We start from the raw sequence: 54,909 nt of genomic DNA, 5'->3' as shown, positions 1-54,909 counted from the left end.
GCCGTGACGGTGCTGGTCGCCGCGGCCTGCGTGCTGGTGGCCGCCGTGGCGCTCGACATTGCCTACCGCGGGATGCGCGAGTCGACCGGGCGGCAGCAGTACGCCTTGCTGGCCGGCGCCGCCGCCCATCTCGAGTCCGAACTGGACACCAGGCGCACGCTGCTGCGCACGCTCGCCGAAGAGCTGGCGGCGCAGCCGGAGCGCGCCGGCCTGCACGAGGTGCTGGCGCGGCATCCGGGCCTGCGCAGCGCCTTTGCCGACCTGACCCTCATGGACGCCGAGGGACGCGTGCTCGCCAGCCAGGGCGGCGGGCGCCTGGAGGGCGCGCGCTTCGCCGCCGCCTGCTTCCAGAAGCCCCTGCACAACGGACGCGGCCCGGTGTCGGAACCGGTCGCGGACAGTGAGACCGGGGGGCCATTCGTCCTCATGACCGAGCCCGCGCTGGACGCGGCCGGCCGGGTCGCCTTCGTACTATGCGCCGGCATCGACCTGCGCGACTCGTCCTTCTTCGCCCGGCTTGCGCGCCTGCGCCCGGACGCCACCGGCCACCTGTTCGCCTTCACGCGCGGTGGCGTCAACCTGTATCACCGCGACCGCAGCCGCCTGCTGCACGGCGTCGAGGACGAGGCGGTGCTGGAGGGCTCGGTCCGCTCCGCGCTGCGCGGCTGGGAAGGCTGGGCCGAAGGCCGGGACCGCGATGGCGCGCAGGCGCTCGTCACTTACAAGCAGGTGCGCGGCGTGGACTGGGTGCTCGGCTCCGTCTTCCCCGCCGACGAGGCTTTCGCCGGCATCGCCAAGGCGCGCCGCTATGCCTGGATCTGTGCCCTCGGCATCGCCCTGCTTGCGGGCGCCATCGGCTGGGCCGCCATGCTGGTGCTGCTCGATCCGCTGCGCGTCCTGCGCCGCCACGTGCATGCGGTGGAGCGCGAAGAAGCCAGGATCGAGGTGCTGGACCTGGGCCGGGACGACGAGATCGGCGCCCTCGGCCGGGCCTTCCACTCGCTGTCGCTCAAGCGCCAGCTCGCCGAGCAGCAGCTCAAGGAGCTGTGCCTCACCGACCCGCTCACTGGCCTCGGCAACCGCCGCCAGTTCGACCACGACGTTGCCCTGCTGGCCGGGCAGGCCGCGCGCTACCGCTTCGGCATGGCGATCGCTTTCCTGGACGTCGACTGCTTCAAGGCCATCAACGACAGCTACGGCCATGCGGCCGGCGACGCCGTGCTGCGCGAGTTCGGCCGGCGCCTGCGCGGCCTCACCCGCCCCACCGACCGCAGCTATCGCCTGGCGGGCGACGAATTCGTGATCGTGTCGGAACGGCTCGAGACGGCCGAGAATGCGCGCCGCTTCGCCGCCAAGATCCTGCGCGCGATCCGCCGGCCCTTCGACTTCGAGGGCGTGCCCCTGGCCGTCACCACCAGCATCGGCATCGCGGTATCGCGCTTTCCCGTGCCGGCGGTCGGCGAGCTGCTGCAGCACGCGGATGCGGCGCTGTACCGCACCAAGCGCGCCGGGCGCGACGGCTACACGGTGAAGGAACTCTCGACGCCGCAGGCAGCCAGCACTACCGAGGTGGCGCTGCGCTACCGCCCGGCGGTCCAGTAGGCCGCGCGGCGCGCCAGGGGGCCGTGCAGGTGGCTGCGGCTGCCGGGATCGTCGAGGAAGGAAGCGAGCACGCGCTCGTACAGCGCCAGGCTGTCGCGGTAGCGGCCCTGGCGCATGGCGCCCGGTTTGCGCAGGAATTTCAATACAAAATAGTCGGCCAGCAGGTCGCCCTGGGCTTCCATATTGTAGTCGGCGAGGGTTGCGTCTTCACGCAGCGTGTAGGCATAGGACAGCCCGATGCGCACGGCGCCGCGCAGGCGCACCGGATAGCCCAGCTGGTGCTGCCACACGTGCACCATCTCGTGCATGAACCAGTGGATCGCGCCGGGGTCGCCGCGCGTGTAGTCGGGGAGGAAACAGGAACGGTGGAAGTACATGCTGCCGTTCGGCGTCATGCAGCAGTTCTTCGGCTGGAAGGGCATATAGCGGCGGCCGTGGATACGGACGCGCCGGTAGTCGATGGCGTCGCCGAAGAGCAGCGACGCCATCGCGATCTCGTTCTCCGTCAAGGGACGGGAACGAGGGCGTTTCTCGACGCTGTTATGCAGCACGCAGCGCGGAAGCCGCTTTCGCCAGTTCGGTGATGCCGGCCCAGTCGCCCGCAAGCATCAGGTCCTTCGGCGTGAGCCAGGAGCCGCCCACGCAGGCCACGTTCTTACAGGCCAGGAACTTCGGCGCGGTCTCGATCGAGATGCCGCCGGTCGGGCAGAAGGTCACGTCCGGCAGCGGACCGGCGATGGCATTGAGCATGCCGACGCCGCCCGCAGGCACCGCCGGGAACAGCTTCAGTTGCTTGAAACCGTGCTCGCGCGCGGACATCACTTCGGACGGGGTCATCACGCCCGGCAGCAGCGGCAGGCCGCTCTTCTTCGCCGCTTCGATCATGGTCGCGGTCAGGCCCGGCGAGACGCCGAACACGGCGCCCGCATCGCGCGAGGCTGCGAACTCGTGCGGCTGGGTCAGCGTGCCGACGCCGACGATGGCGCCTTCGACCTGGCTCATGTCACGGATGGCCTGCAGGCCGTGCTCGGTGCGCAGCGTGACTTCCAGCACGCGGATCCCGCCCGCCACCAGGGCCTTCGCCAGCGGAACGGCGTGGCTTGGGTCGTCGATGGCGATGACGGGGATGACGCTCGCCGAGCGCATGATTTCAAGTAAGGTCATTTCTGGGTCCTAAAAAGAAAGTCTTCGTCCGAACCTGGCTGCCCTTCTTCGACGTGGGCGCCTTCGTGCAGCGGTACGGTGGTTTCAATCGGGGAAGGCAGCGGGAACGTCGCCGCGCCCTCCTCCGCCGGGCTGGAATGGGTGCGGAACATCGCGAACAGCTCGCGGCCCATGCCGATGTGGCTCTTGGACAGGTCGGCGGTGGCCATGCTGCGCGCCGCCCATACTTCGCCAGGGACCAGGGCGTCGAGTTCGCCGGTGGTGGCGTTCACGCGGATCAGGTCACCGTCGCGCACCAGGCCGAGCGGGCCGCCGGCCAGGATCTCGGGCGAGACGTGGATCGCCGCCGGCACCTTGCCGGACGCGCCCGACATGCGGCCGTCGGTCACCATCGCGACCTTGAAGCCGGCGTCCTGCAGGTTCGACAGGGCCGGGGTCAGGGCGTGCAGCTCCGGCATGCCGTTGGCGCGCGGACCCTGGAAGCGGATCACGGCCACGAAGTCGCGATTCAGCTCGCCGGCCTTGTAGCGCCCCATGAAGTCTTCCTGCGAGTCGAAGGTGATGGCCGGCGCCTCGATCACGTGGTAGTCGGATTTCACCGCCGAGATCTTCATCACGGCGCGGCCCAGGTTGCCCTGCACCAGCACCATGCCGCCGTTGTTGGCGAAGGGGTTGCCGGCCGGGCGCAGCACGGCTTCGTCGCCCGACTGTTCGGGCACGTCGCGCCACACCACCTTGCCGTCCTCGCCCAGGAAGGGTTCCTTGCAGTGGGCGCGCAGGCCGTGGCCGAGGATGGTGTTGACGTCTTCGTGCGCCAGGCCCGCGTCGAGCAGCTCGCGGATGACGAAGCCCGGGCCGCCGGCGGCCTGGAAGTGGTTCACGTCGGCTTCACCGTTCGGATAGATGCGGGTGAGCGACGGCACCACCTTCGACAGCTCGTCGAAGTCGTTCCAGTCGATCACGATGCCCGCGGCGCGCGCGATCGCCACCAGGTGCAGGGTGTGGTTGGTCGAGCCGCCGGTCGCGTGCAGCGCGACGATGGCGTTGACGATGCTCTTCTCGTCCACGATGCGGCCGATCGGCATGTATTCTCCGCCCTGCTGCGAGATCTTCACGGCCTGCTGGGATGCGGCCTTGGTGAGCGCGTCGCGCAGCGGGGTGCCCGGGGTGATGAAGGCGGAACCCGGCATGTGCAGGCCCATCATCTCCATCAGCATCTGGTTGCTGTTGGCGGTGCCGTAGAAGGTACAGGTGCCGGCGCCGTGGTAGGACTTCGATTCGCCCTCGAGCAGCTCGTCGCGGGTGGCTTCGCCCTTGGCATAGCGCTGGCGGATGGCCGCCTTTTCCTTGTTCGAGATCCCGGTGGTCATCGGGCCGCCTGGCACGAAGATGCCCGGGATGTGTCCGAAGTGCAGCGCGCCGATGAGCAGGCCCGGCACGATCTTGTCGCAGATGCCGAGGTAGAGCGCCGAGTCGAACATATTATGGGACATCGCCACGGCGGTCGCCATCGCGATGGTGTCGCGCGAAAACAGCGACAGCTCCATGCCCGGCTGGCCCTGGGTCACGCCGTCGCACATGGCCGGCACGCCGCCCGCGAACTGGGCGACCGCGTCGACTTCGCGCACGGCTTCCTTGATCACCTGCGGGAAGTACTCGAATGGCTGGTGGGCCGACAGCATGTCGTTGTAGGACGAGACGATGGCGACCGAGGGCTTCTTGTATTCCTTGAGTTTCAGCTTGTCGTTGGCCGGGAAGGCGGCGAAGCCGTGCGCCAGGTTGGTGCACGAAAGCGCGCCGCGCTGCACACCCTGGATGCGGGCGGCTTCGAGGTGGGCGAGGTAGGCCGCGCGCGAGGGGCGGCTTCGCTTGATGATCCGGTTCGTTACCTGTTCGACTACGGGGTGCAGCGCCATGATCGTTCCTTCTTGAATTTGGTATCTGAAATTTTACTACAGATTTAAAACCAGCGCAGAAAGCGCAATTTCCCTATCACGGCTGAATGAACGCATCCGCAGTCGGGATTTCGCGCAATGACGCCCCTTGGCAATCGGCTACATTTTTATGTAGTGAATTTACGCTGGCTTCCTGTATTATTCGATAATCTGCACTTGACAATATTGTTTCTTCAACACCGACCCCATGCGCACGCCCTCCCTTACCAGCACCGCAAGCTTCCAAGCCCTCGAAAACCATGCCGCCCAGGCGGAAGACTGGGAAATGCGCAGCCTCTTCGCTGCCGATCCCCAGCGCTTCGAGAAACTCTCGGTCGAGGCCGCGGGGCTCTTCCTAGACTATTCAAAAAATCGCCTCGACGGGCGCACGCTTGAACTGCTGGCAGAGCTGGCGCGCGAGCGCGGCGTGGAGGCGCGCCGCGACGCGATGTTCGCGGGCGAGCGCATCAACAATACCGAGAACCGCGCCGTCCTGCACACCGCCCTGCGCGCGCCGCGCGGCAGCAAACTGGTGGTCGACGGCCAGGATGTGAATGCCGATGTGCACGCGGTGCTCGACCGCATCCGGACCTTCACCGACGCCGTGCGCAGCGGCGAATGGCTCGGCCACACCGGCAAGCCGATCACCGACATCGTGAACATCGGCATCGGCGGCTCCGACCTCGGCCCGAAGATGGTCGTGCTGGCTTTGCGCCACTACACCCACCCGCGATTGACAATGCACTTCGTCTCCAACGTCGACGGCCACGACATGGACGCAGCACTGTCCCAGGTCGATCCGGAAACCACGCTCTTCATCGTCGCCTCCAAGACCTTCACCACGGCCGAGACCATGATGAACGCGCAGACCGCGCGCAGCTGGTTCCTCGAGCGTGCGCCTGAAGAAGCGCTGGCGAAGCACTTCGTCGCCGTCTCGACCAATACGGAGGCGATCAAGGCCTTCGGCATCGACCCGGCCAATATGTTCCCCTTCTGGGACTGGGTCGGCGGCCGCTACTCGGTGTGGTCGGCGATCGGCCTGTCGGTGGCGCTGGCAGTGGGTTTTGGCTACTTCAGCGATTTCCTGGCCGGCGCCCATACCCTGGACGAGCACTTCCGCACCGCGCCGATCGAGCAGAACATGCCGATGCTGCTCGCCCTGGTCGGCTTCTGGAACCGCGAGTTCCTGGACGCGCATTCGGTCACCATCGCGCCCTACCACCAGGACCTGAACCGCTTCCCGGCCTATCTGCAGCAGCTCGACATGGAGAGCAACGGCAAGTGCGTCACCCGCGAGGGCGAGCCGGTCGATACCCCGACCTGCCCGGCGATCTGGGGCGAACCCGGCACCAATGGCCAGCACGCCTACTTCCAGCTGCTGCACCAGGGCACCGACCTGACCCCGATCGATTTCATCGCCGCCCTGCGCCCCGCGCACGAGATGGAGAACCACCATACCGCCCTGCTGGCCAACTGCTTCGCCCAGTCGGAAGCCTTCATGAAGGGCAAGACGATCGACGAGGTACGCGCCGACCTGCAGGCCCAGGGCCTGCCGCTTGACGAAATCGAGCGCCTGGCGCCGCACAAGACCTTCCCGGGCAACCGCCCGAGCAACACCATCCTGATGGAACGCCTGACGCCGAGCACCCTCGGCGCCCTGATCGCGCTGTACGAGCACAAGACCTTCGTGCAGGGCGTGATCTGGAATGTCAACAGTTTCGACCAGTGGGGCGTTGAGCTGGGCAAGGTGCTGGCGAAGAAGATCGAAGCCGAACTGGCGGGCGAGCCAGCCCCGGCAAACCACGACAGCTCCACCAACGGCCTGATCGCCCGCGCCAAGGCCGCGTTCTGAACTAATCCATTTACTTACATGGCAACGGAAAAATTCGAGGTGGTACACGACGCGCCCATGCTCGTCGGTGAAGCGGCGACCTGGCACGAGGTCGAGTCGGCGCTGTACTGGGTGGACATCAACGGCCACACGGTCAACCGGGTCCACCCGGCGAGCGGCAAGTACACCTACTGGAAGATGGGGTCGGAGCCCTCGGCCCTGGCCGTCGATGGCGACAACAACCTGATCGTCTCGACGCGCACGGGTCTCATCTGCCTGAACACGACCAGCGGCAAGGAAACCCCGATCGCCGACGCTCCCTACGATACGAAGATCGTGCGCTTCAACGACGGCCGCGTCGACCCGGCAGGCCGTTTCTGGATCGGCACCATGTACGAGCCGCGCGACAAGCCGGCTGCCGAGATGTACGTGCTCGAGCGCGGCCAGCTGCGCCGGGCCTGGGCAGGCGGCATGACGAACTCGAACGGCCTGGCCTGGAGCCTGGACGGCCGCACCATGTTCCATGCCGACACGACCACGCACCGGATCGACTGCTACGACTACGACCCCAGCACCGGCGCGCATTCGAACGGGCGCACCATCAAGACCTTCTCGACGGACAAGTCGGCTGCCGACTATGGCGGCCGTCCGGACGGCGCGACAGTCGACAGCGAAGGCGCCTATTGGGTGGCGATGTTCGAAGGCGGCCGCGTGCTGCGCCTGTCGCCAGGCGGCGAGATCCTGCGCGAGATCGCCCTGCCCGTGCGCTGCCCGACCTCGGTCGCCCTCGGCGGCTCGGACCTGCGCACGCTCTATATCACCAGCGCCAGCCACGGGCGTTCGGCTGCGGAATTGGAACAGTATCCGCTCAGCGGCAAGGTGCTGTCGATCCGTGTCGACGTCGCCGGACGCGAAGAACCGGAATATATCCACCGTTGATTCGTAGGGTGGACGGCTTTGCCGTCCGCGCGTTCAACTACATGATGAAACGACGCGTGTCGTCCATTCTTACGCTGTTTGAACGCGTGGGCGGGGGGACCCGCCCACGCTACGCAATTCCGTAGTAGATTTTCTTGCTTGACGCTTATCCGTGTAGTAAATTTACACAAAGCTTCCATTCCCTTCTGAAGAAATTCCATGGCCCTTTCCGATTTCGATCTCGTCTTCTTCGGCGGCAGCGGCGACCTTGCAATGCGCAAGCTGCTCCCTGCGATGTACGCGCGTGACGTCTGCGACGACCTGCCCGACAGCGCCCGCATCATCTGCGTCGGCCGCGACGACTTCTCGCAGGAAGACTTCCTCCAGTTCGTCGAGAAGAACTCGAAGCCGAACATCAAGGAAACCCCTGTCGAGGCGACCTGGGCGCGCTTCCTGAAGCGCATCGTCTACGTGGCCCTGAACGCTACCGACGTGAAGACCTATGCCCCGCTGGTCGAGGTGTTGCGCAAGGACGAATCGCTGACCCGCGTCTACTACCTGGCGACGCCGCCCCACCTGTTCGCGACCATCTGCGACAACCTGGCAGCCACCGGCCTGGCAACGCCGAATTCGCGCGTGGTGCTGGAAAAGCCGCTGGGCCGCGACCTGGCTTCGGCCAAGCAGATCAACCTGGATGTCGGCAAGGTCTTCGCCGAGTCGCAGATCTACCGGATCGACCACTACCTGGGCAAGGAGACCGTGCAGAACCTGCTGGCCCTGCGCTTCGGGAACATCCTGTTCGAGCCGCTGTGGCGCCGCGAATGGATCTCGGACGTGCAGATCACCATCGCCGAGAAGATCGGCGTGGGCAACCGCCTGGGCTACTACGACACCTCGGGCGCGCTGCGCGACATGCTGCAGAACCACCTGCTGCAGCTGCTGTGCATCGTCGCCATGGAGCCGCCGACCTCGATCGCGCCGGACGCCGTGCGCGACGCCAAGCTGCAGGTGCTGCGCTCGCTGAAGCGCTTTACGCCGACCACCCTGTCGCAGAACATCGTGCGCGGCCAGTACCGCAGCGGCTACGTCGACGGCCAGCCGGTGCCGGGCTACCGCGACGAACCGGACGCGCCGAAGCAGTCGAAGACCGAAACCTTCGTCGCCATGAAGGCCGAGATCGATACCTGGCGCTGGGCCGGCGTGCCCTTCTACCTGCGCACGGGCAAGCGCATGGCGGACCGCCTGGCCGAGATCGTGGTGCGCTTCAAGCCGATCCCGCATTCGATCTTCAACCAGCCGACCTCGAGCTTCCAGCCGAACAGCCTGGTGATCCGCCTGCAGCCGGACGAAGGCCTGTCGATGAACCTGATGGCCAAGACCCCGGGCGACTCGATGCGCCTGAAGCAGGCCGAGCTCGAACTCGACTTCCGCGAGCAGTTCAAGAGCCCGCGCATGGAAGCCTACGAGCGCCTGCTGGTCGACGTGCTGCGCGGCCAGCTGACCCTGTTCATGCGCGGCGACGAGCTGGAAGCGGCCTGGGAATGGGTCGAGCCCATCCTCGAGCACTGGGAGCAGGGCGACAGCGCACCGGTACCCTACACCTCGGGCACCTGGGGCCCCGCCGCCTCGAGCGCGCTGATCGGGCGCGACGGCCTGCAGTGGCGCGAAGAAGTGCTGCCGGAAGACTGAGGGTTTCAGAACGATGCTGCTCGATTCCATCCGCACCCAGCTCGACTCGCTCTCCAAATCGGAGCGCAAGGTCGCGCTCGCGGTGCTGGCCGCGCCCAACGTAATCGTCAGCCAGAACATCACGGCGCTGGCCAAGAGCGCCCAGGTGTCCGAGCCCACCGTGGTGCGCTTCTGCCGCACCCTCGGCTACGACGGCTGGCACGAGTTCAAGCTCAAGCTGGCCCAGGGCCTGGCGCTCGCGCTACCCGGCGCGAACGAGCAGCCGGCCCCGGACGACCTGGCCTCGGACCTGGTGAATAAAATCTGCAGCCGCTCGATCAACACCCTGCTCGACCTGCGCAACAACCTCAAGCCGGAACTGGTGCAAAAGGCGCTCGACATCCTCTCGCGCGCCAACAAGATCGAGTTCTACGGCCAGGGCTCTTCCGGTTTCGTGGCCGCCGACGCCCAGCACAAGTTCTTCCGCTCGGGCGTGCCGACGGTGGCCTATACCGACCCGGCGATCCACTCGATCGCCGCGGCCCTGCTGCGCGAAGGCGACGCCGTGGTGGCGATTTCCCAGCGCGGCAACAACCCGGCGCTGACCCGCTCCGCAAAACTGGCGCGCCGCGGCGGCGCCGACGTGATCGTGCTGGCGCCGTCGGGCACGCCGCTGGCCGAGATCGCGACCCTGTTCATCCCCATCGACCTGGTGTTCGCGATCGACCCGTATACCCCGATCTCGGCGCGCCTGGCCTACCTCGTCGTGATCGACGTGCTGGCCGTGGGCCTGGCCCTGCAGCGCGGGCCGGAATTCCGCAAGAAAATGCAGAACGCCCAGAAGGCCTTGCAAGAATTCGATATGCAGTTCGATTCTTTCATCGGTTAAGGCAAAACCGCCACAGGTGTAAAATACCCGGTCTCCATAGCAATTCCGGGTATGCCCATGCACATCAATCCAGAACGCAGTTCCCGCCCCGATTACGCCCTGCTGGTGCGCCAGGTCGAGAGCGTCCTCGAAGGCGAACGCAAGCTGATGGCGAACGCCGCGCAGTTTTCCGCCCTCGTCTACGACACCCTGGCCGACCTGAACTGGGCCGGTTTCTATTTCACCGTCCCGGCCCGCAAGGGTGATGGACAAGACCTGCTGGTCGGCCCCTTCCAGGGCAAGCCCGCCTGCGCCCGCATTCCCTTCGGCCGCGGCGTCTGCGGCACGGTCGCTGTCGAGCGCAAGACCATCGTCGTGCCGGACGTGCACGCCTTCCCCGGCCACATCGCCTGCGATTCGGCCTCAAGCTCGGAGATCGTGATCCCGGTGATCAAGGATGGCGAACTGCTGGGCGTGTTCGATATCGACAGCCCGGTCCCGGACCGCTTCTCGGAAGAAGACCGCGCCGGCCTGGAAGAAATGCTCGCCGCCTTCATCGACGGCACCGATTTTTAACTTGTTACCTCTCTCTTCGCCATGAACCAGCTCGAACAACTCAAGCAGTACACCACCGTGGTCGCCGACACCGGCGACTTCCAGTCGATCAAGGCCTATGCGCCGCAGGATGCGACCACCAACCCTTCGCTGATCCTGAAGGCCGTGCAGAAGCCGGAATACCGTCCGCTGCTGGAAAAGGCCATCGCCGACGCGCCGCACGCGAGCACCGAGGAAATCGTCGACAACCTCCTGATCGCCTTCGGCGTCGAGATCCTGAAATACGTGCCGGGTCGTGTCTCGACCGAGATCGATGCCGCCCTGTCCTTCGACACCGAAGCGACCGTCGCCAAGGGCCGCGAACTGATCGCCCTGTACGAGAAGAACGGCGTGGCGCGCGAGCGCGTCCTGATCAAGATCGCGTCGACCTGGGAAGGCATCCGCGCCGCCGAGATCCTGGAGAAGGAAGGCATCCACTGCAACCTGACCCTGCTGTTCTCGCTGTGCCAGGCGATCGCCTGCGCCGAAGCTGGCGTCAAGCTGATCTCGCCCTTCGTCGGCCGCATCTATGACTGGTACAAGAAGTCGACCGGTACCGATTATCAAGGCGCCGAAGACCCGGGCGTGCAATCGGTCAAGCGCATCTACCAGTACTACCGCAAGTTCGGCTACGACACCGAAGTGATGGGCGCGAGCTTCCGCAACACCTCGCAGATCCTGGAACTGGCGGGCTGCGATCTGCTCACCATCTCGCCGGACCTGCTGCAGAAGCTGGCCGACTCGGACGCGCCGGTCGAGCGCAAGCTGGTGGCGGACGCGAATGCGGACATCCAGAAGATCGCGATCGACGAGAAGACCTTCCGCTTCATGCTGAACGAAGACGCGATGGGGACCGAGAAGCTGTCCGAAGGCATCCGCGCCTTCGTGGCGGATTCGATCAAGCTGAAGAAGATGATCGAAGAGCTGAAGAAGTAAATAGAAAACGCGGCCTTCAAGGCGCGTTTTTCGTAGGGGTGGCCCAGTCCAGTGAACTGGGCTACGCTTCGCCGACCGCGCGTTCAACCAGCGTCAAAACGGACGATGCGCGTTATCTCGCCATTTATTTGAACGCGAGGACGGCGGAGCCGTCCACCCTACGACCGCAGGCCAGCCAGGTAGGTATCGATCACCGTCCCACCCAGCTCCTGCAGATTGAACATGGTCGGCTCGAAGATCCAGTTGCGGATCAGGCCATCGACCATGATCCAGCCGCCCTGGGCGGCCGCCCGGGTGCTCACGCCGGGGCGCAGCAAACCCTTTTCCTGCGCCTGCTTCAGGTGCCCTTCCATCCGGTCCTGCCACAGCCCGATCGACTCGCGCCGGCGCGCGCGCACGGAATCCACCTCGTCGATGAACTCGGTCTTCAGGGTCGCGATCTCGAACACGCGGCGCGCCTTTTCGTCTTCGACCACGATGCGCAGCACGGTCATCATGTCGTCGCGCAGGCACTGCAGGGGATCCTTCACGTCGCGCTGGTTGTCGAGGACCTGCATCGCCTCGTCCATCGGCATCTTGGCGCGGTCGAACATGGCGTTGAAGAGCGCGCCCTTGTCCAGGAAATGCCAATAGATTGCGCCGCGCGTCACGCCCGCAGCGCTCGCAATATGTTGTAAAGTTGTTCTTGAAACCCCTTGTTGCGCGAACAATTTTTCTGCCGCATCAAGGATGCTGTCGCGGGTGACCGCAGCTTCCGCTTTCGTCTTACGTGCCATTTTTTTGTTGCCCTCCCATTTGAAGGGGTGCCCCAGCAATAAACATACAGCCGTGATAGTATATAAAACTGTTCCCAATTGCCAGTGACGATTCGCAAGCGGTCGAAGTGTCTGCAAGCGGTAGTCGTTTTAATAATGAGAAGGAAGCATACGTAATGCGCTCAGACCACTCCTCCCTTTCCCCGACCTTGTCCCTTAGCCGGATCGCCGCAGCCACCCTGGTGGCCGTGACCCTGCTCGCGGCCTGCGGCAAGAAAGACGCTCCGGCCGCGGGCGGCCCCGGCGGCGGCATGCCGGCGCCGGAAGTCGGCGTCATCACCACCCGTTTCGAACCGGTCGCGCTGCAGACCGAACTGCCGGCCCGCGCCGAGCCGGTCCGCACCTCGCAGGTGCGCGCGCGTGTCGACGGCGTCGTCCTGAAGCGCCTGTTCACCGAGGGCAGCGAAGTCAAGCAGGGCCAGTCCCTGTTCCAGATCGACCCGGCGCCTTACCAGGCCCAGGTGGCTGCCGCCCAGGCCGACCTCGGCCGCGCCCAGGCCACCCTGACCCAGGCCGCCGCCCAGGCCAACCGCTACAAGCCGCTGGTGGAGGCGAACGCCATCAGCCAACAGGAATATACCAACGCCGTCGCCGCCCAGAAGCAGGCCGAAGCCGCCGTGGCCGCCGCCAGGGCGCAGGTGCGCATCGCCCAGATCAACCAGGGCTATGCCAACGTCTACGCGCCGATCTCGGGCCGCATCGGCCGCGCCCTGGTGACCGAGGGCGCCATCGTCTCGGCCGCCCAGGCGACCGAACTGGCGCTGATCCAGCAGACCAATCCGATGTACCTGAACATCACCCAGTCGGCCTCCGAGCTGCAGCGCCTGCGCAAGCAGGCCGGCCAGAATGGCGGCAGCGCCAGGGACGTGCCGGTTACCGTGATCCTGGACGACGGCACCGAGCTTGGCGCACGCGGCAAGCTGCTGTTCTCGGACGTCACCGTCGACCCGAGCACCGGCCAGGTCACCCTGCGCGCCACCGTGCCGAACCCGGACAACTCGCTGCTGCCGGGCCAGTACGTGCGCGTGCGCATCGCCCAGGCCCAGATCCCGAACGGCATCGTGGTGCCCCAGCAGGCCGTGACCCGCGGCGGTCCCCAGGGCGACACCCTGATGGTCGTCGGCGCGGACAACAAGCCGGCCCAGCGCACCGTCAAGATCGCGTCGCAGCAGGGTTCGAGCTGGATCGTCACCGAAGGCCTGAAGGAAGGCGAACGCGTGATGGTCGACGGCTTCCAGAAGCTGCAGATGCTGCCGCCGGGTACCCCGGTCAAGGCAGTGCCATGGCAGGCATCGGCGCAGGCCGCGCCAGGCTCGGCTCCGGCCGCTGCCTCGACTGGCAAGTAATTCGCCGGAACAGAACAGGACAACTTCATGGCACGTTTTTTTATTGACCGCCCCATTTTTGCGTGGGTGATCGCGCTGTTCATCATGGTGATCGGCGGTGTGTCGATCACCCAGCTGCCGATCGCCCAGTATCCGAACGTGGCTCCGCCATCGATCGTGATCAATGCCGCCTATCCGGGCGCATCGGCGCAGACCCTGGAAGACTCGGTCATCTCCGTCATCGAACGCGAGATGAACGGCTCGCCAGGCCTCGTCTACATGGAATCGAGCAGCACCGCCAACGGCAGCGGCTCGATCACCCTGACCTTCGAGACCGGGACCAACCCGGAACTCGCCCAGGTGGACGTCCAGAACCGCCTGTCGCGCGCGTCGCCGCGCCTGCCGGCGGCCGTGAACCAGCAGGGCGTGCGCGTCGACAAGGTGCGCGCGAACTTCCTGCTGTTCACCATCATCTCCTCGGACGATCCGGCATGGGATCCGATCCGGCTGGGTGACTACGCTTCGCGCACCATCCTGCCCGAGATCCAGCGCATCAAAGGCGTCGGCACCGCGCAGCTGTTCGGTACCGAGCGCGCGATGCGCGTCTGGATCGACCCGGCCAAACTGGTGGGCTTCCGCCTGTCGCCGGCCGACGTCAACAACGCGATCCGCAGCCAGAACGCCCAGGTGGCTTCGGGCACCATCGGCGACCTCCCGCTGTCCCAGGGCCAGGAGATCACCGCGACCGTGGTGGTGACCGGCCAGCTTTCGACCGTCGAACAGTTCGGCAACATCGTGCTGCGCGCAAACCCGGACGGCTCCACCGTGCGCCTGAAGGACGTGGCCCGCCTCGAGATCGGCGGCCAGGGCTACTCGACCTCGGCGCGCCTGAACGGCAAGCCCTCCACCGGCATCGGCGTGCAGCTGGCGCCGACCGGCAACGCGCTGGAAACCGCGCGCCTGGTGCGGGAGCGCGTGGACGAACTGGCGAAATTCTTCCCGGCCGGGATGAAGGCCACCGTGCCGTTCGACAGTACGAAGTTCATCGACATCTCGATCGAACAGGTGCTGCACACCCTGGTCGAAGCGCTGGTGCTGGTGTTCCTCGTCATGTACCTGTTCCTGCAGAACTTCCGCTACACCGTGATCCCGACCATCGTGGTGCCGGTCGCCCTGCTCGGTTCCCTGGGCACCCTGCTGGCGCTGGGCTACTCGATCAACGTGCTGACCATGTTCGGCATGGTGCTGGTGATCGGTATCGTGGTCGACGACGCCATCGTGGTCGTCGAGAACGTCGAGCGCATCATGTCCGAAGAAGGCCTGTCGCCGCTCGAAGCCACCCGCAAGGCCATGGGCCAGATCTCGGGCGCCATCATCGGCGTGACCGTGGTCCTGATGTCGGTGTTCGTGCCGCTGGCCTTCTTCGCCGGCGCCGTGGGTAACATCTACCGCCAGTTCGCGGTCGTCATGGTGTCCTCGATCGCCTTCTCGGCCTTCCTGGCGCTGTCGCTCACACCGGCCCTGTGCGCCCACCTGCTCAAGCCGGTGGAAGCCGGCCACCACCATGACAAGCGCGGCTTCTTCGGCTGGTTCAACCGCAAGTTCGCGTCGACCGCGAAGGGCTACGAGGGCTGGGTCGGCAAGCTGATCCGCGGCTCGGGCCGCGCGCTGGTCGCCTTCGTGCTGGTGATCGGCCTGGTGGTGCTGTTCTTCACGCGCATGCCGAGCTCCTTCCTGCCGAACGAAGACCAGGGCTACGTCATCGCCAACATCCAGCTGCCGCCTGGCGCGACGCTGGAACGCACCAACGAAGTGATGCGCACCGCCGAAGCCTTCATCATGAAGCAGCCGGAAGTGGCGAACATGGTCAGCGTGCTGGGCTTCTCGTTCTCGGGCGCGGGCCAGAACATGGCGCTGGCATTCATTCCGCTGAAGGACTGGGACGAGCGCAAGGGCGAGGGTTCGAGCGCCCAGGCGCTGGCCGGCCGCATCATGGGCGGCCTGTCGGGCGTGCGCGACGCCTTCATCTTCGCACTGTCGCCGCCGCCGATCCCTGAACTGGGCCGCGGCACCGGCTTCAGCTTCCGCCTGCAGGACCGCGGCGGCAACGGCCACAACGCCCTGCTGGCAGCCCGCAACCAGCTGCTCGGCATGGCGGCGCAGAGCAAGATCCTGACCGGCGTGCGTCCGGAAGGCCTGGAAGACGCGCCGCAGGTCATGCTCGACATCGACCGCGACAAGGCGCAGGCCCTGGGCGTGACGTTTGATGCGATCAACACCGCGATCTCGACCTCGCTGGGTTCGAGCTATGTGAACGATTTCCCGAACGCCGGCCGCCTGCAGCGTGTGGTGGTGCAGGCCGAGGCCAGCGCCCGCATGCAGCCGGACGACCTGCTGCGCCTGAACGCCCTGAACGTCCAGGGCCAGCCGGTGCCGCTGTCCTCGTTCGCGACCACGCGCTGGGTCACCGGTCCGATGCAGACGCTGCGCTACAACGGCTATCCGGCGATGAGCATCTCGGGCGACGCCAAGCCGGGCTATTCGACCGGCGATGCGCTGGCCGAGATGGAACGCCTGGCAGGCCAGCTGCCGCCGGGCTTCGCCTTCGAGTGGACCGGCCAGTCGCGCGAGGAACAGCTCTCGGGCGGCACCATGGGCATCCTGATGGCCTTCTCGCTGCTGGCGATCTTCCTGGCCCTGGCCGCGCTGTATGAAAGCTGGTCGATCCCGGTGTCGGTGCTGCTGGTGGTGCCATTCGGTATCCTGGGCGCCGTGCTGGCGGCCATGCTGCGCGGCTACCCGAACGACGTGTACTTCAAGATCGGCCTGGTGACCATCATCGGCCTGGCGGCGAAGAACGCGGTCCTGATCATCGAGTTCGCGAAAGACCTGCAGGCGCAGGGCAAGTCGCCGGCGGAAGCGGCGATCGAGGCGGCGCACCTGCGCTTCCGCCCGATCATCATGACCTCGCTGGCCTTCATCCTGGGCGTGCTGCCGCTGGTGATCGCAGGCGGCGCCGGCTCGGCATCGCAGCGCGCGATCGGTACCGGCGTGATGGGCGGTATGATTACGGCTTCCACGCTGGGCGTGCTGTTCGTGCCGCTGTTCTTCGTCGTCGTGCGCAAGATCTTCAAGGGCAGCAAGCGCCAGCAGGACAAGTATGCGCACCACGCCGAGGGCGCCGTGTCAGTCGAAGGAAAACAACCATGATCGAAACGATGAAAAAACTGACCCCGTTGGTCCTGGCAATGAGCCTGGCCGGCTGCATGTCGCTGGCGCCGAAGTACGAGCGTCCGGCAGCGCCGGTATCCCAGGCCTTCCCGGAACTGGCCAAGCCGGCCAATGCACCGGCCGCCACCGTGGCGAACGAGGCCCCGGTGAACCTGGCCTGGCAGCAGTTCTTCCCGGACGCGCGCCTGCGCGGCCTGATCGAGCAGTCGCTCACCAATAATCGCGACCTGCGCGTGGCGATCGCCAACATCGAGCAGGCCCGTTCGCAGTTCCGCATCCAGCGCGCCGACCGCCTGCCTTCGGTGGGCTTCGGCATCAGCGGCCAGCGCCAGACCACCGGCGAAGACCAGCCGATCGAGAGCCTCTACCAGTCCGGCCTGTCCGTGACGGCCTTCGAGCTCGACCTGTTCGGCCGCGTGAAGAACCTGTCGGACGCCGCCCTGGCGCAGTACCTGGCGACCGAGGAAGCCCGCAAGGCGACCCAGATCAGCCTGGTCGCGTCGGTGGCCAACGCCTACCTGCAGCTGCTGGCGGACGAGGAACTGCTGCGCATCACCCAGCAGACCCTGGAAACCCGCCAGGAATCGCTGCGCCTGACCAACCTGCGCTTCGAGAACGGCGTGTCCTCGCGCTTCGAGCTGCAGCAGGCCCGCTCGCTGGTGGAAACCGCGCTGGCCACGCTGGCCGCGACCCAGCGCCAGCGCGCCCAGGACATCAACCTGCTCACGCTGCTGGTCGGCGGACCGGTGGGCGACAGCCCGGCCGGCGCCACCCTGGCGCAGACCGAGCTGCCCGACCTGCCGGCCGGCCTGCCTTCGGATCTCCTGGTGAACCGTCCGGACATCCGTTCGGCCGAACAGCAGCTGATCGCGGCCAACGCCAACATCGGCGCGGCGCGCGCGAACTTCTTCCCGCGCATCACGCTGACTGGCTCCGTGGGCAGCGCCAGCACCGAGCTCTCCGGCCTGTTCAAGAGCGGCTCCTACGGCTGGACCTTCGCGCCGCAGGCGGTGCTGCCGATCTTCGACTACGGCCGCAATACCGCCGTGCTGGGCGGCGCCCGCGCACAGCGCGACATCGCGGTGGCGCAGTACGAGCGCTCGATCCAGCAGGCCTTCCGCGAAGTGGCGGATGCGCTGGCCGGCCAGTCGACCTTCAGCGAGCAGCTGCGCGCCCAGCGCGCGGTGGCCGAGGCCGAAGCCGACCGCTTCAACCTGGCCGACCTGCGCTACAAGAACGGCGCCGCCAGCTACCTCGACCTCCTGGACGCCCAGCGTTCGCTGTTCCAGGCGCAGCAGGCGGCGATCTCCGCCAACCTGCAGCGCCTGCAAAACCAGGTCACGCTCTACCGCGTGCTGGGCGGCGGCTGGAGCGAGCCGGCGCAGCCGGTGGCTGCGCGCTGAGCGTCATCAGCTGAATCGAACCGGGCCCGCGTGGCCCGGTTTTTTTTCTCCCGCCGCTTCACGCCCCCCAAACCTTGGTGTCAGGTCTGACATTCAGACACGAGCTGAGCAATCAAGGGGTCGGGCGCTCTGCCCCTCCCAGCTGAGGCTGTGTCCGAATGTCAGACCTGACACCAATTGCAGCTGAGGCTGTGTCCGAATGTCAGACCTGACACCGATTGGTTTTTACGCCTGCTCGCGCCGGTGGCGTGCGGCATTGGCCAGGTCCGCGATCGGCGACAGGATCTCGCGGTCGAAGTCGAGGAGCGGCTTGCCATCGCGTACGCGGCGCGGCCAGTCGACATGGGTCAGCGCTCCGCGCCCAAGCGATACCAGGTCGGCCTCGCCATTCGCCACCATCGCGGCGGCGCGCGCCGGATCGTGCAGGGAGCCGTTGGCGATCACCGGCAGGTCCGCATACCGCCTGGCCAGCGCCGCCAGGCTCGGGCCGTCGCCGAAGGCGCCCTTCCAGGCTTCGAATTCCGTGGTGTGCACATAGTCCACCGGCAGCCTGCCCAGCACCCCGAAGATCTGCGCCGCGTCGGCCTCGGCGCCGCGCCACTTGTGGGTGAAGTCGTTGACCTTGCCCTGCGAGATCCGCATCCCGATTGTGAAATCGGCGCCGACGGCGGCGCGCACCGCTTGCGCCACGTCGCCGATCAGGCGCAAACGCCCGGCCACGCCGCCATAGGCATCGCTGCGCCCGTTGATGCCCTCGCTGAGGAACTGGTCCAGCAGGTAGCCGTTGGCGCCATGGATCTCGACGCCGTCGAAGCCAGCCTCGCGCGCCCGGGCCGCGGCGTCGGCGAAGCCGCGGATCGCCTCCATGATCTCGGCCTCGCTCATGGCCTGCGGCACGGGGTACGGCCCCTCGCCGCGATAGAAGGCCATCTGCGTTCCCTTCGGCCGGACGCTTGAGGGGCCACGCGTGCCGCTCCTGTGCGGATTACCTTGCGACAGGGCGCCCGCATGCATCAGCTGGGCGACGATGCGCGCGCCGCCGGCGTGCACGGCGCGCACGATCGGCGCCCACGCCTCGCGCTGGGCGGCGTCGGACAGGCCGGGCTGGTACAGGTAGCCCTGGGAAAACGCCGCGTCGGTATAGATGCCTTCGGTGATGACCAGGCCGAAGCCGCCTTCGGCAAAGGCGGCGTAGTAGTCCCGCATCGCCGCGTTCGCAAGCCCGTCGGCGCCGGCGCTGACACGCGTCATGGGCGCCACCGCCAGCCGGTTGCGCAAGGCCATGCGGCCGATGGCCGGCGTGTCGAACAGGCCGGGCTCCTGCAGCTGCCGCGCGCCCATCTCAGTTGCCTCCTTCGCGGCGCACCGCGGCGATGGCCTCGATTTCGATCATCGCCTTCGGATCGTAGAGGGCGCGGATCTCGGCGATGGTATCGGCCGGATACGGCGCCGAGAAGAATTCGCGGCGCAGCGCCACGACGTCCTGGAAATGCCCCATGTCGGTGACGAAGATGGTGACCTTGACGACGTCGCGCAGGCTCGAGCCGCCTGCCTCGAGCGCACGCCGCAGGTTGGCGAAGGCCTGGCGTCCCTGGGCCAGGAAGCCGCCCTCGACGATCCTGCCGTCGTCGGCGGCGCCGGCCTGGCCCGAGATGAACAGCAGGTCGCCAAAACGGATGCCCTGCGACAGCAGGAAGGGGGCATAGTTGTCGGGTTGGGTGACGATACGTTCCAGCATGATGAATCCTTTTCGCTTGGGTGGTTGCCGGCCGTGTGCCGGTACCGGAACGATAGGCCTGGAGCGAAACGTTGACAAACTAGTAATTGTCAGGCATAAGGTGAATTGATTTCATCTATCCCACTATGCGGCGCCTCCCTCCTCTCTCGTCCCTGCGCGCCTTCGAGGCCGCGGCCCGTCACGGCAGCTTCAAGCAGGCCGCGGCCGAACTCGCCGTGACGCCCACCGCCGTGAGCCACCAGATCCGGTTTCTCGAGGAGTACACCGGCCTGTTGCTGTTCGACCGGCAGGTGCGCAAGGTGGTCCTGACCGAGGCCGGCGCCGCGCTCTACCCGGTGCTGCGCGACGGCTTCAACGCCTTCGAGACGGTGCTGCGCCAACTCGGCGCGCCGCAGGCGCCGCGCCCGGTCACGATCTCGGCGACGAACGCCTTCATGGCCCATTGGCTGGCGCCGCGGATCGCCGATTTCCGCCGCCAGCACCCGGACATCGACCTGGAACTGCATGCATCGGACCAGCTGGTCGATCTCGGCGGCGACCAGGCCGACCTGGCGATCCGCTACGGGCGCGGCCCCTATCCCGGCATGGTGGCGCAGCCGCTGTTCGCGGATCGCTTCGCCCCGCTGGCCAGCCCGGCGCTGCGGGACGCGGATCCTGCCGACGCGGCGATTCCGCTGATCGCATTCCAATGGACACGCGAACACCCGCTCAACCCCACCTGGCCGGCCTGGTTCGCCGCGGCCGGGCTGCCATGGCCGGCGCGTCCGGGCCAGCTGCGCTTTTCCGACGAGGGCCACGCCATCCAGGCGGCGCTCGCCGGCCAGGGTGTCGCCCTGCTCAGCCTCGAACTGCTGGCCGGCGAACTCGCCGCGGGACGCCTGGTGCGGCTGCCGGGTCCGGCGATACCGGGACATACCTATTCCCTGGTCAGCAGCGCGGGACATGCGCTCGAGCCACATGTCGCGGCGGCCCAGGCCTGGCTGCGCAGCCAAGGTGAGGGTCAGGTCTGACATTCGGACACAAGCTGAGCCATAAGCCCCTCAGCGCTCATCATTAAACTTTCGCAACGTACATGGCTCCGCTCGGACGGCTGAGGCCGTGTCCGAATGTCAGACCTGACCCCAGATCGAGTTCTTCCGCGAGGCGTGCTGTGCGCGCGCGTGACCTCGACCGCCGGCTGGTTCGACCTTCGCCAGCGCAAGCTGGTGGCGCCGCCGCCGAACCTGGCCGAACCGCTGCGCGCGCGCGACCGCAACGAGGACTTCCAGGCCCTGCCCGGCAGCGCCCGTTGACCCCGAAGGCGGAATTGAAACGCGGAATCGAAACGATATCGGATGCGCAAGGTCGCTACACTGGACGCATGAATGCCTGCAGGCTGAAGCCCTGGAAAGACCAGCTGCCATGCGCAAATTCGCCCGAACCCACTGGAAGACCCTCATCGTGATCCTGGTCGCGATCGCGCTGGCCACCCTCACGCTCGAAACCGACTCGGCGGACCGTTCCCCTGGCACCGCGGCGCGGCTGCAGGCGCATGCGCGGGTGCTGGCCGAGGGCGGCGGACAGGGGGCCATGCCGCACCTGGCCGCCACGCTGGGCGCGTATGGCTATCGCCTGCGTCGCGAGGGAAAGGAAATCGAGGCCGCGCTGTCGAACACGGCGGACGGCAGGCGTCCGGAGCGGATGTTCATCGTCGGCGTGCGCACCGGCGGGGACGGCAGCGGCGCGGCCGCCCTGCTGGAACTGGCGCGCCAGCTCAGGGACATGGCGCCCAGCCGCGGCACCGAAGTCCGGCTGGTGTTCCTCGAGCAGGGAGCGGGCAGCTTCATCGCCTTCGCCGGATCGCCCTCGGCCTCCGCCCGCGTGCGCCAGGCGCTGGGCGCCTTCACGGCCAGGCCGGATGCGCCGGCGCAGGGGCTGGCGAGCCCCGCGCATGCCATGGGGCTCACGCTCTCCGGCCACGCGACGGGAGGGTATGCCAGCCTGATGGTGACCGACACCGCCTTCCAGCGCTATCCCTACTACCAGACCGCCACGCGCGAACCCGACTACGAGGCCACGGCGCGCGTCGTCGACGCCCTCGCGCGCACCATCCGCGCCCTCGCCGGCGCCCAGCGCACCTGAAGAATCAGGCCGCCAGGAACATCTCCTGCAGGTCGTTCAGGAAGCGCTGGCCCAGCTCGGTGGGCTTGATCAGCTTGAAGTCGCGGTAGATCAGGCCCTTGGCTTCGGCCTCGTTGAGGGCCTTGGCGATGGCGCTGATGTTCATGCCGGTGCGTTCGCCGAACAGGTTCGGGTCGAAGCCTTCCGTCAGGCGCAGGGCGTTGAGCATGAACTCGAAACCCATGTCGGCGCGTGCGATCTCGTGCTCTTCCTGCACCGGGTTGCCGCGTTTTGCCGCCTCGATGAAGGACGCCGGCTGCTTGTAGCGCGCCTGGCGCAGCACGCGGTGCGGGAAGGAGATCTTCGAATGCGCGCCGGCGCCGATGCCGAGGTAGTCGCCGAACTGCCAGTAGTTCAGGTTGTGCTGCGCGCGCTTGCCGGCCCTGGCGTAGGCCGAGACCTCGTAATGCTCGTAGCCGGCGTTTGCCGTCGCCTCGAGGATCATGTCCTGCATGTCGGCGCTCGTATCGTCGTCCGGCAAGGTCGGCGGATACTTGGCGAAGACCGTGTTCGGCTCCATCGTCAGGTGGTACATCGACAGGTGCGGCGGCGCGAAGGACAGCGCCGTCTCGAGGTCGCGCCGGGCTTCGCCCAGGGTCTGCGAAGGCAGCGCGAACATCAGGTCGAGGTTGAAGTTATCGAAAGTAGAGCGCGCGATCTCGACCGCGCGCAAGGCCTCGGCTTCGTCGTGGATGCGGCCCAGCGCCTTCAGGTGGGCGCCATTGAAACTCTGGATGCCGATCGACAGGCGGTTCACGCCGCTGTCGCGGTAGGACCGGAAGCGCTCGGCCTCGAAGGTGCCGGGGTTGGCCTCCATCGTGATCTCGGCGCCGATCTCGAGCGGCAGCAGGGTGCGCACGTCCGACAGCAGGCGGTCCAGGCCGGCCGCCGACATCAGGCTCGGGGTGCCGCCGCCGATGAAGACGGTGTGGATCTTGCGGCCCCAGATCATGGGCAGCGACTGCTCCAGGTCCAGGCGTACGGCGTCCAGGTACTCCTTCTCCGGCAGTTCGCCCTTCGCCTCGTGCGAATTGAAATCGCAGTAGGGGCATTTGCGAACGCACCAGGGGAAGTGGATGTAGAGCGACAGCGGCGGCAGCGCGGCCAGGTTCAATGCGCCGGGCTGCAGGTATTGCAGGGCGGTCGTCGCGGGAGAACGGGGTTCGCTCGGCGAAGGGTTCGCGCCGGCGACTTTAATCGGGATCATTTCAGTTTTTCTACCAGTGCACGCAGGGCCTGGCCCCGGTGCGAGTGGGCGTTCTTCACGGCCGGGTCCAGTTCGGCGGTGGTCTTGCCGAGCGCGGGAATCAGGAAGTGCGGGTCGTAGCCGAAGCCGTTGGTGCCGCGCGGGGTTTCGATGATCTCGCCGCGCCACATGCCGTCGGCGATCACCGGCTGCGGGTCGTCGGCGTGGCGCACGTAGACCAGCACGCAGTAATAGTAGGCGGACTTGTCCGCATGCTGCGCCAGGTCGGCAACCAGCTTCTCGTTGTTGCGAACGTCGGACTTCGGCTCGCCGGCAAAGCGGGCCGAATACACGCCGGGCGCGCCGCCCAATGCGTTGACGCAGACGCCCGAATCGTCCGCCAGGGCCGGCAGGCCGGTCAGGCGCGCGGCGTGCCTGGCCTTGGCCAGCGCGTTTTCGACGAAGGTGCCGAAGGGCTCCTCCGCTTCCGGGACGCCGAACTCGCCCTGTGGATGCAGCTCGAAGCCGATGGGCGCGAGGATCTGGGCGAACTCCTTGAGTTTGCCGGCGTTGTTGGAGGCGAGGACGAGGCGTTGGGTCATGGTGGCGTGGTGGGATTGCGGCGGAGGGTGGGTATTTTAGCGTTTTCGGCCACGGCATGCTGCCGCCGCGGCCGCGCGAACCGGTCAGCCGGCCAGGCCGAGCGACTGCTTCTGCAACTTGATCAACTCCGTAATCCCCAACTGCCCCAGGTCGAGCAGGCGGTTCATGCCGGCGCGGTCGAAGGCCGCGCCTTCCGCCGTGCCCTGCACCTCGATGAAGTGCCCGGTCTCCGTCATCACGACGTTCATGTCGGTGTCGCAGTCCGAATCCTCGACGTAGTCCAGGTCCAGCACCGGCATGCCGCGGTAGACGCCGACCGAGATCGCGGCCACGAAGTGCCTGACCGGCACCTCCGGCAGCAGGCCCTGCTTCACCAATACCTGGAAAGCGTCGTAGGCCGCCACCATGGCGCCGGTGATCGAAGCGGTGCGGGTGCCGCCGTCGGCCTGGATCACGTCGCAGTCCAGGTGCAGGGTGCGTTCGCCGAAGGCTTCCAGGTCGAAGGCGGCGCGCAGCGAGCGGCCGATCAGGCGCTGGATTTCCTGGGTCCGGCCGGACTGCTTGCCGCGCGCGGCTTCGCGGTCCATGCGGGTGTGCGTCGAACGCGGCAGCATGCCGTATTCCGCCGTCAGCCAGCCCTGGCCCTTCCCCTTCAGGAAGCCGGGCACCTTCTCTTCGATGCTGGCGGTGCAGATCACCTTGGTGTCGCCGCACTCGATCAGCACCGAGCCTTCGGCGTGCCTGGTGTACTGGCGGGTGATGCGTATGGCGCGCAGCTGGTCGACCGCGCGGCCGCTCGGGCGTTGTTCGAAGCTCATGGATGTCCTTGCTATTTGAGTAATTGGGAAGACTTCTCGATCGCCTGGCGGATCTCGGCGATCGCTTTTTCGATTTCGTCTTCGTCGAAGGCGTCTGCGCTTGACGGCAGCGGCTCGCCGGCCGTGATGGTCGAGCTGACCTCGTTCTCGGGCAGCATCTGGGTCGAGATCACGCCGGGCGCATCGCTCGCGCTCGCGCCCTGCCAGGTAATCGCCAGCGCGGTGGTGTTGTCGGCGCGCGCGCCGCCGATCGCGGCCGCCATCGCCACCATGTCGGGCACGGCCTGCACCACGGTCGAGGTGGACAGGCGGTGCACGATTTCGGTTTCCGGCAGCATCGACCACAGGCCATCCGAACACAGCAGCAGGGTGTCGCCCGCTTCCAGGCTGGCCTGGTTCGAGATCTCGATTTTGGGCGACTGGCCCGCGCCGAGGCAGTTATAGAGCTTGTTGCGGTCCGGGTGGGTGTTGCGCTGGCTTTCCGTCGCGCGGCCGCGCTCGATCAGGTATTCGAGGTGGGAGTGGTCGCGGGTGCGCGCCAGCACCTGGTTGCGGCGCACCCAGTACAGCCGCGAGTCGCCGCAGTGGGCCCATACGGCGCAGTTGTGCTGGACCAGGCAGGCCACCACCGTGGTGCGCGGCGTCTCGGGCAATTTGTGGGTCTCGGCGTAGCTCAGGATGTCCCAGTGCGCCTGCATCAGCGCCTCTTCGAGGAAGCGCTCGGGCTTCTTCACATAGGGGCGCGCCTGCATGCGGAACATCATCGACAGGGTCTGCAGGGTGATGGTGGCGGCGATCTCGCCGCCCAGGTGGCCGCCCATGCCGTCGGCCAGCACCAGCAGCAGCGCGTCGCGCGTGAAGCTGTAGCCCATGCGGTCCTGGTTGACCTTGCGGCCGCCGATGTGGGTCTGCTGGTAGACGGAAAACTGCATGCTGCCTCCTTAGCTGCGCGCGCCGCGCTTCAAGCCGATACGCTGGGCGATCCCGCGCCAGCCTCCCGGCGCCTGTTCCGGTTCCGGCTCCGCTTCCGCCTGCGGCGCCAGCGTGGGCGGCGCCTGCAGCACCTTCTGCATGGCGAACACGCTCTGCGGGCGCTCCAAGGGATCGAGGGCCAGGCAGGCGCGCACCATGTCGACCAGTTCCGGCGAATAGCTGCCGTCGAGCTTCGCCAGCTGGACGTCGACCTTGTCTTCGCTCTTCCTCGCCTCGACCGGCTGCGGCATGGTGCGCGTCATGCAGGCATACATGGCCGCGCCGATGCTGTAGATGTCGGTCCAGGGGCCGAGCGTCGCCGCCTTGCTGTACAGCTCGGGCGCGGCGAAGCCGGGCGTGTACATCGGCGCCAGCATGGGCGCGTCGATGTTGATGGTCTGGCGCGCCGCGCCGAAGTCGAGCAGCAGGGGCGAGCCGTCGCTGCGCAGGTAGATATTGGCCGGTTTCAGGTCCAGGTGCAGCAGCTTGTTCGCGTGGACTTCGCGCACGCCGGCGCAGACTCCGTTGAAGAGCTGGCGCAGCGCGGTTTCGTTGACGCGGCTGCCCTTGGCGTGCAGGCGGGCGATGTGGTCCTGCAGGGTGTGGCCGGATTCGTAGGCCATCACCATGTAGACAGTCTCGTTGGCGCGGAAGAAGTTCACCACCCGCACCACGTTCGGATGGACGATGCGCGCCAGCGCCCGCCCCTCCTCGAAGAAGCACTTCAGGCCGATGCGGAACACCGGCAGATTGGGCTTGGAGACGGTCGGTGCGAGCTCGCCGGGCGCGCGCAGGGCGAGCTGGCTGGGCAGGTATTCCTTGATGGCCACGGCATTGCCTTCGGGGTCATATGCCAGATAAACAATACTGAACCCACCGGACGCAATTTTCTTTACAATGCGATATCCAGCAATTTCCAGCCCATCAGGCAGGGGTGCGTTATTCTGTGCGGCCATCCGGGAAGGTTTCCTTGCTTAACAGGGCAATTGTGTGGGATAAATGTCGGCCTTGTAAAGAATAAAAACCGGGGATCCCTTTGAGCATTTCTAGCATGACAGGTTATGCGGTTGCCACCAGCGAAGGCGCTGCCGGCACCCTCACGATCGAGATCAAGAGCGTCAATTCGCGCTTCCTCGATCTCCAGTTTCGCATCAATGACGATCTGCGCGCCCTGGAACCCGACCTGCGCTCGGCCATCATGGCCGCCATCACCCGCGGCAAGGTCGAAGTGCGGCTCTCCTTCGGCCGCAAGACGGCCGGCGGTTCGCAGGCACTGAACCAGGAACTGCTGGCCGACCTCGCCCGCCTGCAGGGCGAAATCACGAAACACTTCGCCGCCGCCCCCCAGATGACGGTGGCCGAACTGCTGCGCTGGCCCGGCGTGATCGAAGAGTCGACCGTGGGCCAGGAGTCGCTGCAGGCGGACGTCGCCGCGCTGACCGCCACCACCGTCGCCGCTTTTGTGGACAGCCGCAGGCGCGAAGGCGCGGCGCTGGAAGCGATGCTGCAGTCGCGCATCGAGTCGATGGAAGCCATCGTCAAGCGCATCACCCCCTTGATTCCGCAGGTGATTTCGCAGTTCCAGCAGAAGGCGGTCGAGCGCATGCAGGACGCGCTGGGCCTGGCCGGCCACGGCAATCCCTCGGTGCTGAGCCGCCAGGAAGTGCTGGAGCGCATTCGCCAGGAAGTGACCCTGTACGGCATCCGCATCGACGTGTCCGAAGAGCTGTCGCGCCTGTCGGCCCACCTGAACGAGACCCGCCATATCCTCAAGAAGGGCGGCCAGGTCGGCAAGCGCCTGGACTTCATGATGCAGGAGCTGAACCGCGAGGCGAATACGCTGGGCGCGAAGGCTTCCGTCAAGGAGCTGGCGGATGCGTCGATGGAGCTCAAGCTGCTCATCGAGCAGATGCGCGAGCAGGTGCAGAACCTCGAATAATTTGTTGTCGTCGCGCAACAATGTGCGGCGTACACTTGAACGCGCGGGCGGGGGACCGCCCACCCTACAGAAGCGATTTTGTAGGGTGGGCGGGTTTCCCGCCCACGCGTTCAAACTTATGATGAACACCATGCGGCCATCGATACCGCAACGAGTAAACGTAACAAGGAACACAATATGATCACTCCCGCCCTCTCCGGCAGCCTGTTCGTCGTCGCTGCCCCATCCGGCGCCGGTAAGTCGACCCTGGTCAACGCCCTGCTGAAGCTGGAACCGGGCATCAAGCTGTCGATCTCGACCACGACCCGTCCACCGCGTCCGGGCGAGCAGGATGGCCGCGAGTACCACTTCACGACGGCGGAAGATTTCGTCTCGCGCGCCGACCGCGGCGAGTTCCTGGAATGGGCGGAAGTGCACGGCAACTACTACGGCACCAGCCGCCTGACCGTGGAACAGGAAATGAAGCTGGGCACCGACATCCTGCTGGAGATCGACTGGCAGGGTGCGCGCCAAGTGAGGAAGCAGTTCCCCGACGCGGCCGGCATCTTCATTTTGCCGCCGTCGATCGAAGCCCTGGAGGAGCGCCTGCACAAGCGCGGCACCGACGAGCCCCACATCATCACCCGCCGCCTGCTGGCCGCCGGTGGGGAGATGGCTCACGCTCCGGAGTTCGAATATGCTATCATCAACGAAGAGTTCAACGTCGCCCTCGCGGAACTGCAGGCGATTGTCAAAGCGACACGTTGCCGTTTCGCCCAACAGGCCGCGCGCAACGCCGACTTGTTTGCCCAGCTGGGAATCCACGCGCAACAACCTACGTAATACCCATCAGCGGCGCCGCAAGGCATGCCGCATTTGTACTTTCAGGAGTGAACATGGCCCGCATTACCATCGAAGATTGCCTCAAGAACGTCCCGAACCGCTTCCAGCTGACCCTGGCCGCGACCTACCGCGCACGCCAGCTGCTGCAGGGCCACACCCCGAAGGTCGAAGCCAAGGACAAGCCGACCGTCGTCGCCCTGCGTGAGATCGCTGCAGGCAAGGTTGGCCTGGAGATGCTGAAAAAGGTGCCGATGTAATACCCGGGGGCTCGATAAACCTGCTGCGCGTTGCGCTGTCGGTTTGCGATGCTTGCTGTACTACTCGTACAGCTGCGCTTCTCAACCAACATCGCTGCCGCTCGCTACGGTTTCTCGAGCCCCCATCCAGCATGGCGGGTTTAGGTATATCGATATTCTGTTATTCTGTGCCCATACTGGCTGATCGATATTACATATGAGTTTGTCTTCCCCGGATTCGACCCATCCAGGAACCCCTGCCCGCTCCAAGCGACCGGGCAAACCGCAAGACGCCGAGGCACCGGCGCCCGCGCCGGGCGTCGCCTCGGTTACGCAGCTCATCAACAAGCTGTCCGACTACCTCACCCCCGCCGAGCTCAAGAAGGTCAAGGAAGCCTACCGCTTCTCCGACGAGATGCACCTCGGGCAGGTCCGCAAGTCGGGTGAACCCTACATCTCCCATCCGATCGCCGTCGCGGAAATCTGCGCCGAGTGGAAGCTCGACGCCCAGGCCATCATGGCCGCGCTGCTGCACGACGTGATCGAAGACCAGGACGTCAAGAAGGACGAGCTGATCGAACGCTTCGGCGCCCAGGTCGCGAACATGGTCGACGGCCTGTCCAAGCTCGAAAAGATCGAGTTCCAGAGCCAGATCGAGGCCCAGGCCGAGAACTTCCGCAAGATGCTGCTGGCCATGGCCTCGGACGTGCGCGTGATCCTGATCAAGCTCGCCGACCGCCTGCACAATATGCGCACCATGGGCGTGATGGTCCCGGCCAAGCGCCGCCGCATCTCGCGCGAGACCATGGAAGTCTACGTGCCGATCGCCCACCGCCTCGGCCTGAACGACATCTACCGCGAGCTGCAGGACCTGTCCTTCTCGCACCTCTACCCGCTGCGCTACTTCACGCTGGCCAAGGCCATCAAGGCGGCGCGCGGCAACCGCCGCGAAGTGGTCAAGAAGATCCTCGACACGGTCAAGAACCAGCTCGCCAGCGCCGGCATCCAGGCCGAGGTCTACGGCCGCGAGAAGACCCTGTACGGCATCTACAAGAAGATGCGCAACAAGCACCTGTCGTTCTCGCAGGTGCTGGACGTGTATGGCTTCCGGGTGGTGGTCGACACGGTCCCGAACTGCTACGTGGCGCTCGGCACCCTGCACGCGCTGTACAAGCCGATGCCCGGCAAGTTCAAGGACTATATCGCGATCCGCAAGATCAACGGCTACCAGTCGCTGCATACCACCCTGATCGGCCCCTACGGCACCCCGGTGGAGTTCCAGATCCGCACCCAGGACATGCACCGCACCGCGGAAAGCGGCGTGGCGGCGCACTGGCTGTACAAGACCGGCGACTCGAACATGTCGGACCTGCAGCAGCGCACCCACGCCTGGCTGCAGTCCCTGCTCGACATCCAGCAGCAGACCGGCGACTCGGCCGAGTTCCTGGAACATGTGAAAGTCGATTTGTTCCCCGATTCGGTCTACGTGTTCACGCCGAAGTCGAAGATCATCGCCCTGCCGCGCGGCGCCACGGCGCTCGACTTCGCCTACTCGATCCACACCGGCATCGGCGACCACACGGTCTCGGTGCGCATCAACAACGAGCCGGCGCCGCTGCGCAGCGAGCTGCACAACGGCGACATCGTCGAGATCGTGACCGATCCGGAATCGCGCCCGAGCCCGACCTGGCTCTCTTTCGTCCGCACCGGCAAGGCGCGTTCGGCGATCCGCCACTACCTGCGCACGGTGAACGTGAACGAGTCGGTGGAACTGGGCCAGGAACTGCTGGCCGGGGCGCTGGCCGCGCGCAACATCGGCCCCGAACTGGCGCCCGCGACGGTGGAAAAACTGCTGGCCGAATCCTCGGCCAAGTCGATGGAAGAGCTGTATGCCGACATCGGCATCGGCAAGCGCATGCCGGCCCTGGTGGCGCGCCACATTTTCGGCCTGATGGAAGGCGACCCGGAGCTCATGCCGACGGCCCAGCCGATGCCGGCAAGCGACATCGACCCGGTCACCATCTACGGCAGCGAAGGCGTATCCGTGCAGCTGGCGCCGTGCTGCCTGCCGATCCCGGGCGACCAGATCACCGGCCAGCTGCGCCGCGACCAGGGCCTGGTGGTGCACACCGAGGACTGCCTGCCGGCCAAGCGCATCCGCGCCAAGGAGCCGGACCGCTGGATCGCCGTGCAGTGGGGCGAAGAGCTGAACCGCCGCTTCGACTGCCGCATTCGCCTGCTCATCAACAACGAGAAGGGCATCCTGGCCCGTGTCGCCGCCGAGATCGGCGAGTCCGACGCCAACATCACCTATGTGGGCATGGACGAGGACGACGAACACCTGATGACGCAGCTGCGCTTCACCATCCAGGTGAAGGACCGGGTGCACCTGGCGCAGCTGATCCGCAACCTGCGGCGCGTGGCGGGTGTGAACCGGGTCGAGCGCGAGCGCTCCTGAAGCGGTGATCGGCGCGGCCTACGACATCCTCGCCGAACGCTGGCGCGACGCCGTCTTCAATCCGGATAACGGGCTCGCGCTCTACCTTCGCGCCCTGTCCTTCCTCGACCCGGGCGCCGGCTGGGCCCTGAACGTGGGCTGCGGCTGCAGCACGCGCTTCAATCCCCTCATGCGCGAACATGGCCTGCAGATCGAGGGGGTCGACGTTTCGCGGCGCATGATCGAACTGGCCGCGCAGGCCGATCCCGGCGTGCTGCTCCACCATGCGGATATTCGCGACTGGCCGGTCGCGCGCCCTTACCGTTTCATCGCTGCCTGGGACAGCATCTGGCACGTGCCGCTCGCCGGGCAACGGGAGCTGATGCTGAAATTGATGGCGGCCCTGGCGCCGGGCGGGGTGTTCATCTTCTCGGCGGGAGGGCTTGACGAAGCGAGCGAGCATGTCGACGACGCCATGGGACCGGAAGTCGCTTACGCCACGCTCGGCATCCCGGGCCTGCTCGACGTGATCAGGGAGGCGGGCTGCATCGTCCGCCATCTCGAATTCGACCAGGCGCCGGAGAAGCACCTGGCCATCGTCGTCCAGCGCCCCCGCGCCGCACCATGATCAGTGGCGGCGGCCGCCATCCGGCGTCGCCGGAACCAGTTCCGTGAACACCAGCGTGTCACCGGACAGCAGCGCCGCCTCGTCGTGGCGGTAGCCGCTGAGCGCGGTGGCCAGCATGAGCGGCACTTCGAACAGCCAGTCCACCTCGGCGTCGACGCCGCCATCCTCGTCCTGGGAGGCCTTCATTTCGGTGTGGATGGTCTCCAGCAGCGCAGGCGGCGCGCCGTCCACCGCGAGATGATACAGGCCCTGGTCCGCCAGGTGCACGACGTCCCAGGCCTTGGCGCCGTCCTTGTACAGGAAGGCGGCGCTTGCCATCACGCTGTCCTCCACCTGGCAGCCCAGCGCCTCGCACCCTTCGGACAGGCGCGCCATGTTCGGCGCCTGGGTGGCGGCGTGCGCCATGTCATTGAAGAACAGCAGGTAGCTCCCGTCCGGCAGCGCGGCCCCGGACACCGGGCTTTCGTTCGCCTCGTCCGGCTCGCCCGTGTCGGCCAGCGTCAGCTGGGCGAGCACGTCCTCCTTCGTTTTGCCGCGTACCAGAATCCAGGCGATGGAATAGCCCATGTGTTGCGTCCTTTCGAGTGCTTGTATCGTGAGGCGCCAGTGTGGGGCAAGCGCCTGGCAATCGCAAGGGCGCAGCGGCGTCAGCCGGCCAGGGCGGCGCGCTGGCGCTCTTCCTGCTCGCGCAGTTCCGGCGTCATTGCCTCGCCGAAGTCGTCCATCTCGAAGATCTGGCGGATCTCGATCTCGGCCTCGCCGCCGAGCATGGGCATCGGCACCCGCTTGACCCAGGCGATCGCCTCCTCTTTCGACTTGACCTGCCAGATCCAGAAACCGGCCAGCAGTTCCTTGGTCTCGGCAAAGGGGCCGTCCGTCACGCGCACGCCGCCGCCCTTGCTGAAGTGCACGCGCGCCCCGCGCGAGGACGGGTGCAGGCCATCGCCGCCGACCATCACCCCGGCCTGGATGAGTTCATCGTTGAACTTGCCCATGGCCGTGAGCAGCGCCTCGTCCGGCATCTCGCCCGCTTCGCTGTGTTTGTCCGCTTTCAGCAAAATCATGAATCGCATCGCATCCTCCGTCTGGTTGTTTGAACAATCGGCGTGATTGGTCCGCCTTTGACAGTACGACGATCCGGGCGGCGCGGATTCGACATGCCCGCCCGATTTTTTTCGGATTATTCTTCCAGCGGCGCCAGCGCGAGGATGGCGTCGAAGGCGGCGCAGGCGCCCGAGCAGGCTTCCGCGATCGCTTCCGGCGTGTCGACCTGCGTGCGCAAGGCTCCCAGGAAAACGCGCCAGCGCGGTCCCGGCCCGCCCTCCTCGCCGCGCAGGTAGCGCAGCGGATGCGGAGACAAGCGCGCCGCAAGATTTTTATACAGGACGGCGCCGCCCAGTTGCGAGCCTTCGATCACGTAGGCGACGCCCCAGCGCCAGGCCGGGCTGGCGTCCAGCGGCCAGGACGCAGCGGGCCGCATCGGCGGCACTTCCGGCATGCCCGGCTCGGCCAGGTCGGCCTGGATCAGCGCCAGGCGTCCCAGGGGCGGCAGCGCCGACGCCGTCTGCGGACCGTCGGCGAAGCCGGCCAGCCAGCTTTCCAGGGGCGCAAGCCAGTCGCGCACCATCCGCAGGTGGGCGGCGTAGTCGTCGAGGGAAGGGTTGGGGGCGGACAGCGGCAGGCCGCTGTCGAGCCGCTCGTGCCGCGAGGCAGTCGCAGTCCGCAGCGCGGCAAGTACATCGGTGTCGCGCGCGGAATCGTTGAAACGGTTCATGGAAGCACGGTAAGCGGCGAATCGATCATCTTACCAGCCGGCCGCTTCAGTCGGTGACGGGTTCGGGATAGTCGACCGAAAGAATTTCCAGCTCGTCGATGCCGAGCGGCGTCTGCAGCGTGACGACATCGCCTTCGCGCCCCTTGGTCAGCGCGCGCGCCACCGGCGAGACCCAGCTGATCCTGCCCTTGAGGGGGTCGAGTTCGTCGATACCGACGATGGTGACGGTGTGCTCCTCGCCCGCCTTGTTCAGGTAGCTGACGGTGGCGCCGAAGAAGACCTGGTCGTTGCCATAGTGCACACTCGGATCGACCACGAAGGCCGAATCCATGCGCTTGGTGAGGAAGCGGATGCGGCGGTCGATCTCGCGCAGGCGGCGCTTGCCGTAGATGTAGTCGCCGTTTTCCGAGCGGTCGCCGTTCGAGGCCGCCCAGTGCACCACCTTGACCACCTCGGGCCGGTCGACGTCGATCAGCTGCAGCAGCTCGTCCTTGATGGCCTTGTAGCCGCCCGGGGTGATGTAGTTCTTGGCTCCGGCGGGAATGGCCTGGGCCAGCGCCAACGCTTCCGCGTCGTCGTCCTCGTTGTCGCTCTCTTTTACGAATGCCTTGTTCATGCCTTGATTGTAACGGCAACTGGCGCCCTTCCGCCCATGCTTGCCGTATCATGCGCAGCATGAGACGAGCCCACCAGCGCCCCCGCCTGCTCGCGCCCCTGGTTCACCTGGCGGCGCTGGTCCTGCTCGTCGAGGCCTGGTTCTGGGAGACCGGCAGCCGCATCGCCGCCGCCATGGCGCGCTGGGGGCCCCTGCGCTGGCTGGAAAGCCGGATCCGCGTCCTGCCGCCCTGGGCCGCCCTGTCCGCCTTCGTGCTGCCGGGACTGCTGCTATTTCCCGTCAAATTGCTGGCCCTGATTGCCATCGCCCACGGCCACGCCCTGTCCGGCGTCGCCGCTTTCGTTGTCGCCAAACTAGGCGGCGCGGTGGTGGTGGCGCGCATCTACGTGCTGACCCTGCCGACCCTGCTCACCCTGAGCTGGTTCGCGCGCTGCCACGGCGGCTTCCTGGCCCTGCGCGACCGCTGGCTGAGCTTCCTGCGCGCCAGCCGCATCTGGCGCAGCACCCGCGCCGCGGTGGCCGCGATCCGCCGCAACGGCCGCCGCCTGCTGCGCCGCGCGGGCCGCCAGCCCAGCCACCTGGCGCGCGTGCTGCGCCGCTTCACCACCCGCTTCCGGGCGCGCCGGCACGTGCGCCGCGAAGAACAGCTTGATTCCGAACGCCCATGAGTCCATCCCCCATCCTGGCCGCCGAAATGCAGGGCGCCGCTTCCGAAATCTACCTGCTGGACGCCGCCACCCTGGCCGTGGTCGACGCCAACCAGGCCGCGCGCCTGAACCTGCAAATGGATGCCGCCGATCTGAAGGCGCGCGATTTCCACGCCATCGCACCCGGGCTCGGGCGCGCCGAACTGGCCCAGCTCCTGGGGAGCCTGGGCGAGGAAATCGGCGCCCAGGTCGGCATCCGCGCCCAGCTGCAGCGCGTGGACGGCAGCCGCTATCCGGTCAAGCTGACGTTCCTGCGCATCGTGCGCGACGGCCAGGCCCTGCTGCTGGCGATCGCCGACGACCTCACCCTGCAGGATGCCGCCGCCCTGGCGTTGGTCCAGTCGCAGGCGCGCTTCGACGCCGTGGTGCGCAACACGCCGGGCCTGGTCTACCAGTTCCTGCTCTATCCGGACGGGCGCATGGCCTTCCCCTGGCTGAGCGACGGCTGCTCGGCCCTGCTCGGCCTGTCGGGCCTGGAACTGCAGCACGACGCCACCCTGTTCGAAAGCCTGATCCTGCCGGAGGACCGCAAGGGCTACCTCGACTGCATGCGCGCCTCGCGCGACAACCTCTCCGGCTGGAACTGGGAGGGCCGGATCTGGATCGACGCCTGGCGCGACGTCAAATGGATCAACCTGCGCGCCACGCCCCACCTGGTCGAGGGCGGCGCGGTGCAGTGGGATGGCATCATGAGCAACATCACGGCCAGCAAGCAGGAGCAGGAGGAAGTCGTCCGTTCGCGCGCGCGGCTGGCCGAGCTCACCGATCACATCGAGCAGGTAAAGGAACAGGAGCGCACCCGCATCGCGCGCGAGATCCACGACGACCTGGGCGGCAACCTCACCGCCATCAAGATGGCCCTGTCGATGCTGGCCGCGCGCCTGCCCGACGACCAGCCGCAGCTGCTGGAAAAGGCGAACTACCTGGACGACCTGGTCGACCGCACCATCGAGGCGGTGCATCGCATCTCGCTCGACCTGCGCCCCACCATGCTCGACCTCGGCATCGTCGCGGCGCTGGAATGGCAGGCGCGCGAATTCGAGAAGCAGATGGGGATCGCCTGCGTGTTCCGCGGCCCCAATGAAGACGTCAACCTGGACGACGACCACACGGCCGCCCTGTTCCGCATCTTCCAGGAAGCCCTGACCAATATTGCCAAGCATGCCGGCGCCACCCGGGTGACGGTGAGCCTGCGCCGCCGGCGCGCCCACCTGACCCTGTCCATCTGCGACAACGGCCGCGGCATCCAGGCGGCCGACCGCCTCAAGCCCCATTCCTTCGGCCTGCGCGGCATGAGCGAGCGCGCCAAGGCCCTGGGCGGCACGCTGGCCTTGTCGCAAACGCCCGGAGGTGGCACGATGGTGACTATCAAGATCAGCTTGGCGAGCGCCATTGCCAAAGAAGAATGAGTGACAAAGCAACAGCAACAATTCGCGTGTTCATCGCCGACGACCATGCCATCGTCCGCGAAGGCCTGAAGCAGATCCTGGCCGAGCAGCGCGACATCATCGTGGCCGGCGAGGCGGAAACCGGCCTGGACGCCGTCAAGCTGGTCGGCAAGGCCAGGCCGCACGTGATGCTGCTCGACATCTCCCTGCCCGACCGCAACGGCATCGAGGTGCTCAAGCAGGTGCGCAAGGACAAGCCCGAGCTGGCCGTGCTGATGCTGTCCATGCACCGCGAAGACCAGTACGCGATCCGCTCGCTCAAGGCCGGCGCGGCCGGCTACCTGACCAAGCAGAGCGCGCCGAAGGAACTGGTCACGGCGATCCGCCAGGTGGCGGCCGGCCAGAAATACGTCAGCGCCGCCCTGGCCCAGACCCTGGCCGCCCAGATCGGCGAAGACCATGAGACGCCGCCGCACGACAGCCTCTCGGACCGCGAGTACCAGACCCTGACCATGATCGCTTCCGGCATGTCGGTCAGCGACATCGCGCGCGAGCTCTCGTTGTCGGTCAAGACGGTGAGCGAGTACCGGGCGCGGCTGCTGGTGAAGATGAAGCTGAAGAACAGCGCGGAACTGACGCATTACGCCATTCGTAACCAGCTGGTGGGCTAAAAACACGTTTCCACCACGGATGGTGTTGTTGTAAAGCAGGATTAAGAGCTTTTGTTACCGTTTTTTAATTGATGGTTGGCAAGAAAGCTGCTTATCATGTCGACAGCCCGCAATCAGCGTCATTACAGTCATGTCCATCACGTCGTCCCCGTCGCCCGTCACGCCCAATCTGAACCCCGCTGACATCGCCCGCGAAGCCTTCCGCCGCCTGGCGACGCGCCGCATCGCGCCGACGCCGGACGCCTATCGGGCCATCTACGACGAGATCGCCGGCATTCCACCGGCCCCGCCGGCGCCTCCAGCCGCCCATGGCGCCACCGAGGTGCTGTCCACCTTCGCCCGCAAGCTCGCCGACACGCCGGGCGAGGTGTCCGAATATGGCCGCCGCCTGGTGCGCGCGGCGAAGCAGGAAGACTGGACCGGCTATGCCCAGACCCTGAGCCAGGTCGCCGAGCGCCACCTGCGCCGCAACACCCCGGTGATGGCGCTGGGCGACGAGGATCCGGACGCGCGCCACCTGCGCGAGATGCTGGGCCGCGCCCTGGCCTATGCCCTGGCCACCCTGCTCGCCGGCGACCCGCAGCAGGTGGCGGAAGCCGAATCGCTGGGCGCCGCCGTCAAGCTCGCGCGCGGCGAAGCCGAGATGATCGAACTGGCCGGCCGCCTGAAACAGCTGTGCTACCAGATCGAACTGCGCAGCGGCGACTCGGCCGAGGAGCAGGAACTGCTGCTGCGCCTGTTCCGCCTGCTGCTCGACAACGTCACCGAGCTGCTCGACGACGACAGCTGGATGCGCGGCCAGATCGCCGCCGTGCAAGACCTGATCTCCGGCCCCATGGACGCACGCGCGCTGGAAGACGCGACCCGCAGCCTGAAGGACGTCATCCTCAAGCAGGGCCAGCTGCGCCACAGCATCTCCGACGTGCGCGCCACCATGAAGAACATGATGATGACCTTCATCGACCGGCTCGGCTCGGTGGCGGCGTCGACCGGCGACCACCATGCGAAGCTGGCCGGCTACGCCGAGCGCATCGGCCGCGCCGGGAATATCGGCGAACTGAACGAGGTGATGGAAGAGGTGCTGCGCGAGATGCGCGCGGCCCAGGACGAGGCGCTGGCCTCGCGCGACCGGATGGTCGCCGTGCACCAGGAAGTGCAGGAAGCCGAGGAACGCATCCGCGCGCTGGAATCCGAACTCCAGCACATGAGCGAGCTGGTGCGCGAAGACCAGTTGACCGGGAGCCTGAACCGCCGCGGCCTGGACGATGTGTTCGAGCGCGAGAGCGCGCGCGCCGACCGCCGCAACATGCCCCTGTGCGTGGCCATGCTCGACCTCGACAATTTCAAGAAGCTCAACGACACCTACGGCCACCTGGCCGGCGACGGCGCCCTGAAACACCTGGTCAAGGTGGTGCGCGACACCCTGCGCTCGATGGATGTGATCGCCCGTTTCGGGGGCGAGGAATTCCTGATCCTGCTGCCCGAGACCACGGTCGACGCGGCCGCGGCCGCCATGGTGCGCGTGCAGCGCGAGCTGACCCGCCACTTCTTCTTGCACGATAACGAGAAGATGCTCATTACCTTCTCCTGCGGCGTGGCCCTGCGCCATCCGAACGAGGACCAGGCCAGCCTGACCGCGCGCGCCGACCGCGCCATGTACCAAGCCAAGAATAGCGGCAAGAATCGGGTGGTGATCGCGGATTAGGAAGGTTTTCCTACAGGATAGACTTCTCGTATCCAGGCTGCCTCCCCGCGCGCGGAGCGTGCTCTCCCAACCTATCCTGTCCCAGACCATGGCAATCCTTCATCCGACCCGTACGCTTTCCGCCCTCCTGCCCCGCTACGTCAGCCGCTTCGCCTGCATCGGATCGGCCTGCGAAGACACCTGCTGCTCCGGCTGGACCGTCAGCCTGGACAAGAAGACCTTCAACGCTTATCGCCAGAGCAAGCATCCGGAGCTGAGCAAGACGTTCGAGACCAGTCTGCGGCGGCAGCGCAGCCAGGGCTCCGACAGGAACTACGGCAAGATCGACCTGCATGGCGAGGGCGGCAGCTGCCCCATGATGCAAGGTGGACTGTGCGGCGTGCAGGCGCACATGAACGAAAGCCATCTGTCGAACACCTGCTTCAGCTACCCGCGCATCTCCGCGAACTTCGGCGGCCAGGTACAGCAGGCCCTGCAACTGTCCTGCCCGGAAGCGGCGCGCCAGGCTCTGCTGGCGCCGGATGCCTTCGATTTCATCGAGGCCGGCATCACCGTGCGTCCCGACACCGTCCAGCGCGTCGATGCCGATGGCGCCCAGGGGCAGCACCTGATGCACGAGGTGCGGATCTTCTGCCTGCAGCTGATGCGCACCGAGGGCCTGGAACTGTGGCAGCGCCTGGCGCTGCTGGGCGTCTTCTGCGAGCAGCTTGCGGCAACCCGCTCCGCCGACGTGCAGGCGCTGCTGGACAGTTTCGCCCGGCTGGTCGAAGACGGGGCCGTGCTCGACGCCTTGCGCGACCTCCGGCCCAACCATCCCGCCCAGGCCATGGTGTTCGCCACCCTGTGGAGCAGCAAGGAGTCGCCCGCACGCAGCGAACGCCAGCGCGAGGTGATCGACATGGTCGCGCGCAACCTGGGCGCCGATGCCGAATCCGGCGTGGCCCACATCGACGAGCTGGTGGCCCGCTATACCACCGGGGTACAGCGCCTGCCCCTGGCGCTCGAGGCAGCGCCACACTTGCTGGAACACTACGTATTGAACGAGATGTTCATGCACCTGTTCCCATTCGACCAGGCCAATCCCTACGACTGCTACCTGCAACTGGTCTCGCGTTTCGGCCTGCTGCGCATGATGCTGGCGGCCCAGTGCGCCCCCGAAGGACCGCTGCCGGACGCCGCCGCCCTCGTCAAGACCGTGCAGGTCTTTTGCCGGCGCTTCCGCCACGATGTGAATTTCGCCACCAGGGTCAACCATGCGCTCAAGAACAGCGGCTGGGACAGCCTGGACAAGCTGTACGGCTTCCTGCGCCATTAAGTTGTTGTCGAATCGACCTCGAGAACGCGGCCAGGTGCCGCGTTTTTTTGTTTTCCAGACCCTGCTTGAGGACCGGCAGCGAGAAAAATAAATTTATTTTTGCCCTAAAGTCCCCGATTTTTGCGCCGTCTAGACGCGCGCTCCACGCAAACTTGAGGACTTTTTTCGCAGTTTATTTTCGTTGCCCGCCATAAAGCTTTTACGGGGGACTCCGTTACCAGCATCAACAGCGGTGTGATCGTCACGGAACAGCGTGGCGCACCAAAGTGAACAGGGTACAGTCGCCCGCCCCATAAAGTAGTAAGTCTGGAGAAATACCATGGCATCCGTCATCAACACCAACATCGCTTCGCTCAACTCGCAACGTAACCTGACCTCGTCGCAGACCTCGCTGACCACCTCCCTGCAGCGTCTGTCGTCGGGTCTGCGCATCAACAGCGCAAAGGACGATGCAGCCGGCCTGGCGATTTCGGACCGCATGAACTCGCAAATCCGCGGGATGAACCAAGCTTCCCGTAACGCCAACGACGGCGTCTCGATGGCCCAAACCGCAGAAGGCGCTCTGGCAAACTCGGGCGACATCCTGCAGCGTATCCGCGAACTGGCCGTCCAGTCCTCGAACGCTTCGAACTCGGCCGGCGACCGCAAGGCGCTGCAGACCGAAGTCACCCAGCTGACCTCGGAACTGAACCGCATCGCTACCACCACCTCGTTCAACGGCCAGCAACTGCTGGACGGCACCAGCGGCACCTCGAACTTCCAGGTCGGCGCCAATGCCAACGAACTGATCTCGATGTCGGGCTCGAACTTCACCACCAGCTCCTACGGCACCAACCAGGTCGCCAAGGACGTGCCGGAAGTGAAGGCCACCACCAACTTCGACGCAACCAAGGCAGTCACCATCAACGGTTCGGCCGGTTCGGCCGATGCCAAGGGCGGCACCGCCAAGGCCCTGGCCGCTTCGGTGAACCAGAACTCGGGCACCACCGGCGTGACCGCAACGGCCAAGACCGAAACCATGCTGGCCCTGGGCGGCGGCGAGAGCTACACCCTGGAACTGAAGGGCGACAACTCGACCGCGGTCAAGATCTCGTTCTCGACCGGCGCCGGCACCTCGGCAACCGACCTGGCGGCAGGCATCTCGGCCTTCAACGCACGTTCGGCGGAAACCGGCGTGACCGCCGAGTACGACGCCAAGAACAAGGGCATCAAGCTGACCCACGCTTCGGGTGAAGACATCAACCTGAAGAACGTCGCGACCGCCGCCAACACCACCCTGAACGTGCACTCGTACAAGACCGATACCACCACCGCACAGAACGTGCTGGTCGGCGCCGGTTTCGATGCCAAGGCCGCCGGCGCCACCGCCATCGGCAACGGCCACGTGACCCTGGATTCGGAGAACAGCTTCTCGGTGAGCGACGCGGGTTCGGGCCTGGCCCTGACCGGCAGCTCGAGCCTGAAGTCGGTCGCTTCGCTGGACATCAGCTCCTTCGCCGGCGCCCAGCTCGCGATCAAGATTGCCGACTCGGCACTGGCGACCGTGAACACCAAGCGCGCTGAAATGGGCGCACTGCAATCGCGCTTCTCGTCGGCCATCTCGAGCCTGCAGTCGAGCACCGAGAACCTGTCGGCATCGAAGAGCCGTATCGTCGACACCGACTTCGCAGCTGAAACCGCGAACATGACCCGCGGCCAGATCCTGCAGCAAGCCGGTACCGCGATGCTGGCCCAGGCCAACTCGCTGCCGAACGGCGTGCTGTCCCTGCTGCGTGGCTAATCCGCTGACAAGCTAGCGTTGTAAGCTCCCCGGCTGATTTCGATCAGCCGGGGTTTTTCACTTTGGGGTCCATATGAACATCCAGCCTTTAGGTGCGCCCGCCACGCCGAAGCTTGACGAACGGCCGGCACCCGACAGCATCGCCACCCGCGCTCCCGCTGCGCGCCAGCCCGAGGAAACCCGTGCCGGCAAGGAAGCACAGCAGCCTTCGCGCAAGGAACTCGACGAAGCGGTCAAGAAGATCAACCAGTCCCTGCCCGCATCCTCGCAGAGCCTGGAATTCTCGGTCGACGACGAGAGCAAGCAGACCGTCGTCAAGATCATCGACCTGAGCACGAAGGAAGTGGTGCGCCAGATTCCTTCGGTCGAAGCGCTCGAGATCGCCAAGTCGCTCGACAAGGCGATGGGCCGCCTGATCAGCCAGAAAGCCTGATGCCTGGCTTGCCGACGCCGCCCTCCCCTGCGGAGGGCGCGTTGTGTTTCTTGTACGATTTTCCCCAAGCCACAAATAAGCAGGTAATTCCTGCTCTCAAGTCCCCTTTGCTCCTGTCGATAATGACTTACATTATCTACTTTCGCAGGAGAAACAAGTGGCCATTTCCTCAGCCGGCATCGGTTCCGGTCTCAATGTAGACGACCTCGTCAGTAGACTGATGGCGGCCGAGTCTGCGCCGCTGACCAAATACGATGCGCGCACCGCCGCCTTCCAGTCCAAGCTCGACGCTCTGAGCAAGCTGAGCAGCGCCGTGGGCAGCTTCCAGGGCTCGCTGTCCTCGCTGACCTCGAGCGCGACCTTCAAGGCCCTCAGCGCCAGCGTCTCGAACAGCGAGGTGCTCAAGGGCAGCGCCACCGCTGAAGCGGCAGCCGGCACCTACAAGGTCTCGGTCAACCAGCTGGCCCAGGCCCAGACGCTCAACAGCGCCGGCTACGCCAGCATGACGTCCTCGATCGGCAGCGGCGCCAAGACCACCCTCACTTTCCAGTTTGGCACCACCTCGGGCGGGCGCTATGGCGTCGATGCCAGCGCCCTGTCCGGCGCTGTGGCGACCACGGGCATCGCCAACGGTTCGCTCACCATCAACGGCACCGCGATCACCACCAGCAACTCCACCCGCAGCGCCCAGGCGCTGGCGGCCGCCATCAATGCGGAAACCGAAGACACCGGCGTCACCGCCGTCGCCCAGCAGACCGCGACGGGCGCGACCCTGTTCGGCGGCGCGGGCAACGGCAGCTTCGGTGGTGTGACCACCACTGCCGGCGCCAGCTACTCGCTGTCCGTGGGCGGTGTCCAGATCGCCGCCCAGGCCGCCGGCATCGCCGCCGGCGCCGCCGGCAGCGTGAGCGCGGCGTCGATCGACGACGCCCTTACCGGCAACAATGCGACCACGCAGGCGCTGGCCGCGGCCGGCATCACGTTCACCGGTTCCGCCGCCAACGGCGACCTGCAGTTCTTCTCGGCCCAAGGCGCCAACATCACGGTCAGTGAAAGCGTCGAAGGCAGCGTCACCGGTGGCCTGAACAACAGCGGCACGACCAACAACGGCATGACGACCACCGTCACCGCCGGCATCAGCCTGAGCTCGAACAACGGGAGCGCGATCTCGGTCGCCGGCAGCAACCCGTCCCTGGCCGGCCTCGCCGCCGGCAGCAACGGCAGCTACCTGGGCGCCAGCTTCGCCCAGGACGGCGACAAGGCCAGCGGCGTGGTCACCCTGGAAGCCGGCGACCAGTCGCTGCAGGGCATCCGCGACGCCATCAACAAGGCCAATATCGGCGTGCAGGCCAGCATCGTCTCGGACGGCAGCGCCTCGCCCTACCGCCTGGTGCTGACCTCGACCAAGACCGGCGAGAAGTCGTCGATGAAGATCACGCTGAGCGGCGAAAACGGCGCGGCGGCCGACCCGGCGCTGCAGTCCCTGCTCGGCTATGACCCGGCCGGCGCCCAGGGCATGAGGCAGACCAGCGCGGCCCAGAGCGCCAAGCTGGACGTGAACGGCGTGGCCGTCACCAGCGATACCAACAACATCAGCGGTGCGATCCAGGGCGTGACCCTGGACGTGAGCCAGACCGGCAAAAGCAACGTCACGATCGCCAAGGACACCAACGCGGTCAAGACCAGCGTCGATGCTTTCGTCAAGGCCTACAACACGCTCAACAGCACCATGAAGAGCCTGACCAGCTACGACCCCGAAACCAAGAAGGGCGGCCCGCTGGTGGGCGATTCGACCGTGCGCTCGGTCCAGACCCAGCTGCGCGGCCTGCTCGGCAACGCGGTCGGCGAAGGCAAGCTGAACACCCTGAGCCAGGTCGGCATCACCTTCCAGAAGGACGGCAGCCTGGCGGTCGATTCCAGCAAGCTGAACAAGGCGATGACCGAGAACTTCGGCGAGATCGCCGGCCTGTTCGCGGCGGTCGGCAAGGCCTCGGACGCCAACATCAAGTTCAACACCTCGACCTCCAAGACCCAGCCGGGCACCTACGCGGTGAGCATCACCGAGATGGCGAGCAAGGGCAACGTCACCAGCACCGCCGCGCTGGCCGCCACCACGACCATCGCGCCCAACACCAGCTGGATGGTGACGCTGAACCAGACCGACCCCGAGACCGCCAGCCGCACCGCGACCGTCAAGCTCAATGCCGGCACCTACACGCCGGAGGAACTGTCCTCGATGATCCGCGCGGCGATCAACGGCAACTCGAACTTCGTCGAGAACGGCGACACGGTCGAGACCAAGATCGAGGACGGCAAGCTGTCGCTGTCCTCGACCCGCTGGGGCAGCGCCTCGAACCTCAAGATCGAGCCCATGACCGGCAGCTCGGTCGACGACGTGTTCGGCGCCGGCGCCGTGTTCAACAAGGGCAAGGACGTGGCCGGCACCATCGGCGGCGCGCCCGCCACCGGCAATGGCCAGACCCTGACCGCCGCCGCCGGCTCGAAGGCCGAGGGCCTGAAGATCGACGTGACCGACGGCGTCGCCGGCGAGCGCGGCACCATCAGCTTCACCCAGGGCTACGCCTACCAGCTGAACAACCTGGCCACCAGCTTCCTGGGCAAGGAAGGCCTGATCACCAACAAGGCCGACGGCCTGAACGTCTCGATCAAGGCGGTCGACAAGGAGCGCGTGCGCTTCACCGAACGCCTCGAGCAAACCGAAAAACGCTACCGGGCGCAGTTCACCGCGCTCGACTCGATGCTGGCTTCGATGCAGGCCACCTCGAATTACCTCACGCAGCAACTGGCCGCCCTGGCGGCCAATAGTTAATCCATATTTTTGGAGAAGAATATGTTTGGTTCCATGCAACGCGGCGTCAACGCTTATGCCAAGGTCGGTCTCGAAACCGGCGTGAGCGCGGCCTCCCCGCACAAGCTGATCGTCATGCTGTACGACGGCGCCCTGGTGTCGATCCTGAACGCCGCCGCCAACCTGAAGTCCGGGAACGTCGCCGCCAAGGGCGCCGCCATCTCGAAAGCCATCAACATCGTCGACAACGGCCTGCGCGCCGCCCTCGACAAGAAGGTGGGCGGCGAGATCGCCCAGAACCTCGACGCCCTGTACGAGTACATCAGCGCGCGCCTGTTCAAGGCCAACCTGGAAAACGACCCGGCGATCCTGGACGAAGCCCATGCCCTGCTGACCGACCTGCGCGACGCCTGGAACGCGATCGACCCGCAGGCCGGCCAGGCCGCCGCGCCGGCCGCCGCCCCGACCGCGCCGCTGCGCGCCCCGACCCTGATGAGTGCCTGAACCATGCCGCACATGACCAGCGACGATATCGTCGACACCTACGAAACCATGGCGGTGATCACCGCCCAGATGCTGCGCGCCGCCAACGACAACGACTGGGACCGCCTGGCCCTGCTCGAGCAGCAGTGCGCCCTGCACGTGCGCCAGCTGAAGGAAAGCGAGCCGCAACCCCTGGCCGGCGCCCAGCGCGTCAAGAAGATCGATGCGATCCGCCGCATGCTCGATGCCGACCGCCAGATCCGCGACCTGACCACCCCGTGGATGGCCAAGCTGTCGGCCATGATCGGCAATACCTCGACCGAACGCCGCGTCGCGCGCGCCTACGGCGTCTAGAGGCCCCGGCCCTCCTGTAGCACAGCATGCTGCCGCGCGAGCTCGTCTCCACCGTCGGCCCGATCACGCCGGCCAGGCCAAGCGACCAGCTCGCCGACCCGCGCCAGCAAGCCCTCCAGCGCGCCCTTGCCCCCCAGCTGGGCAAGGCGCTGCACGGCGAAGTCCTCACCAGGCTGACCGACGGCAGCTTCGTCGTCAAGGTCGCCGACATCCCCACCCGCATGCTGCTCCCGCCCGGGGCCAGGGTCGGCGCCGACGTGCCCCTGACCCTGGTCGCGGTGCAGCCGCGCCCGACCTTCCAGATCGGCACCGGCACGCCCGTGTTCAGCGAAGCCGGTCCGCCGCTGCCCGAGGGCGCCGACCCGGCCAGGGCGCCGCTCCTCATGCGCGAAGGCGCCACGGCCGCGGGCATCCAGCGCGCCACCGCCCTGCTGCAGGCCGCGGCGGCCGGCGCAGCCGGCCTGGCGGGCGGCGCGGAAGGCCAGCACACCACCCTGAGCCGCACCGGCCAGGCCATCGGCGGGGTACTGGCGGCGGCCGCGAAGGCCGAGACGCCGCAGACGGCGGCGCTGGGGCGCACGCCCGTCGTCGCCGCAGCCGGCGCGGACGCCACCAGCATCGCCCAGGGCCTGCAGCAGGCCGTCGGCAAAAGCGGCCTGTTCTACGAATCGCACGTGGCCGAATGGGCGCAGGGTGCGCGCCTGCTGTCCGACCTGAACGCCGAACCGCAGCAGCAGGCCGCGCGCGAAGGCCAGCGCCCGCTTCCCACGGAACCGGCCACGGCCCAGTTCATCAACCTGCAGCTGGCCACCCAGGAACAGGCGCAGGTGAGCTGGCAGGGCAATCTGTGGCCGGGCCAGCCGATGCAGCTCGATGTGCAGCGCGAGGCGCGGCGCGATACCGCGGACGAACAGGAGGGACAGGCGGACGGCGAAGAGGTTCAAGGGCGCGCCTGGCACAGCCGCCTGCGCCTGAGCTTCCCGGGCCTCGGCGCCATCGATGCGCGCCTGACCCTGGTCGACGGCGCCCTGCAGCTGCGCGTGTCCGCCAGCGAGGACAGCGCCACCCTGCTGCGCCGGAACCAGCCGAACCTCGCCGGCGCGCTGGACGCCGCCGGCACGCCGCTGGCCGCGTTCGAGGTGCGCAGCACCGGCGAACACGACAAGGCCGGGCCGTGAACGCGCCCCAGGACAAGCGGCGCCAGAGCGCCGTCGCCCTCGCCTATGGCAAGGGCGACCCGGCGCCAAAGGTCGTGGCCAAGGGCCAGGGCCTGGTCGCCGAACAGATCATGCGCAGGGCCAAGGAAGCCGGCGTCTTCGTGCACGAATCGAAGGAACTGGTCCAGCTCCTGATGGGTGTGGACCTCGACCGCGAGATTCCGCCCGCCCTGTACCGCGCAATTGCGGAACTGTTGGCGTGGCTATATCATATTGAGTCGGCTCAAAAACAGGGGGCGCCCCTGCCGCCTCCGCCCGATCCGACGCCCCACCTCAACCTGGAAGACGCGGCCAAGGCCGATGCAAGCAATGAATAATCAGGAACTGGAGAACTGGCACGACTACGAGGTGGAGTCGCGCCGTGAGATCGTTGCCCTGCTGCGCCAGATCGGCGAAAAGAACCAGCTGATCCGCATGCTGGTCAAGGGCGAGGCCGACGTCTGCGTCACCACCATCCTCGAGGTCGACCCCGACGGCAATACCATCGTGCTGGACGGCTCGATCGACCGCGAGCAGAACGAACGCATCGTCGCCGCCGGCCGGGTGCGCTGCGAAACCTATCTCGACAAGATCCGCATCCTGTTCACGGCCGAGGAACTGGCCCCGACCCTGTTCGAGGGCAATGCCGCGCTGCGCGCCGCCATCCCGGAAACCCTGATCCGCCTCCAGCGCCGCGAGTTCTACCGCATGGAGACCCCGGTCTCGAACCCGGTGCGCGCCATCCTCCCGCTGCCGGCCGAACTGGGCCTGGGCACCGCCGTCTTCCCGCTGCACGACATCAGCTGCGGCGGCATCGCCGTGATGGACCACAAGAACCAGCTCAGCACCGTCATCGGCGAGAACCTGCCGAACTGCCGCATCGAACTGCCCGAGATCGGGCCGGTGACGGTGACGCTGCAGATCCGCAACTCGCTCGACATGACCATGCTGAACAACAAGACCAGCCGCCGCATCGGCCTGCAGTTCATCGGCATGTCGCGCGGCGGCGACGCCGCCGTGCAGCGCTACATCACCAAGCTCGAACGCGAGCGCAACGCCCGCCTGGCCGGCCTGGCCTGATCATTCCTCATTGCCAGCCCGATTACGTATTGCTGATTAGCAAGGCTGGCGCTTAACTTCCAGTTAATTCGGCTACACTACGCGCTCTAGTTTTTCGCGTAGAAACGATGTCGACCAGCAGCCCTTCGCCTGAACATCTTGCCGCCGCATTCGTCCAATCCACCGTGGGTATGGCCCTGGTCGGATTGCAGGGCCAGTGGCTGGAAGTGAATACCGCGCTCTGCGCCATGCTCGGCTACCGGCGTGAGAAGCTGCTCAACCTTACCTTCCAGGAAATCACCCACCCGGAGGACTTGCCCGAGGACATGGCGCTGGTGAAGCGTGTGCTGGCCGACGAAATCGCGTCCTACCGGCTTGAAAAACGCTACCGGAAATCGGACGGCGCCATTGTCTGGGCACTGCTGCACGTGACGCTCAGCCGCCGCACGGATGGCGTCCCGCACTGCTTCGTCGTGCAGGTTGTCGACATCACGGAGCAAAAGCGCGCGCTCGCAGAGCGCGATGCGCTGTTTTCCCTTTCGCCCGACCTGCTCGCGGTCAGCACGCCGGATGGCTACCTGACGCAGATTAATCCAGCCTGGCACGAACTGCTCGGCTGGGAGGACGCCCGTCTCATGGAACGTCCCTTCATCGGGATGATCCATCCCGACGATGTGGCGCGTACGGAGCTTGAAATGCGGCGACTGGCCGGCGGCGGCACCGTGCGCGGATTCCGTAACCGCCACCGCCACGCCGACGGCAGCTGGCGCTGGATCGAATGGAGCACCCGCCTCGCCGCAGACGGCTGCATGTTCTGCTCGGGTCGTGACGTCACCGGGCAAATAGAAGGGGAAGGACTCCTGCGCGCGCAGGAGCGGAAGATTCGCCTGCTTGTCGAGCATGCCAATGATGCCTTTGTCGGCATGGACCGTCACGGCATCATCACCGAATGGAACCAGCACGCCGAGATCACCTTCGGCTGGCACGCGGACGAAGCCATCGGACAACCGATGGCCGACCTGCTGGCGCCGCCGCGCCTGCGCCAGGCCCACGTCGACGGCATGGCCGCATTCTTGCGCTCCGGCGCAACGGAAGCGCGCAAGCGCGTCGAAAAACCGGCGCTGCGCAAGGATGGCAGCGAAATCCTGGTGGAATTCACGGTCGGCGTGGTGCCGGTCGACGGCGAGCCCTGGTTCCACGCGTTTCTCCGCGACGTCTCGAAGCAGCGCCGCATGTCCGACCAGCTGCACTACCGCGCCACCCATGACTTCCTCACCGGGTTGCCCAACCGCTACGAGTTCATGAATCTGCTGCAGCGCAGCCTCGCCGCGCCCGGCGCCGCGCCGGCCCTGCTGTTCATCGACCTGGACGGCTTCAAGACGGTCAACGACATCTGCGGCCATGAAACCGGCGACACCGTGCTGATCGAATTCGGGCAGCGTTTGCTTGCGGTGATGCAGGACAAGGGCCAGGTGGCCCGTCTGGCTGGCGACGAATTCGTGGCGCTGCTCGAGACGGCCGAGGAAGCCGAGACCCTGTGCGCGGCCATCCTCCGCGCCGCCGCCCAGCCCTACCCGCAGCTGGACGGGCGCGCACTGCTGGGCGCCAGCATCGGGCTGGCGATCGCCGACCAGGGCGAAGGCGTCGACACGCTGCTGGCGCGCGCCGACGCGGCGATGTACGCGGCCAAGAAGGCAGGCAAGAACCGCTATGCCTTCGGGCGGCGCGGCGAGTGGACGGTGCGCCCGCACTGACACGTTCGATTTTTTTTTGCGGCGCATGTCACACCTTGCGCGGCTGGCTCGTCTTGCAGGCATGAAGGGCGCACGGTGCGCCTTTCTTCATTCTTGACAAGGACCACACCATGACGCAAGCCGCCCGCATCAACCTCTTCACCCTCGCGCCGAACAACCTGAAGGCGATGATCGCCCTGTCCACCTCCACCAAGAACAGCTCGCTGGGCCCGCGCCTGGTGGAACTGGTGCAGTTGCGGGTCTCGCAGGTAAACGGCTGCGGTGTGTGTGTCGACATGCACTGGCGCGACCTGATCAAGCAGGGTCTCGATCCGCGCCACCTGAACGCCCTGTCCGCCTGGCGCGAGGCGCCCTTCTTCAGCGCCCGCGAGCGCGCCGCCCTGGCCTGGGCCGACGCCGTCAACGCCCTGCCCGGCCGTGACGACACGGACAGCGCCTGGCCCGCCCTGCGCGAGCATTTCAGCGACACGGAGATCGCGGAACTGGCCTATACGATTGCCGCCATCCGCGGCTGGAATGCGATCAACCTCAGCCTGCGCAACCCGCTGCCGGAACATCCGGCGCCGGGGATGTAAGCGGCAGGGTCAGAGCTGGATCGCGGAGCCGGCACCGGGGCGGATCAGGCCGCGCTGGGTCGCCACCACCACCGCATGGGTACGCGCGGTGGCATCCAGCTTGCTCATCACGCCCTTGACGTGGGTCTTCACGGTGCCCACGCCGATGCCGAGCTTGCGGGCGATCGACTTGTTGCAGCAGCCTTGCGCCAGCAGCTGCAGCACGTCGGTCTCGCGGCCGGTGAGCGCCTCGCGGGTCAGGCTGTCGGCCACGCTGCGCGTCATCGATTCGCTCAGGTAGCGCTGGCCGCGCACCAGCAGGTCCACCGCGTGCGCCAGCTCGTCCGGGCCGCAGGACTGCGGCAGGTAGCCGCCCACCCCGGCGTCCATCGCCAGGCGCACTTCCCATTCCTTGTCGAACTGGGTCACGACCAGTACCCCGGGCATCTGGCTGGCGGCGCCGGCCTGGCGCGCCAGCGCGACGCCATTGTCGTAGTCGGTCACCAGCACGCGGGCGACGCGCTGCGCCTCCGGCTGGCGCAGGTGGGTCGTGACGCGCAGTCCCGGCTGGTCGGCCAGGACGGCGTGGATGCCAACCGTCATGATCGGGTCGGCATGCATGATGTGGACGGCGGTAGAAAGCGGTTGCATGGGCATACTCCTGCATCTGGCAGCGGACAACGGCGCGGCCGCACGCGGTCCCGCCTGCCGACATATTGAAACGGCAAGAACAAGAAGACAAGTAATCGTTTGTAATTGCTGGTTTATATGCATGTCGGGCGATCGCGAGGTCAATGCGGTATACTCGCTCGATGCGCCTGACTTCCTTTACCGATTACACGCTGCGGACCCTGCTCCACCTGGGCAGCAATCCGGGCCGCCTGGTGACCATCCAGGAGATCGCGGACCTGCACGGCATCTCGAAGAACCACCTCATGAAGGTGGTCCACGAGCTGGGGCGCAACGGCGTCATCGAAACCATCCGCGGCCGCAACGGCGGCTTCCGCCTGGCGCACAAGCCCGAGGACATCAACATCGGCGCCGTCGTCCGCCAGAGCGAGAGCGACTTCTACATGGCCGAATGCTTCGACCCGAACGGCAATCCCTGCGGCCTGGTCAAGGACTGCTCCCTCAAGGGCGTCTTGAGCAACGCCACCGCGGCCTACCTGGCCGAACTCGACCGCCACACCCTGGCCTCCCTGCTGCCGGAACCGGCCCCGCGCGACGGCGCGATTCCCATGACCTTCCACCGCAAGGAAGAACAGGCGGCCTAAGCCGCCACCCCCGCCAGCGCGATACTGTCATCGCAGGCGCCACAGGCGCAGGCGGAGTTGACCCGTGGCGCGCCATCCGGCGCCCGGCCAGCCGTGAGCAGGATGACGGCGCGGCAGCGCGGGCAGCGGGTGCGGGCCGCACGCCCCTCGCGCAGATCGCGCAGGGCCGCGAGCACCTGGGTCCCGACCTCGTTGTCCACGGCCGGCACAGCTACCTTCTTCCTCGGCATGAACAGGCCGACCAGGCACAGCAGCAGGCCCACCGGGATCGTGAGCAGGGACAGCAGGATGGCGGGCGTCAGCAGCTCGAGCAGCCAGTTCAGATTGAAACCGCCCAGCTCGCAACCCGACATGGCCGAGCCGCTCGACCCGCCGCTGTGGCAGCCGGGCATCAGCGAACTCAGGCCCAGCAGGAGGCCGGCGCAGACAGGCAGCAGGATGGCGACGATGAACCCGGCCCACAGCAGGACGGTGCGGGAAGAGGAAACGGCGGGCGGCGTGAATGATGCGGCAGGCATGGGCAATCGCTGCAAGGTCAAAATGCCAAGCTTAACAGTTGCATTAGGGAAAAAGCTAACGAAAACTCACCCCATGCTTGTGATCGCGCCTCTCATTCTCCCTGTGGCATGCACGTGGCATAAGATCGCATCGGCAGCGTGCCAGGACAAGACATCCGCTGTCGAGAAAATAGTTGCTGCATCCAAATAGTGCTAATGTGATCGCTTTCATCTCGAGAGGACGGACATGTTCAAGAAACTGGCGGCGGAAGCACTGGGCATCAGCGATATCGGCGTCATCGTCGGACCTGCCGATTACAACAAGGTCGATGCGGACGATTACCTGTTCAACGAGGACGGCGAGCAGATCTTCTTCCTCATCAAGAGCAAGAAGGACGAGTACTGCTTCACCAACCTGGCCCTGATCCATGTCGATGGCGACTCGGCCGTGTCCTCGAAGCGCTCGATCAAGCGCTACGACTATGCCTCCTACGCCGTGTCGAACGTCAGCATCGAAACCGCCGGCACGCTCGACCTGGACATCGAACTCAAGTTCAACCTGGACGACGTGCGCTTTTCCATCGACGTCAAGAAGACCCACATCGAACAGCTCAAGGACATCTACAAGGCCCTGATCTCGATCGGCAAGCAGCAAAAGCGCGACGCGGTCTGCCGCGACAACGCCCTGCGCACGCTGGACGCGACGGCCTCGGTGCACAAGCTGAACATCGCCCCGGGCGCGGGCACCCTGGTCAGCCAGTACGGCGAGTTGCTCGAGGCCCTGAACACGGCCATGCTGGAAACGCATACCAAGCGCGATTTCAGCGACGTGTTTGCGAAGTACATCCACAATTGACGCCAACGCCTCGGAAGGGCCGGCATCGCCTCGCGACAGGCCTTATCGCTTGAGCGGGTCGAGCAACTGGCCGGCCAGCGTGCCCGCCTGCGGCGTATCGGTGCCATATTCGGCAGGCCAGTGGCGCGGCAGGTACCAGGTTCCGAACACGCGGTCGAGGAAAGGCAGGGTCGACGCGTAGTTGCGGTTGATGTGCTCGCGCCGGCTGTGGTGCCAGTGGTGAAAAGCCGGCGTCGTGACCAGCCACTCGAGGGGACCGAAGCGCCAGCGCAGGTCGGCGTGGATGAAGAAGCCCCAGAAGGTGCCGAGCACCAGCAGCAGCGCCGGCATGGCGCTGCCGGCCGCGTTCGGTCCCGCAAGGCCCAGCAGCAGGAGGGGCGTCACGCCGACTAGGCGGGTGAACACCATGTCGACCGGATGCGAGCGGGTGTTCGCCATGAAATACATCTGCTGCGTGCTGTGGTGCACGGCGTGGAAGCGCCACAGCCAGGGAATTTCGTGGCTCAGGCGGTGGCCCCAGTAAAAGCCGGTTTCCGCGACCACGAAGGCCAGCGCAATGCGAACGAAGGCCGGCAGGTCGCCTACGGCCGAAAGGAGCGCTTTAGGCACCAGAGGCTGGACCAATGCGGCCAGGAGCGCGATCGGCGCGCTCAGCAGGACGACCGGCACCAGGCTGCTGATGAAATAGTAGACGAGGTTGTGACGCACTTCCCTGCGCGGCAGCGATTCCGCGCGCATGCCGAACCAGCGCTCCAGCGGTATGAAGATCGCGCTCAGGAGCGCCAGCCAGACCCACAAGCGCAAGGCGCCGACGAGGAATTCCTGGACCGTGGCGCCCACCTCGCCTCCCTCTTACCGTACTGCCGGCTTGCGGCGGCGCGCCATGAAGCCCAGCAGGCCGAAGCCGCCCAGCATCATCATGCTGATGCTCGAAGGCTCGGGCACATCGGCGCGCAGGTCGACATTATCCAGCAACATGAAAGGCGGCGCGCCTGGCGAATTGCTCAGGGCCAGAAAGGACAGCACCTGCTCGGCGCTCTCTGCAGTGAACTTCATGGTCGAGGTCTGCCAGCCGCTGAATCCGCCATTCTCGATCGACAGCTTTTTCGAATCCTGCTTCACGTCGCCGAAGCCCACCTGCCAGAAGTTGTTCAGGTTGGCGCCGTCGAATCCGACCTGCTGCCCCATCGCGTAATCGAAGCTCAGCACATACGACGCACCCGGCGTCAGGCCGCCGATGGCCTGGGACAGCACGCCCGGGTAATACAGGGCATCGGAGGCGAACACGCTGCCGCGGTCGAGTGCGGATTCATACTTCTTGATCCAGATGGCCGAGTCCCAGGTCGTGATCAGGCTGGTGTCGAGCACGAAGTTGTAGCCGCCGTCATTGCCGTTGCTGCTGGTCCAGCCAGCCAGGGTGGTGCGATGGATGTCGTCGACCGGCCTGCTCGACAGCTGCTTGTTGCCGCCATTGGTGGTCAGCTCAAAGTTGCCGTTGGCGATAAGGGGCACGGCGCCGGCGGTGTTGGCGGTGATGACAGCAAGTGCGGACAGGCACAGCAGGATGGAACGGATACGCATGCGAAAGCTCCTCTGATGAATGGTATCGGACTGGCTAACGATCGAAAATCTACAGCGCATCGTCAAATTCGCCACATTTATTCGTATCCTATCAGCAAATTTTCCTATTTGAACCATTATTTGCGCAATTTTGGCAATTTTTATCGTTACGCCGTCGCTTGTTGTTCGTTGTACACATAAAAAAGGCGCTGTCACCGTTGCCTGTTGGGCCAGGTTGAACTGTCGAGCTAATTCGCTGTCTGATTGCCATCTCGGTCGATAGCGGAGGCGGCAAT

General features: G+C 66.3%; 54 protein-coding genes. 35 read left to right on the top strand and 19 right to left on the bottom strand.

Annotated elements, in window-relative coordinates; all coding sequences use genetic code 11:
• The first annotated feature begins 3 nt into the window (after positions 1-3).
• Positions 4-1,602, top strand: coding sequence for a diguanylate cyclase domain-containing protein (locus ACQ7JA_RS13780; protein ID WP_430898592.1), 1,599 nt, complete (start codon positions 4-6; stop codon positions 1,600-1,602).
• On the opposite strand, the gene ACQ7JA_RS13775 is transcribed toward ACQ7JA_RS13780, so the two are convergent.
• From ACQ7JA_RS13775 to edd, 3 genes are read right to left on the bottom strand one after another with little or no spacing between them, the layout of a single operon-like run.
• Entirely contained in the window at positions 1,581-2,090 is a 510-nt protein-coding gene (locus ACQ7JA_RS13775; protein WP_430898590.1) for a Rhs element Vgr protein, read from the bottom strand. The genes ACQ7JA_RS13780 and ACQ7JA_RS13775 overlap by 22 nt on opposite strands.
• Before the next feature lie 52 nt (positions 2,091-2,142).
• Positions 2,143-2,766: a bifunctional 4-hydroxy-2-oxoglutarate aldolase/2-dehydro-3-deoxy-phosphogluconate aldolase gene (gene eda, locus ACQ7JA_RS13770; protein ID WP_430898588.1), complete on the bottom strand. Its 624-nt coding sequence runs from the start codon at positions 2,764-2,766 to the stop codon at positions 2,143-2,145.
• Positions 2,763-4,682 (bottom strand): phosphogluconate dehydratase, encoded by a 1,920-nt coding sequence (gene edd / locus ACQ7JA_RS13765; RefSeq protein WP_430898586.1) that lies wholly within the window; start codon positions 4,680-4,682, stop codon positions 2,763-2,765. Before edd ends, eda begins: the two co-directional genes overlap by 4 nt.
• 226 nt (positions 4,683-4,908) lie before the next feature.
• On the opposite strand from edd, the gene pgi reads away from it, so the two are divergent.
• The 6 genes from pgi to tal all read left to right on the top strand — a co-directional run bounded on the left by pgi (position 4,909) and on the right by tal (position 11,515).
• Entirely contained in the window at positions 4,909-6,552 is a 1,644-nt protein-coding gene (pgi, locus tag ACQ7JA_RS13760; protein ID WP_430898584.1) for a glucose-6-phosphate isomerase, read from the top strand.
• Between the two features lie 57 nt (positions 6,553-6,609).
• A complete protein-coding gene (locus tag ACQ7JA_RS13755; protein WP_430898582.1) occupies positions 6,610-7,470 on the top strand; it encodes an SMP-30/gluconolactonase/LRE family protein in 861 nt (286 codons plus the stop codon).
• A 198-nt stretch (positions 7,471-7,668) separates the two neighbouring features.
• Positions 7,669-9,138 (top strand): glucose-6-phosphate dehydrogenase, encoded by a 1,470-nt coding sequence (gene zwf / locus ACQ7JA_RS13750; RefSeq protein ID WP_430898580.1) that lies wholly within the window; start codon positions 7,669-7,671, stop codon positions 9,136-9,138.
• Positions 9,139-9,151: 13 nt separating this feature from the next.
• Positions 9,152-10,006: an SIS domain-containing protein gene (locus ACQ7JA_RS13745; protein ID WP_231057022.1), complete on the top strand. Its 855-nt coding sequence runs from the start codon at positions 9,152-9,154 to the stop codon at positions 10,004-10,006.
• A 57-nt stretch (positions 10,007-10,063) separates the two neighbouring features.
• Positions 10,064-10,561, top strand: a complete 498-nt coding sequence (locus tag ACQ7JA_RS13740; protein ID WP_430898578.1) for a GAF domain-containing protein — start codon at positions 10,064-10,066, stop codon at positions 10,559-10,561.
• A 21-nt stretch (positions 10,562-10,582) separates the two neighbouring features.
• On the top strand, positions 10,583-11,515 hold the full coding sequence (tal, locus tag ACQ7JA_RS13735; RefSeq protein ID WP_430898576.1) for a transaldolase: 933 nt from the start codon (positions 10,583-10,585) through the stop codon (positions 11,513-11,515).
• A gap of 158 nt (positions 11,516-11,673) precedes the next feature.
• Here tal and ACQ7JA_RS13730 read toward each other — a convergent pair whose 3' ends face one another.
• Positions 11,674-12,291: a TetR family transcriptional regulator gene (locus ACQ7JA_RS13730; protein ID WP_430898574.1), complete on the bottom strand. Its 618-nt coding sequence runs from the start codon at positions 12,289-12,291 to the stop codon at positions 11,674-11,676.
• 155 nt (positions 12,292-12,446) lie between these two features.
• Between ACQ7JA_RS13730 and ACQ7JA_RS13725 the strand changes: the two genes are divergently transcribed.
• Genes ACQ7JA_RS13725 through ACQ7JA_RS13715 form a run of 3 tightly spaced genes read left to right on the top strand, consistent with a single transcriptional unit; the run spans position 12,447 to position 18,289 of the window.
• Positions 12,447-13,676 carry an efflux RND transporter periplasmic adaptor subunit gene (locus tag ACQ7JA_RS13725; protein ID WP_430898572.1) on the top strand — a complete coding sequence of 410 codons (1,230 nt, stop codon included), beginning with the start codon at positions 12,447-12,449 and terminating at the stop codon, positions 13,674-13,676.
• Between the two features lie 27 nt (positions 13,677-13,703).
• On the top strand, positions 13,704-16,865 hold the full coding sequence (locus ACQ7JA_RS13720; RefSeq protein WP_430898570.1) for an efflux RND transporter permease subunit: 3,162 nt from the start codon (positions 13,704-13,706) through the stop codon (positions 16,863-16,865).
• Complete coding sequence (locus tag ACQ7JA_RS13715; protein WP_430898568.1) at positions 16,862-18,289, top strand: efflux transporter outer membrane subunit; 1,428 nt, start codon at positions 16,862-16,864, stop codon at positions 18,287-18,289. The genes ACQ7JA_RS13720 and ACQ7JA_RS13715 overlap by 4 nt, the downstream gene beginning before the upstream one ends.
• Positions 18,290-18,514: 225 nt before the next feature.
• Here the strand turns inward: ACQ7JA_RS13715 and ACQ7JA_RS13710 are convergent, their stop codons facing one another.
• Entirely contained in the window at positions 18,515-19,630 is a 1,116-nt protein-coding gene (locus ACQ7JA_RS13710; RefSeq protein ID WP_430898566.1) for an NADH:flavin oxidoreductase, read from the bottom strand.
• A gap of 1 nt (position 19,631) precedes the next feature.
• Complete coding sequence (locus ACQ7JA_RS13705; protein ID WP_430898564.1) at positions 19,632-20,027, bottom strand: RidA family protein; 396 nt, start codon at positions 20,025-20,027, stop codon at positions 19,632-19,634.
• Between the two features lie 125 nt (positions 20,028-20,152).
• On the opposite strand from ACQ7JA_RS13705, the gene ACQ7JA_RS13700 reads away from it, so the two are divergent.
• The 3 genes from ACQ7JA_RS13700 (at position 20,153) to ACQ7JA_RS13690 (ending at position 22,148) form a co-directional block, all read left to right on the top strand.
• Positions 20,153-21,037: a LysR substrate-binding domain-containing protein gene (locus tag ACQ7JA_RS13700; protein WP_430898562.1), complete on the top strand. Its 885-nt coding sequence runs from the start codon at positions 20,153-20,155 to the stop codon at positions 21,035-21,037.
• Positions 21,038-21,133: 96 nt separating this feature from the next.
• Complete coding sequence (locus tag ACQ7JA_RS13695) at positions 21,134-21,319, top strand: hypothetical protein (protein WP_430898560.1); 186 nt, start codon at positions 21,134-21,136, stop codon at positions 21,317-21,319.
• Between the two features lie 109 nt (positions 21,320-21,428).
• The gene (locus tag ACQ7JA_RS13690) at positions 21,429-22,148 is read left to right on the top strand and encodes a hypothetical protein (RefSeq protein ID WP_430898558.1); all 720 of its coding nucleotides are present in this window, start codon (positions 21,429-21,431) and stop codon (positions 22,146-22,148) included.
• A gap of 4 nt (positions 22,149-22,152) precedes the next feature.
• Here the strand turns inward: ACQ7JA_RS13690 and hemW are convergent, their stop codons facing one another.
• The 5 genes from hemW to ACQ7JA_RS13665 form a co-directional block, all read right to left on the bottom strand.
• A complete protein-coding gene (gene hemW, locus ACQ7JA_RS13685; protein ID WP_430898556.1) occupies positions 22,153-23,394 on the bottom strand; it encodes a radical SAM family heme chaperone HemW in 1,242 nt (413 codons plus the stop codon).
• Entirely contained in the window at positions 23,391-23,975 is a 585-nt protein-coding gene (gene rdgB / locus ACQ7JA_RS13680) for an RdgB/HAM1 family non-canonical purine NTP pyrophosphatase (RefSeq protein WP_430898554.1), read from the bottom strand. Before rdgB ends, hemW begins: the two co-directional genes overlap by 4 nt.
• 84 nt (positions 23,976-24,059) lie before the next feature.
• Positions 24,060-24,794, bottom strand: a complete 735-nt coding sequence (gene rph, locus ACQ7JA_RS13675) for a ribonuclease PH (protein WP_430898552.1) — start codon at positions 24,792-24,794, stop codon at positions 24,060-24,062.
• A gap of 11 nt (positions 24,795-24,805) precedes the next feature.
• Positions 24,806-25,726 (bottom strand): PP2C family protein-serine/threonine phosphatase, encoded by a 921-nt coding sequence (locus tag ACQ7JA_RS13670; protein ID WP_430898550.1) that lies wholly within the window; start codon positions 25,724-25,726, stop codon positions 24,806-24,808.
• A gap of 9 nt (positions 25,727-25,735) precedes the next feature.
• On the bottom strand, positions 25,736-26,722 hold the full coding sequence (locus tag ACQ7JA_RS13665) for a serine/threonine protein kinase (protein WP_430898548.1): 987 nt from the start codon (positions 26,720-26,722) through the stop codon (positions 25,736-25,738).
• A 95-nt stretch (positions 26,723-26,817) separates the two neighbouring features.
• Between ACQ7JA_RS13665 and ACQ7JA_RS13660 the strand changes: the two genes are divergently transcribed.
• The 5 genes from ACQ7JA_RS13660 to ACQ7JA_RS13640 all read left to right on the top strand — a co-directional run bounded on the left by ACQ7JA_RS13660 (position 26,818) and on the right by ACQ7JA_RS13640 (position 31,828).
• On the top strand, positions 26,818-27,705 hold the full coding sequence (locus ACQ7JA_RS13660) for a YicC/YloC family endoribonuclease (protein ID WP_430898546.1): 888 nt from the start codon (positions 26,818-26,820) through the stop codon (positions 27,703-27,705).
• Positions 27,706-27,882: 177 nt separating this feature from the next.
• The gene (gmk, locus tag ACQ7JA_RS13655; RefSeq protein ID WP_258826117.1) at positions 27,883-28,527 is read left to right on the top strand and encodes a guanylate kinase; all 645 of its coding nucleotides are present in this window, start codon (positions 27,883-27,885) and stop codon (positions 28,525-28,527) included.
• Positions 28,528-28,580: 53 nt separating this feature from the next.
• The gene (rpoZ, locus tag ACQ7JA_RS13650) at positions 28,581-28,784 is read left to right on the top strand and encodes a DNA-directed RNA polymerase subunit omega (protein ID WP_005665923.1); all 204 of its coding nucleotides are present in this window, start codon (positions 28,581-28,583) and stop codon (positions 28,782-28,784) included.
• 196 nt (positions 28,785-28,980) lie between these two features.
• Positions 28,981-31,221, top strand: a complete 2,241-nt coding sequence (locus ACQ7JA_RS13645) for a RelA/SpoT family protein (RefSeq protein ID WP_430898542.1) — start codon at positions 28,981-28,983, stop codon at positions 31,219-31,221.
• 4 nt (positions 31,222-31,225) lie between these two features.
• Complete coding sequence (locus ACQ7JA_RS13640) at positions 31,226-31,828, top strand: class I SAM-dependent DNA methyltransferase (RefSeq protein ID WP_430898540.1); 603 nt, start codon at positions 31,226-31,228, stop codon at positions 31,826-31,828.
• Here the strand turns inward: ACQ7JA_RS13640 and ACQ7JA_RS13635 are convergent, their stop codons facing one another.
• The 4 genes from ACQ7JA_RS13635 to greB form a co-directional block, all read right to left on the bottom strand.
• A complete protein-coding gene (locus tag ACQ7JA_RS13635; RefSeq protein WP_430898538.1) occupies positions 31,829-32,395 on the bottom strand; it encodes a hypothetical protein in 567 nt (188 codons plus the stop codon).
• An 80-nt stretch (positions 32,396-32,475) separates the two neighbouring features.
• Complete coding sequence (locus ACQ7JA_RS13630; RefSeq protein ID WP_430898536.1) at positions 32,476-32,901, bottom strand: YciI family protein; 426 nt, start codon at positions 32,899-32,901, stop codon at positions 32,476-32,478.
• A 107-nt stretch (positions 32,902-33,008) separates the two neighbouring features.
• Entirely contained in the window at positions 33,009-33,602 is a 594-nt protein-coding gene (locus ACQ7JA_RS13625) for a biliverdin-producing heme oxygenase (RefSeq protein ID WP_430898534.1), read from the bottom strand.
• 46 nt (positions 33,603-33,648) lie between these two features.
• A complete protein-coding gene (greB, locus tag ACQ7JA_RS13620) occupies positions 33,649-34,218 on the bottom strand; it encodes a transcription elongation factor GreB (RefSeq protein ID WP_430898532.1) in 570 nt (189 codons plus the stop codon).
• Between the two features lie 59 nt (positions 34,219-34,277).
• Here greB and ACQ7JA_RS13615 point away from each other — a divergent pair, with 59 nt between their 5' ends.
• From ACQ7JA_RS13615 to ACQ7JA_RS13545, 15 genes are all read left to right on the top strand, one after another.
• On the top strand, positions 34,278-34,886 hold the full coding sequence (locus tag ACQ7JA_RS13615; protein WP_430898530.1) for a hypothetical protein: 609 nt from the start codon (positions 34,278-34,280) through the stop codon (positions 34,884-34,886).
• Complete coding sequence (locus ACQ7JA_RS13610) at positions 34,883-36,334, top strand: histidine kinase (protein ID WP_430898528.1); 1,452 nt, start codon at positions 34,883-34,885, stop codon at positions 36,332-36,334. Before ACQ7JA_RS13615 ends, ACQ7JA_RS13610 begins: the two co-directional genes overlap by 4 nt.
• The gene (locus tag ACQ7JA_RS13605) at positions 36,331-36,984 is read left to right on the top strand and encodes a response regulator (protein ID WP_430898526.1); all 654 of its coding nucleotides are present in this window, start codon (positions 36,331-36,333) and stop codon (positions 36,982-36,984) included. The genes ACQ7JA_RS13610 and ACQ7JA_RS13605 overlap by 4 nt, the downstream gene beginning before the upstream one ends.
• A gap of 130 nt (positions 36,985-37,114) precedes the next feature.
• Positions 37,115-38,689, top strand: a complete 1,575-nt coding sequence (locus ACQ7JA_RS13600; protein ID WP_430898524.1) for a GGDEF domain-containing protein — start codon at positions 37,115-37,117, stop codon at positions 38,687-38,689.
• Between the two features lie 88 nt (positions 38,690-38,777).
• On the top strand, positions 38,778-40,004 hold the full coding sequence (gene fliB, locus ACQ7JA_RS13595) for a flagellin lysine-N-methylase (RefSeq protein ID WP_430898522.1): 1,227 nt from the start codon (positions 38,778-38,780) through the stop codon (positions 40,002-40,004).
• A 319-nt stretch (positions 40,005-40,323) separates the two neighbouring features.
• Positions 40,324-41,784 carry a flagellin gene (locus ACQ7JA_RS13590; protein WP_430898520.1) on the top strand — a complete coding sequence of 487 codons (1,461 nt, stop codon included), beginning with the start codon at positions 40,324-40,326 and terminating at the stop codon, positions 41,782-41,784.
• Positions 41,785-41,857: 73 nt separating this feature from the next.
• Positions 41,858-42,217, top strand: coding sequence for a flagellar protein FlaG (locus ACQ7JA_RS13585; RefSeq protein ID WP_430898518.1), 360 nt, complete (start codon positions 41,858-41,860; stop codon positions 42,215-42,217).
• 157 nt (positions 42,218-42,374) lie between these two features.
• Entirely contained in the window at positions 42,375-45,047 is a 2,673-nt protein-coding gene (fliD, locus tag ACQ7JA_RS13580) for a flagellar filament capping protein FliD (RefSeq protein ID WP_430898516.1), read from the top strand.
• A gap of 21 nt (positions 45,048-45,068) precedes the next feature.
• Positions 45,069-45,530, top strand: a complete 462-nt coding sequence (gene fliS / locus ACQ7JA_RS13575) for a flagellar export chaperone FliS (RefSeq protein ID WP_430898514.1) — start codon at positions 45,069-45,071, stop codon at positions 45,528-45,530.
• Positions 45,531-45,542: 12 nt separating this feature from the next.
• The gene (locus tag ACQ7JA_RS13570) at positions 45,543-45,863 is read left to right on the top strand and encodes a flagellar protein FliT (RefSeq protein ID WP_430898512.1); all 321 of its coding nucleotides are present in this window, start codon (positions 45,543-45,545) and stop codon (positions 45,861-45,863) included.
• Positions 45,864-45,889: 26 nt separating this feature from the next.
• The gene (locus ACQ7JA_RS13565; protein WP_430898510.1) at positions 45,890-47,041 is read left to right on the top strand and encodes a flagellar hook-length control protein FliK; all 1,152 of its coding nucleotides are present in this window, start codon (positions 45,890-45,892) and stop codon (positions 47,039-47,041) included.
• On the top strand, positions 47,038-47,397 hold the full coding sequence (locus tag ACQ7JA_RS13560) for an EscU/YscU/HrcU family type III secretion system export apparatus switch protein (RefSeq protein WP_430898508.1): 360 nt from the start codon (positions 47,038-47,040) through the stop codon (positions 47,395-47,397). The genes ACQ7JA_RS13565 and ACQ7JA_RS13560 overlap by 4 nt, the downstream gene beginning before the upstream one ends.
• Positions 47,390-48,139 (top strand): flagellar brake protein, encoded by a 750-nt coding sequence (locus ACQ7JA_RS13555; RefSeq protein ID WP_430898506.1) that lies wholly within the window; start codon positions 47,390-47,392, stop codon positions 48,137-48,139. Before ACQ7JA_RS13560 ends, ACQ7JA_RS13555 begins: the two co-directional genes overlap by 8 nt.
• Positions 48,140-48,246: 107 nt before the next feature.
• On the top strand, positions 48,247-49,872 hold the full coding sequence (locus ACQ7JA_RS13550) for a PAS domain S-box protein (protein ID WP_430898504.1): 1,626 nt from the start codon (positions 48,247-48,249) through the stop codon (positions 49,870-49,872).
• Positions 49,873-49,982: 110 nt separating this feature from the next.
• Entirely contained in the window at positions 49,983-50,447 is a 465-nt protein-coding gene (locus ACQ7JA_RS13545) for a carboxymuconolactone decarboxylase family protein (RefSeq protein WP_430898502.1), read from the top strand.
• A gap of 9 nt (positions 50,448-50,456) precedes the next feature.
• Here the strand turns inward: ACQ7JA_RS13545 and ACQ7JA_RS13540 are convergent, their stop codons facing one another.
• Positions 50,457-51,077, bottom strand: coding sequence for a response regulator transcription factor (locus tag ACQ7JA_RS13540; protein ID WP_430898500.1), 621 nt, complete (start codon positions 51,075-51,077; stop codon positions 50,457-50,459).
• Positions 51,078-51,238: 161 nt separating this feature from the next.
• On the opposite strand from ACQ7JA_RS13540, the gene ACQ7JA_RS13535 reads away from it, so the two are divergent.
• A complete protein-coding gene (locus tag ACQ7JA_RS13535; protein WP_430898981.1) occupies positions 51,239-51,700 on the top strand; it encodes an RrF2 family transcriptional regulator in 462 nt (153 codons plus the stop codon).
• On the opposite strand, the gene ACQ7JA_RS13530 is transcribed toward ACQ7JA_RS13535, so the two are convergent.
• On the bottom strand, positions 51,697-52,218 hold the full coding sequence (locus ACQ7JA_RS13530) for a hypothetical protein (RefSeq protein ID WP_430898498.1): 522 nt from the start codon (positions 52,216-52,218) through the stop codon (positions 51,697-51,699). The genes ACQ7JA_RS13535 and ACQ7JA_RS13530 overlap by 4 nt on opposite strands.
• A 226-nt stretch (positions 52,219-52,444) precedes the next feature.
• Between ACQ7JA_RS13530 and ACQ7JA_RS13525 the strand changes: the two genes are divergently transcribed.
• Entirely contained in the window at positions 52,445-53,053 is a 609-nt protein-coding gene (locus tag ACQ7JA_RS13525) for a PH domain-containing protein (protein WP_430898496.1), read from the top strand.
• Between the two features lie 42 nt (positions 53,054-53,095).
• Here the strand turns inward: ACQ7JA_RS13525 and ACQ7JA_RS13520 are convergent, their stop codons facing one another.
• Positions 53,096-53,893, bottom strand: a complete 798-nt coding sequence (locus ACQ7JA_RS13520) for a sterol desaturase family protein (RefSeq protein WP_430898494.1) — start codon at positions 53,891-53,893, stop codon at positions 53,096-53,098.
• Between the two features lie 12 nt (positions 53,894-53,905).
• A complete protein-coding gene (locus tag ACQ7JA_RS13515) occupies positions 53,906-54,634 on the bottom strand; it encodes a PEP-CTERM sorting domain-containing protein (protein WP_430898492.1) in 729 nt (242 codons plus the stop codon).
• Between the last annotated feature and the right edge of the window lie 275 nt (positions 54,635-54,909).

Source organism: Massilia sp. BKSP1R2A-1, assembly GCF_050586525.1.
In the GTDB taxonomy this organism is placed as follows: Bacteria; Pseudomonadota; Gammaproteobacteria; order Burkholderiales; family Burkholderiaceae_D; genus Telluria.
This window is presented reverse-complemented; position numbering and strand designations above follow the sequence as displayed.

What these genes read in the sequence shown, in the direction of transcription:
- ACQ7JA_RS13570 (WP_430898512.1), top strand. Translation starts at nt 45,543, where the DNA reads ATGACCAGCGACGATATCGTCGACACCTACGAAACCATGGCGGTGATC.
- eda (WP_430898588.1), bottom strand. Translation starts at nt 2,766, where the DNA reads ATGACCTTACTTGAAATCATGCGCTCGGCGAGCGTCATCCCCGTCATC.
- ACQ7JA_RS13540 (WP_430898500.1), bottom strand. Translation starts at nt 51,077, where the DNA reads ATGCAACCGCTTTCTACCGCCGTCCACATCATGCATGCCGACCCGATC.
- hemW (WP_430898556.1), bottom strand. Translation starts at nt 23,394, where the DNA reads ATGATCCCGATTAAAGTCGCCGGCGCGAACCCTTCGCCGAGCGAACCC.
- ACQ7JA_RS13730 (WP_430898574.1), bottom strand. Translation starts at nt 12,291, where the DNA reads ATGGCACGTAAGACGAAAGCGGAAGCTGCGGTCACCCGCGACAGCATC.
- ACQ7JA_RS13555 (WP_430898506.1), top strand. Translation starts at nt 47,390, where the DNA reads ATGAATAATCAGGAACTGGAGAACTGGCACGACTACGAGGTGGAGTCG.
- rph (WP_430898552.1), bottom strand. Translation starts at nt 24,794, where the DNA reads ATGAGCTTCGAACAACGCCCGAGCGGCCGCGCGGTCGACCAGCTGCGC.
- ACQ7JA_RS13605 (WP_430898526.1), top strand. Translation starts at nt 36,331, where the DNA reads ATGAGTGACAAAGCAACAGCAACAATTCGCGTGTTCATCGCCGACGAC.
- greB (WP_430898532.1), bottom strand. Translation starts at nt 34,218, where the DNA reads ATGAACAAGGCATTCGTAAAAGAGAGCGACAACGAGGACGACGACGCG.
- ACQ7JA_RS13565 (WP_430898510.1), top strand. Translation starts at nt 45,890, where the DNA reads ATGCTGCCGCGCGAGCTCGTCTCCACCGTCGGCCCGATCACGCCGGCC.
- ACQ7JA_RS13535 (WP_430898981.1), top strand. Translation starts at nt 51,239, where the DNA reads ATGCGCCTGACTTCCTTTACCGATTACACGCTGCGGACCCTGCTCCAC.
- ACQ7JA_RS13590 (WP_430898520.1), top strand. Translation starts at nt 40,324, where the DNA reads ATGGCATCCGTCATCAACACCAACATCGCTTCGCTCAACTCGCAACGT.
- fliB (WP_430898522.1), top strand. Translation starts at nt 38,778, where the DNA reads ATGGCAATCCTTCATCCGACCCGTACGCTTTCCGCCCTCCTGCCCCGC.
- ACQ7JA_RS13740 (WP_430898578.1), top strand. Translation starts at nt 10,064, where the DNA reads ATGCACATCAATCCAGAACGCAGTTCCCGCCCCGATTACGCCCTGCTG.
- ACQ7JA_RS13705 (WP_430898564.1), bottom strand. Translation starts at nt 20,027, where the DNA reads ATGCTGGAACGTATCGTCACCCAACCCGACAACTATGCCCCCTTCCTG.
- ACQ7JA_RS13630 (WP_430898536.1), bottom strand. Translation starts at nt 32,901, where the DNA reads ATGCGATTCATGATTTTGCTGAAAGCGGACAAACACAGCGAAGCGGGC.
- tal (WP_430898576.1), top strand. Translation starts at nt 10,583, where the DNA reads ATGAACCAGCTCGAACAACTCAAGCAGTACACCACCGTGGTCGCCGAC.
- ACQ7JA_RS13700 (WP_430898562.1), top strand. Translation starts at nt 20,153, where the DNA reads ATGCGGCGCCTCCCTCCTCTCTCGTCCCTGCGCGCCTTCGAGGCCGCG.
- ACQ7JA_RS13525 (WP_430898496.1), top strand. Translation starts at nt 52,445, where the DNA reads ATGTTCAAGAAACTGGCGGCGGAAGCACTGGGCATCAGCGATATCGGC.
- rdgB (WP_430898554.1), bottom strand. Translation starts at nt 23,975, where the DNA reads ATGACCCAACGCCTCGTCCTCGCCTCCAACAACGCCGGCAAACTCAAG.
- ACQ7JA_RS13545 (WP_430898502.1), top strand. Translation starts at nt 49,983, where the DNA reads ATGACGCAAGCCGCCCGCATCAACCTCTTCACCCTCGCGCCGAACAAC.
- ACQ7JA_RS13530 (WP_430898498.1), bottom strand. Translation starts at nt 52,218, where the DNA reads ATGCCTGCCGCATCATTCACGCCGCCCGCCGTTTCCTCTTCCCGCACC.
- fliS (WP_430898514.1), top strand. Translation starts at nt 45,069, where the DNA reads ATGTTTGGTTCCATGCAACGCGGCGTCAACGCTTATGCCAAGGTCGGT.
- ACQ7JA_RS13695 (WP_430898560.1), top strand. Translation starts at nt 21,134, where the DNA reads ATGTCAGACCTGACCCCAGATCGAGTTCTTCCGCGAGGCGTGCTGTGC.
- ACQ7JA_RS13755 (WP_430898582.1), top strand. Translation starts at nt 6,610, where the DNA reads ATGCTCGTCGGTGAAGCGGCGACCTGGCACGAGGTCGAGTCGGCGCTG.
- ACQ7JA_RS13645 (WP_430898542.1), top strand. Translation starts at nt 28,981, where the DNA reads ATGAGTTTGTCTTCCCCGGATTCGACCCATCCAGGAACCCCTGCCCGC.
- ACQ7JA_RS13660 (WP_430898546.1), top strand. Translation starts at nt 26,818, where the DNA reads ATGACAGGTTATGCGGTTGCCACCAGCGAAGGCGCTGCCGGCACCCTC.
- ACQ7JA_RS13670 (WP_430898550.1), bottom strand. Translation starts at nt 25,726, where the DNA reads ATGCAGTTTTCCGTCTACCAGCAGACCCACATCGGCGGCCGCAAGGTC.
- ACQ7JA_RS13550 (WP_430898504.1), top strand. Translation starts at nt 48,247, where the DNA reads ATGTCGACCAGCAGCCCTTCGCCTGAACATCTTGCCGCCGCATTCGTC.
- ACQ7JA_RS13690 (WP_430898558.1), top strand. Translation starts at nt 21,429, where the DNA reads ATGCGCAAATTCGCCCGAACCCACTGGAAGACCCTCATCGTGATCCTG.
- ACQ7JA_RS13745 (WP_231057022.1), top strand. Translation starts at nt 9,152, where the DNA reads ATGCTGCTCGATTCCATCCGCACCCAGCTCGACTCGCTCTCCAAATCG.
- ACQ7JA_RS13515 (WP_430898492.1), bottom strand. Translation starts at nt 54,634, where the DNA reads ATGCGTATCCGTTCCATCCTGCTGTGCCTGTCCGCACTTGCTGTCATC.
- ACQ7JA_RS13720 (WP_430898570.1), top strand. Translation starts at nt 13,704, where the DNA reads ATGGCACGTTTTTTTATTGACCGCCCCATTTTTGCGTGGGTGATCGCG.
- ACQ7JA_RS13665 (WP_430898548.1), bottom strand. Translation starts at nt 26,722, where the DNA reads ATGGCCGCACAGAATAACGCACCCCTGCCTGATGGGCTGGAAATTGCT.
- ACQ7JA_RS13725 (WP_430898572.1), top strand. Translation starts at nt 12,447, where the DNA reads ATGCGCTCAGACCACTCCTCCCTTTCCCCGACCTTGTCCCTTAGCCGG.
- ACQ7JA_RS13710 (WP_430898566.1), bottom strand. Translation starts at nt 19,630, where the DNA reads ATGGGCGCGCGGCAGCTGCAGGAGCCCGGCCTGTTCGACACGCCGGCC.
- gmk (WP_258826117.1), top strand. Translation starts at nt 27,883, where the DNA reads ATGATCACTCCCGCCCTCTCCGGCAGCCTGTTCGTCGTCGCTGCCCCA.
- ACQ7JA_RS13625 (WP_430898534.1), bottom strand. Translation starts at nt 33,602, where the DNA reads ATGAACCGTTTCAACGATTCCGCGCGCGACACCGATGTACTTGCCGCG.
- edd (WP_430898586.1), bottom strand. Translation starts at nt 4,682, where the DNA reads ATGGCGCTGCACCCCGTAGTCGAACAGGTAACGAACCGGATCATCAAG.
- ACQ7JA_RS13775 (WP_430898590.1), bottom strand. Translation starts at nt 2,090, where the DNA reads ATGGCGTCGCTGCTCTTCGGCGACGCCATCGACTACCGGCGCGTCCGT.
- ACQ7JA_RS13615 (WP_430898530.1), top strand. Translation starts at nt 34,278, where the DNA reads ATGAGACGAGCCCACCAGCGCCCCCGCCTGCTCGCGCCCCTGGTTCAC.
- ACQ7JA_RS13600 (WP_430898524.1), top strand. Translation starts at nt 37,115, where the DNA reads ATGTCCATCACGTCGTCCCCGTCGCCCGTCACGCCCAATCTGAACCCC.
- ACQ7JA_RS13715 (WP_430898568.1), top strand. Translation starts at nt 16,862, where the DNA reads ATGATCGAAACGATGAAAAAACTGACCCCGTTGGTCCTGGCAATGAGC.
- ACQ7JA_RS13635 (WP_430898538.1), bottom strand. Translation starts at nt 32,395, where the DNA reads ATGGGCTATTCCATCGCCTGGATTCTGGTACGCGGCAAAACGAAGGAG.
- rpoZ (WP_005665923.1), top strand. Translation starts at nt 28,581, where the DNA reads ATGGCCCGCATTACCATCGAAGATTGCCTCAAGAACGTCCCGAACCGC.
- ACQ7JA_RS13585 (WP_430898518.1), top strand. Translation starts at nt 41,858, where the DNA reads ATGAACATCCAGCCTTTAGGTGCGCCCGCCACGCCGAAGCTTGACGAA.
- ACQ7JA_RS13610 (WP_430898528.1), top strand. Translation starts at nt 34,883, where the DNA reads ATGAGTCCATCCCCCATCCTGGCCGCCGAAATGCAGGGCGCCGCTTCC.
- zwf (WP_430898580.1), top strand. Translation starts at nt 7,669, where the DNA reads ATGGCCCTTTCCGATTTCGATCTCGTCTTCTTCGGCGGCAGCGGCGAC.
- pgi (WP_430898584.1), top strand. Translation starts at nt 4,909, where the DNA reads ATGCGCACGCCCTCCCTTACCAGCACCGCAAGCTTCCAAGCCCTCGAA.